The organism is Antarctobacter aquimaris, assembly GCF_900184945.1.
Taxonomy (GTDB): domain Bacteria; phylum Pseudomonadota; class Alphaproteobacteria; order Rhodobacterales; family Rhodobacteraceae; genus Maliponia; species Maliponia aquimaris.
Genome location: NZ_FXYF01000006.1, coordinates 170,453 through 226,630 on the forward strand (window position 1 = coordinate 170,453; position 56,178 = coordinate 226,630).

At 67.4% G+C, this 56,178-nt stretch carries 53 protein-coding genes and 1 tRNA gene (2 of these 54 only partly in view); 35 read left to right on the plus strand and 19 right to left on the minus strand.

All coding sequences use genetic code 11. From position 1 onward, the window contains the following. The 3 genes from MAA8898_RS12525 to MAA8898_RS12535 all read left to right on the plus strand — a co-directional run. Nucleotides 1-994, plus strand: the 3' portion of a protein-coding gene (locus tag MAA8898_RS12525; RefSeq protein ID WP_094021365.1) for a PHA/PHB synthase family protein. Its footprint begins 809 nt before the window's first position; 994 of the gene's 1,803 nt are visible here — the last part of the coding sequence; its start codon lies off the left edge, out of view; it ends in the stop codon at nucleotides 992-994. A gap of 120 nt (nucleotides 995-1,114) precedes the next feature. Beyond that, nucleotides 1,115-1,564, plus strand: a complete 450-nt coding sequence (locus tag MAA8898_RS12530; protein WP_094021366.1) for a phasin, PhaP — start codon at nucleotides 1,115-1,117, stop codon at nucleotides 1,562-1,564. A 262-nt stretch (nucleotides 1,565-1,826) separates the two neighbouring features. Continuing rightward, nucleotides 1,827-2,276, plus strand: coding sequence for a phasin, PhaP (locus MAA8898_RS12535; RefSeq protein WP_094021367.1), 450 nt, complete (start codon nucleotides 1,827-1,829; stop codon nucleotides 2,274-2,276). Nucleotides 2,277-2,320: 44 nt separating this feature from the next. On the opposite strand, the gene MAA8898_RS12540 is transcribed toward MAA8898_RS12535, so the two are convergent. From MAA8898_RS12540 to topA, 5 genes are all read right to left on the minus strand, one after another. After that, complete coding sequence (locus MAA8898_RS12540) at nucleotides 2,321-2,599, minus strand: hypothetical protein (RefSeq protein WP_094021368.1); 279 nt, start codon at nucleotides 2,597-2,599, stop codon at nucleotides 2,321-2,323. Between the two features lie 159 nt (nucleotides 2,600-2,758). After that, a complete protein-coding gene (locus MAA8898_RS12545) occupies nucleotides 2,759-3,382 on the minus strand; it encodes a CoA transferase subunit B (RefSeq protein ID WP_094021369.1) in 624 nt (207 codons plus the stop codon). Beyond that, nucleotides 3,382-4,086, minus strand: coding sequence for a CoA transferase subunit A (locus MAA8898_RS12550; RefSeq protein ID WP_094021370.1), 705 nt, complete (start codon nucleotides 4,084-4,086; stop codon nucleotides 3,382-3,384). The genes MAA8898_RS12545 and MAA8898_RS12550 overlap by 1 nt, the downstream gene beginning before the upstream one ends. 86 nt (nucleotides 4,087-4,172) lie before the next feature. Then, nucleotides 4,173-4,745, minus strand: coding sequence for a L,D-transpeptidase (locus MAA8898_RS12555; RefSeq protein WP_094021371.1), 573 nt, complete (start codon nucleotides 4,743-4,745; stop codon nucleotides 4,173-4,175). A gap of 102 nt (nucleotides 4,746-4,847) precedes the next feature. Further along, the gene (topA, locus tag MAA8898_RS12560; protein ID WP_094021372.1) at nucleotides 4,848-7,532 is read right to left on the minus strand and encodes a type I DNA topoisomerase; all 2,685 of its coding nucleotides are present in this window, start codon (nucleotides 7,530-7,532) and stop codon (nucleotides 4,848-4,850) included. A gap of 188 nt (nucleotides 7,533-7,720) precedes the next feature. On the opposite strand from topA, the gene MAA8898_RS12565 reads away from it, so the two are divergent. Beyond that, nucleotides 7,721-8,152, plus strand: coding sequence for a hypothetical protein (locus MAA8898_RS12565; protein WP_094021373.1), 432 nt, complete (start codon nucleotides 7,721-7,723; stop codon nucleotides 8,150-8,152). 10 nt (nucleotides 8,153-8,162) lie between these two features. Here the strand turns inward: MAA8898_RS12565 and dprA are convergent, their stop codons facing one another. Beyond that, nucleotides 8,163-9,344 (minus strand): DNA-processing protein DprA, encoded by a 1,182-nt coding sequence (gene dprA / locus MAA8898_RS12570; RefSeq protein ID WP_094021374.1) that lies wholly within the window; start codon nucleotides 9,342-9,344, stop codon nucleotides 8,163-8,165. Between the two features lie 148 nt (nucleotides 9,345-9,492). Further along, nucleotides 9,493-10,914 carry a metalloprotease TldD gene (tldD, locus tag MAA8898_RS12575; protein WP_094021514.1) on the minus strand — a complete coding sequence of 474 codons (1,422 nt, stop codon included), beginning with the start codon at nucleotides 10,912-10,914 and terminating at the stop codon, nucleotides 9,493-9,495. A gap of 182 nt (nucleotides 10,915-11,096) precedes the next feature. On the opposite strand from tldD, the gene coxB reads away from it, so the two are divergent. The 11 genes from coxB (at nucleotide 11,097) to MAA8898_RS12625 (ending at nucleotide 21,111) form a co-directional block, all read left to right on the plus strand. Then, nucleotides 11,097-11,972: a cytochrome c oxidase subunit II gene (gene coxB, locus MAA8898_RS12580; protein ID WP_094021375.1), complete on the plus strand. Its 876-nt coding sequence runs from the start codon at nucleotides 11,097-11,099 to the stop codon at nucleotides 11,970-11,972. A gap of 85 nt (nucleotides 11,973-12,057) precedes the next feature. Continuing rightward, nucleotides 12,058-12,987 (plus strand): heme o synthase, encoded by a 930-nt coding sequence (gene cyoE, locus MAA8898_RS12585; protein WP_094021376.1) that lies wholly within the window; start codon nucleotides 12,058-12,060, stop codon nucleotides 12,985-12,987. Nucleotides 12,988-12,989: 2 nt separating this feature from the next. Further along, complete coding sequence (locus tag MAA8898_RS26260; RefSeq protein ID WP_176445148.1) at nucleotides 12,990-13,163, plus strand: cytochrome c oxidase system small membrane protein; 174 nt, start codon at nucleotides 12,990-12,992, stop codon at nucleotides 13,161-13,163. Beyond that, nucleotides 13,153-13,734, plus strand: coding sequence for a cytochrome c oxidase assembly protein (locus MAA8898_RS12590; RefSeq protein WP_094021377.1), 582 nt, complete (start codon nucleotides 13,153-13,155; stop codon nucleotides 13,732-13,734). The genes MAA8898_RS26260 and MAA8898_RS12590 overlap by 11 nt, the downstream gene beginning before the upstream one ends. Before the next feature lie 20 nt (nucleotides 13,735-13,754). Beyond that, nucleotides 13,755-14,561: a cytochrome c oxidase subunit 3 gene (locus MAA8898_RS12595; RefSeq protein ID WP_094021378.1), complete on the plus strand. Its 807-nt coding sequence runs from the start codon at nucleotides 13,755-13,757 to the stop codon at nucleotides 14,559-14,561. Between the two features lie 126 nt (nucleotides 14,562-14,687). After that, nucleotides 14,688-15,365, plus strand: coding sequence for an SURF1 family protein (locus MAA8898_RS12600; protein WP_094021379.1), 678 nt, complete (start codon nucleotides 14,688-14,690; stop codon nucleotides 15,363-15,365). A gap of 1 nt (nucleotide 15,366) precedes the next feature. Next, on the plus strand, nucleotides 15,367-16,755 hold the full coding sequence (thrC, locus tag MAA8898_RS12605; RefSeq protein WP_094021380.1) for a threonine synthase: 1,389 nt from the start codon (nucleotides 15,367-15,369) through the stop codon (nucleotides 16,753-16,755). After that, the gene (locus tag MAA8898_RS12610; protein WP_094021381.1) at nucleotides 16,752-18,014 is read left to right on the plus strand and encodes a M16 family metallopeptidase; all 1,263 of its coding nucleotides are present in this window, start codon (nucleotides 16,752-16,754) and stop codon (nucleotides 18,012-18,014) included. Before thrC ends, MAA8898_RS12610 begins: the two co-directional genes overlap by 4 nt. Further along, on the plus strand, nucleotides 18,014-18,598 hold the full coding sequence (locus MAA8898_RS12615) for a GNAT family N-acetyltransferase (protein ID WP_094021515.1): 585 nt from the start codon (nucleotides 18,014-18,016) through the stop codon (nucleotides 18,596-18,598). Before MAA8898_RS12610 ends, MAA8898_RS12615 begins: the two co-directional genes overlap by 1 nt. Before the next feature lie 162 nt (nucleotides 18,599-18,760). Next, a complete protein-coding gene (locus MAA8898_RS12620) occupies nucleotides 18,761-19,588 on the plus strand; it encodes an MBL fold metallo-hydrolase (protein WP_094021382.1) in 828 nt (275 codons plus the stop codon). Nucleotides 19,589-19,692: 104 nt separating this feature from the next. Further along, nucleotides 19,693-21,111 carry an FAD-binding oxidoreductase gene (locus tag MAA8898_RS12625; RefSeq protein WP_094021383.1) on the plus strand — a complete coding sequence of 473 codons (1,419 nt, stop codon included), beginning with the start codon at nucleotides 19,693-19,695 and terminating at the stop codon, nucleotides 21,109-21,111. A 7-nt stretch (nucleotides 21,112-21,118) separates the two neighbouring features. Here MAA8898_RS12625 and MAA8898_RS12630 read toward each other — a convergent pair whose 3' ends face one another. Continuing rightward, nucleotides 21,119-21,982: a lytic transglycosylase domain-containing protein gene (locus MAA8898_RS12630; RefSeq protein ID WP_094021384.1), complete on the minus strand. Its 864-nt coding sequence runs from the start codon at nucleotides 21,980-21,982 to the stop codon at nucleotides 21,119-21,121. A 355-nt stretch (nucleotides 21,983-22,337) separates the two neighbouring features. Here MAA8898_RS12630 and MAA8898_RS12635 point away from each other — a divergent pair, with 355 nt between their 5' ends. From MAA8898_RS12635 to MAA8898_RS12700, 14 genes are all read left to right on the plus strand, one after another. Continuing rightward, nucleotides 22,338-22,517, plus strand: coding sequence for a Flp family type IVb pilin (locus MAA8898_RS12635; protein ID WP_094021385.1), 180 nt, complete (start codon nucleotides 22,338-22,340; stop codon nucleotides 22,515-22,517). Nucleotides 22,518-22,642: 125 nt separating this feature from the next. Continuing rightward, the gene (locus MAA8898_RS12640) at nucleotides 22,643-22,822 is read left to right on the plus strand and encodes a Flp family type IVb pilin (protein WP_094021516.1); all 180 of its coding nucleotides are present in this window, start codon (nucleotides 22,643-22,645) and stop codon (nucleotides 22,820-22,822) included. A gap of 126 nt (nucleotides 22,823-22,948) precedes the next feature. After that, nucleotides 22,949-23,128 carry a hypothetical protein gene (locus tag MAA8898_RS12645; RefSeq protein WP_094021517.1) on the plus strand — a complete coding sequence of 60 codons (180 nt, stop codon included), beginning with the start codon at nucleotides 22,949-22,951 and terminating at the stop codon, nucleotides 23,126-23,128. Nucleotides 23,129-23,613: 485 nt separating this feature from the next. Further along, complete coding sequence (gene cpaB / locus MAA8898_RS12650; RefSeq protein ID WP_094021386.1) at nucleotides 23,614-24,468, plus strand: Flp pilus assembly protein CpaB; 855 nt, start codon at nucleotides 23,614-23,616, stop codon at nucleotides 24,466-24,468. A gap of 239 nt (nucleotides 24,469-24,707) precedes the next feature. Next, nucleotides 24,708-26,141 carry a type II and III secretion system protein family protein gene (locus tag MAA8898_RS12655; RefSeq protein ID WP_094021387.1) on the plus strand — a complete coding sequence of 478 codons (1,434 nt, stop codon included), beginning with the start codon at nucleotides 24,708-24,710 and terminating at the stop codon, nucleotides 26,139-26,141. Between the two features lie 14 nt (nucleotides 26,142-26,155). Continuing rightward, nucleotides 26,156-26,809 carry an OmpA family protein gene (locus MAA8898_RS12660; RefSeq protein ID WP_245853396.1) on the plus strand — a complete coding sequence of 218 codons (654 nt, stop codon included), beginning with the start codon at nucleotides 26,156-26,158 and terminating at the stop codon, nucleotides 26,807-26,809. 309 nt (nucleotides 26,810-27,118) lie between these two features. After that, complete coding sequence (locus tag MAA8898_RS12665; RefSeq protein WP_094021389.1) at nucleotides 27,119-28,366, plus strand: CpaE/TadZ family protein; 1,248 nt, start codon at nucleotides 27,119-27,121, stop codon at nucleotides 28,364-28,366. A gap of 14 nt (nucleotides 28,367-28,380) precedes the next feature. Beyond that, on the plus strand, nucleotides 28,381-29,841 hold the full coding sequence (locus MAA8898_RS12670) for a TadA family conjugal transfer-associated ATPase (RefSeq protein ID WP_094021390.1): 1,461 nt from the start codon (nucleotides 28,381-28,383) through the stop codon (nucleotides 29,839-29,841). Nucleotides 29,842-29,846: 5 nt separating this feature from the next. After that, nucleotides 29,847-30,812: a type II secretion system F family protein gene (locus tag MAA8898_RS12675; RefSeq protein ID WP_094021391.1), complete on the plus strand. Its 966-nt coding sequence runs from the start codon at nucleotides 29,847-29,849 to the stop codon at nucleotides 30,810-30,812. A gap of 12 nt (nucleotides 30,813-30,824) precedes the next feature. Beyond that, entirely contained in the window at nucleotides 30,825-31,802 is a 978-nt protein-coding gene (locus MAA8898_RS12680) for a type II secretion system F family protein (protein WP_094021392.1), read from the plus strand. A gap of 4 nt (nucleotides 31,803-31,806) precedes the next feature. Then, entirely contained in the window at nucleotides 31,807-32,379 is a 573-nt protein-coding gene (locus tag MAA8898_RS12685; RefSeq protein ID WP_094021393.1) for a tetratricopeptide repeat protein, read from the plus strand. 140 nt (nucleotides 32,380-32,519) lie between these two features. Further along, a complete protein-coding gene (locus MAA8898_RS12690; protein WP_094021394.1) occupies nucleotides 32,520-33,371 on the plus strand; it encodes a tetratricopeptide repeat protein in 852 nt (283 codons plus the stop codon). A gap of 5 nt (nucleotides 33,372-33,376) precedes the next feature. Beyond that, complete coding sequence (locus tag MAA8898_RS12695) at nucleotides 33,377-33,871, plus strand: prepilin peptidase (protein WP_094021395.1); 495 nt, start codon at nucleotides 33,377-33,379, stop codon at nucleotides 33,869-33,871. Between the two features lie 234 nt (nucleotides 33,872-34,105). Beyond that, nucleotides 34,106-35,419, plus strand: a complete 1,314-nt coding sequence (locus MAA8898_RS12700; RefSeq protein WP_094021396.1) for a DUF8689 domain-containing protein — start codon at nucleotides 34,106-34,108, stop codon at nucleotides 35,417-35,419. A gap of 94 nt (nucleotides 35,420-35,513) precedes the next feature. Here the strand turns inward: MAA8898_RS12700 and MAA8898_RS12705 are convergent, their stop codons facing one another. Next, nucleotides 35,514-36,539 carry an AbrB family transcriptional regulator gene (locus MAA8898_RS12705; RefSeq protein ID WP_094021397.1) on the minus strand — a complete coding sequence of 342 codons (1,026 nt, stop codon included), beginning with the start codon at nucleotides 36,537-36,539 and terminating at the stop codon, nucleotides 35,514-35,516. 142 nt (nucleotides 36,540-36,681) lie between these two features. On the opposite strand from MAA8898_RS12705, the gene MAA8898_RS12710 reads away from it, so the two are divergent. Then, a tRNA-Met gene (locus MAA8898_RS12710) sits at nucleotides 36,682-36,758 on the plus strand. A 123-nt stretch (nucleotides 36,759-36,881) separates the two neighbouring features. Here the strand turns inward: MAA8898_RS12710 and MAA8898_RS12715 are convergent. From MAA8898_RS12715 to MAA8898_RS12740, 6 genes are all read right to left on the minus strand, one after another. Beyond that, nucleotides 36,882-37,376 (minus strand): pseudoazurin, encoded by a 495-nt coding sequence (locus tag MAA8898_RS12715; protein ID WP_245853399.1) that lies wholly within the window; start codon nucleotides 37,374-37,376, stop codon nucleotides 36,882-36,884. Nucleotides 37,377-37,511: 135 nt separating this feature from the next. After that, nucleotides 37,512-38,552, minus strand: coding sequence for a lipocalin-like domain-containing protein (locus MAA8898_RS12720; RefSeq protein WP_094021398.1), 1,041 nt, complete (start codon nucleotides 38,550-38,552; stop codon nucleotides 37,512-37,514). Then, nucleotides 38,542-40,941 (minus strand): ABC transporter permease, encoded by a 2,400-nt coding sequence (locus MAA8898_RS12725; RefSeq protein WP_094021399.1) that lies wholly within the window; start codon nucleotides 40,939-40,941, stop codon nucleotides 38,542-38,544. Before MAA8898_RS12725 ends, MAA8898_RS12720 begins: the two co-directional genes overlap by 11 nt. Further along, the gene (locus tag MAA8898_RS12730) at nucleotides 40,938-41,609 is read right to left on the minus strand and encodes an ABC transporter ATP-binding protein (protein WP_370738623.1); all 672 of its coding nucleotides are present in this window, start codon (nucleotides 41,607-41,609) and stop codon (nucleotides 40,938-40,940) included. The genes MAA8898_RS12725 and MAA8898_RS12730 overlap by 4 nt, the downstream gene beginning before the upstream one ends. A gap of 89 nt (nucleotides 41,610-41,698) precedes the next feature. Next, nucleotides 41,699-44,026: a Tex family protein gene (locus MAA8898_RS12735; RefSeq protein WP_094021401.1), complete on the minus strand. Its 2,328-nt coding sequence runs from the start codon at nucleotides 44,024-44,026 to the stop codon at nucleotides 41,699-41,701. A gap of 162 nt (nucleotides 44,027-44,188) precedes the next feature. Then, on the minus strand, nucleotides 44,189-44,491 hold the full coding sequence (locus tag MAA8898_RS12740; RefSeq protein WP_245853400.1) for a hypothetical protein: 303 nt from the start codon (nucleotides 44,489-44,491) through the stop codon (nucleotides 44,189-44,191). Between the two features lie 27 nt (nucleotides 44,492-44,518). Between MAA8898_RS12740 and MAA8898_RS12745 the strand changes: the two genes are divergently transcribed. Continuing rightward, on the plus strand, nucleotides 44,519-45,709 hold the full coding sequence (locus MAA8898_RS12745; RefSeq protein ID WP_094021403.1) for a Gfo/Idh/MocA family protein: 1,191 nt from the start codon (nucleotides 44,519-44,521) through the stop codon (nucleotides 45,707-45,709). A gap of 446 nt (nucleotides 45,710-46,155) precedes the next feature. Here the strand turns inward: MAA8898_RS12745 and MAA8898_RS12750 are convergent, their stop codons facing one another. From MAA8898_RS12750 to MAA8898_RS12765, 4 genes are all read right to left on the minus strand, one after another. Continuing rightward, nucleotides 46,156-47,076 carry a glutaminase gene (locus MAA8898_RS12750; protein ID WP_094021404.1) on the minus strand — a complete coding sequence of 307 codons (921 nt, stop codon included), beginning with the start codon at nucleotides 47,074-47,076 and terminating at the stop codon, nucleotides 46,156-46,158. 202 nt (nucleotides 47,077-47,278) lie between these two features. Beyond that, the gene (locus tag MAA8898_RS12755) at nucleotides 47,279-50,491 is read right to left on the minus strand and encodes an efflux RND transporter permease subunit (protein ID WP_094021405.1); all 3,213 of its coding nucleotides are present in this window, start codon (nucleotides 50,489-50,491) and stop codon (nucleotides 47,279-47,281) included. Next, nucleotides 50,484-51,473, minus strand: coding sequence for an efflux RND transporter periplasmic adaptor subunit (locus MAA8898_RS12760; RefSeq protein ID WP_094021406.1), 990 nt, complete (start codon nucleotides 51,471-51,473; stop codon nucleotides 50,484-50,486). The genes MAA8898_RS12755 and MAA8898_RS12760 overlap by 8 nt, the downstream gene beginning before the upstream one ends. Before the next feature lie 189 nt (nucleotides 51,474-51,662). Beyond that, nucleotides 51,663-52,841, minus strand: a complete 1,179-nt coding sequence (locus tag MAA8898_RS12765; protein WP_245853401.1) for a cytochrome c3 family protein — start codon at nucleotides 52,839-52,841, stop codon at nucleotides 51,663-51,665. Between the two features lie 144 nt (nucleotides 52,842-52,985). Here MAA8898_RS12765 and MAA8898_RS12770 point away from each other — a divergent pair, with 144 nt between their 5' ends. The 4 genes in view from MAA8898_RS12770 to MAA8898_RS12785 are tightly spaced (at most 3 nt apart) and all read left to right on the plus strand, a layout consistent with a single transcriptional unit that may run on beyond the window. After that, nucleotides 52,986-54,218 (plus strand): Na(+)-translocating NADH-quinone reductase subunit A, encoded by a 1,233-nt coding sequence (locus tag MAA8898_RS12770; RefSeq protein ID WP_245853402.1) that lies wholly within the window; start codon nucleotides 52,986-52,988, stop codon nucleotides 54,216-54,218. Further along, nucleotides 54,215-54,991 carry an RnfABCDGE type electron transport complex subunit D gene (locus MAA8898_RS12775; protein WP_094021409.1) on the plus strand — a complete coding sequence of 259 codons (777 nt, stop codon included), beginning with the start codon at nucleotides 54,215-54,217 and terminating at the stop codon, nucleotides 54,989-54,991. The genes MAA8898_RS12770 and MAA8898_RS12775 overlap by 4 nt, the downstream gene beginning before the upstream one ends. Further along, nucleotides 54,984-55,784: an NADH:ubiquinone reductase (Na(+)-transporting) subunit C gene (gene nqrC / locus MAA8898_RS12780; protein WP_094021410.1), complete on the plus strand. Its 801-nt coding sequence runs from the start codon at nucleotides 54,984-54,986 to the stop codon at nucleotides 55,782-55,784. The genes MAA8898_RS12775 and nqrC overlap by 8 nt, the downstream gene beginning before the upstream one ends. Nucleotides 55,785-55,787: 3 nt before the next feature. Beyond that, nucleotides 55,788-56,178, plus strand: the 5' portion of a protein-coding gene (locus MAA8898_RS12785) for an NADH:ubiquinone reductase (Na(+)-transporting) subunit D (protein WP_094021411.1). It continues 284 nt past the right edge of the window; only the first 391 of its 675 coding nucleotides appear in the window; it begins with the start codon at nucleotides 55,788-55,790; its stop codon lies beyond the right edge, outside the window.

Below are 56,178 nucleotides of genomic sequence, written 5' to 3' on the forward strand. Positions count from 1 at the left end.
GAACAGCCTGATCCGCTGGGTCGTGGACCAGGGCTATACCCTGTTCGTGGTCAGCTGGATCAACCCCGACGTCAAGTACCGCGACATCGGTCTCGAGGAATACGTCGAAGAGGGTTTCCTCAAGGCGATCGAGGTCGCCAAGGACGTCTGCGACACCGACAAGGTCAACGCGGTCGGCTATTGCATCGCCGGCACCACGCTGAGCCTGACGCTGGCACTGATGAAGAAACGCGGCGACAAGTCGGTCAAGTCCGCCACCTTCTTCACCGCGCTCACCGACTTCAGCGACCAGGGTGAATTCACCCCGTTCCTGCAGGACGATTTCGCCGACGGGATCGAGCAGGAGATCGCCCAGGAAGGTGTGCTGCCCTCCTTCATCATGGCGCGCACCTTCTCGTTCCTGCGCTCGAACGACCTGGTCTATGGCCCGGCGATCCGCTCCTACATGATGGGCGAGACGCCGCCCGCCTTCGACCTGCTGTACTGGAACGGCGACGGCGCCAACCTGCCGGGCAAGATGTTCAGCCAGTACCTGCGCGGCCTGTGCCAGCGCAACGAGTTCGCCGAGGGGACGTTCCGGATGTTCGGCGAGACCCTCAGCGTCAAGGACGTGGACGTGCCGCTGATGTCCATCGCGACCGAGACGGATCATATCGCCGCGGCGCGCGACGTGTTCCGCGGCGTGCAGATGATGGGTTCGCGCTCCAAGCACTATGTGATGGGCGAGTCGGGGCACATCGCCGGGATCGTCAATCCGCCGTCCAAGGCCAAGTACGGCCACTATGTGAACGACGACATGAGCGGCGATTTCGACTCGTGGAAGGCCGCCGCCGAGTACCGCCAGGGATCCTGGTGGCCGCACTGGGAGGCCTGGCTGCGCAAGCGTTCGGGCAAGAAGGTGGCGGCGCGCGTGCCGGGTGATTCGGGCTACAAACCGCTGGCCCCGGCACCGGGAACCTACGTGAAGATCAAGGCCGCCAAGCAAATTCAGTGACTTGCCGAATTGATGCTGCGGTGCAGAATTTCCCTTGAAATGCCGCACCGCAGCATGCATATTGTGGATAGTCACAGAGACGGGGCGGACCCGGACCAGCATCAGATGAGGACGACGAAGATGGCACAGACCCAGGATTTCACCGCGATGATGAAAGACATGATGGGCGCATTCCCCGTGGACACCAAGGCCATGGAAGACGCGTTCAAGACCACCGCAACCATGAACGAGAAGCTCTCGGCCGTGGCCCTGGAAGCCGCCGAGAAGTCGAGCGAACTGTCGTCGGCATGGACCAAGTCGACCCTGGCCAAGCTGGCCGAGATGTCGAAGGCCAAGGCAGAGCCGGCCGACTACGCCAAGGCGATGACCGATTTCGCCTCCGCGCAGGCCGAGATCGCCTCCGAGAACATGGCTGCCTTTGCCGAGATCGCCAAGAAGGTCCAGATGGACACCGTCGAGCTGCTGATGGCCGCTGGCAAGGACTTCTCCGAAGACGCCACCGCCGCCGTCAAGAAGGCCACCGACGAGATGACCTCGGCCGCCAAGAAGGCCACCTCGGCCGCCAAGTAATTCGGCTACGGCCGAACCGGAATTTGCGCCCTCTCCTCCCAATCGAGGCGCAATATCCTGGGGCAGGATCTTCGGATCCTGCCCCTTTTTCGTTGCGCCGTCGCCAGGCCCGGCGGCACGGGTGCGACACTTCGGACCAGAAAAATTCTGCGTCGCAGCAAGATATCACTTGAAATGCTGCATCGCAGCATGCATATTGAGGACAGCTGCAGAACACGGGGACATCCCGGAGCAGAATGAACCAGATGCAAGGATGACTGACATGGCACAGACCCCCGATTTCACCACGATGATGAAAGACATGATGGGCGCATTCCCCGTTGACACCAAAGTCATGGAAGATGCGTTCAAGACCAACGCGACGCTGAACGAAAAGCTGTCGGGCGTGGCGATCGAAGCCGCCGGCAAGTCCGCCGAGCTGTCCGCCGCATGGACCAAGGACACCCTGTCCAAGCTGGCCTCGATGTCGAAAGCCAAGAAAGAGCCCGCCGACTACGCCAAGGCGATGACCGATTTCGCATCGGCCCAGGCGGAAGTGGCTGCCGAGAACATGGCCGCCTTCGCCGAGATCGCCAAGCGCGTTCAGATGGACACCGTCGAGCTGCTGATGGCCGCCGGCAAGGACCTGTCGGAAGACGCCACCGCCGCCGTCAAGAAGGCCACCAACGAGGCAACCACCGTTGCCAAGAAGGCCACCGCAGCGGCCAAGTAATTCGGCCCAGGCCGATTTGGGAATTTGCGCCCTCTCCTCCCAGTTTAGGCGCGATGACCCGAGGCGGGATCTCCGGATCCCGCCTCTTTTTTTGTGTTGCCCTGGCGGCCGTCGATCGGGTCGCGATAGCCCCCGCATCCCGGAAACACGTCTGCCACGGCTTCGGCTCCAGCCGCGTCGTCCGTCGGCCCGCCGCGGCGCTCCCGGGCGCGCGTCCACAGCGCATGGGCCACATCCTCGTGGGTCGAGTCCGGATCGGCGATGAGGTCCGGGCGCAGTCTTTTTTCCGGGTGCGTCAGAAAATAGTCGGAAAATGCAATCAAAGCGGTCGCGCAAGCGGATGGCGTTCACCTTGGGACGCGTCACCCGATGCACTTCGGCCACGGGACCGGACGAAGCCCAAAGACCGCAAACGCGTCGGGCAAAGCGGTGTCCGATCGGATCGAAGCCCCGGACGCAACCACGTCCGGGGCTTCGGGATATCAGACGATGGTCGCCTCGGTCGCCGCGATCAGTTCTTCGCGGGTCACGCCATCGGCGCATTCGACAATGTGCAGGCCCTTGTCGGTCACGTCCAGCACGCCGAGGTTGGTGATGATGCGGTCGACCACGCCCTTGCCGGTCAGCGGCAGGGTGCATTCCTTCAGCACCTTCGACTCACCATGCTTGTTGGTGTGGTCCATCACCACGATCACCCGGCCGACACCGGCCACCAGGTCCATCGCGCCGCCCATGCCCTTGACCAGCTTGCCCGGGATCATCCAGTTCGCCAGGTCGCCCTTTTCCGAGACCTCCATGGCGCCCAGGATCGCCGCCGCGATCTTGCCGCCGCGGATCATGCCGAACGACGTCGCGCTGTCGAAATAGGAGGTGCGCGCCAGTTCGGTGATGGTCTGCTTGCCGGCGTTGATCAGGTCCGGGTCCTCTTCGCCCTCATAGGGGAAGGGCCCCATTCCCAACATGCCGTTTTCGGATTGCAGCGTGATGTCCTTGTCACCGACGTAGTTGGCGACCAGCGTCGGGATGCCGATCCCGAGGTTCACGTACATCCCGTCTTCGAGTTCCTGCGCCGCCCGTGCGGCCATCTGGTTGCGGTCCCAGGGCATTACACTTCCTCCCGCTTGCGCACGGTGCGCTGCTCGATGCGCTTTTCGTGCTGGCCTTGCACCAGACGGTGCACGTAGATCCCCGGCAGGTGGATGTGGTCCGGGTCGAGCGAGCCGCGCGGTACGATCTCCTCGACCTCGGCGACGCAGATCTTGCCGCACATCGCCGCCGGCGGGTTGAAGTTGCGCGCGGTCTTGCGGAACACCAGGTTGCCGGTGTCGTCGGCCTTCCAGGCCTTGACGATCGACAGGTCGGCAAAGATCCCCTGTTCGAGGATGTAGGTTTCGCCGTTGAAGTCCTTGTGCTCCTTGCCCTCGGCGATCACCGTGCCCACACCGGTCTTGGTGTAGAAGCCCGGGATGCCGCAGCCGCCGGCGCGCATGCGCTCGGCCAGGGTGCCCTGAGGGTTGAACTCCAGCTCCAGCTCACCCGACAGGTATTGCCGCATGAATTCGGCGTTCTCGCCCACGTAGGACGACATCATCTTCCTGACCTGCCTGGTTTCCAGAAGCTTGCCCAGGCCGAACCCGTCGACGCCGGCGTTGTTGGACGCGACGGTCAGGTTCTTGACACCGCTGGCCACGATCGCGTCGATCAGCAGTTCCGGAATGCCGCAGAGACCGAAGCCCCCCGAGGCGATCAACATCCCGTCGTGCAGGACGCCGTCAAGCGCCTCCGCCGCCGAGCCGTAGACCTTTTTCATGGCTTGTGCCCCCATACAATTCGAATGTTGGGGTTGTCGCCGCCGCGCAGCAAAGAGTCAATGCGCGTGCGGCGACCGCCAGGGTATCAGATGAGACGAACCTGGGTGCCGATCGGCACGAGCGCGTACAGCTCTTCGATCTTCTCATTGTACAGGCCAATGCAGCCATCCGACGAGGGGCGGCCGATCTTGCGCGTGTCATGCGTGCCGTGGATCAGGTAGGCCGGCCAGTCAAGGTACAGCGCATGGGTGCCCAGCGGGTTGTCCGGCGCGCCACCGGCCACCGGCTTCCAGTCGGGAAAACGCTCCATCTGGCTGGCGGTCGGTGTCCAGGTCGGGCCGACCTTCTTGCGCACAACCTCGGTGTAGCCGCGCCGTGTCAGCTCGTCGGTCTTGGGAACCGAGGTGGGGTAGACGCGGTAATCGGTGCCGTCCCCGCTCCAGTAGTGCAGCGCGCGGCTGGCGGTGTCGCAGACGATGCAGCCGGCGCCGAGGCTGTCGAAATGGTCACGCCAGTCCTGGCTGACAAAGCTCGACACGTTGCGGCGCACAACTGCGTTGATCTCGCGCTGCTCCTGAGCCCGGACCTGCGCGGGAAGGATCAGCGCCGCGCCGGCGCCGATCATCACGTTGCGACGTGAAAGGGCGATCTTTTTCATGCTGCTCTCCAAGCCTGTCCTGTTTCCCTCCCGAGTACAGGACGCCGCAGCGCAGCACCAATCACATTCCGTTCAAACGATCCGGGTTTCCCGTGAGGGGCGTCAGCCCTTGGCCGCCTTCTTGGCCGCGGGCTTCCTGGCGGCCGTCTTCTTCGCCGCGGGCTTTTTCTCGGTCGCCTTCTTGGCCGCCGGCTTCTTCTTGCCGGACTTGGAGGCCTTGTCGTCGATCAGCGCCACCGCCGCCTCGAGCGTGATGTCCTTGGGGTCGGCGTCCTTGGGCAGGGTCGCGTTGACCTTTTCCCATTTGACGTAGGGTCCGTAGCGGCCTTCGTAGACGTTGATCGCGCCGCCCGCCTTGGGGTGTTCACCCAATTCGCGCAGCGGCTTGACCGTGGCGCCCCGCCCGCGTCCCGGGTTGGCGCGTTTCTCGGCGATCAGCTCCACCGCGCGGTTCATGCCGATCTCGAAAACCTCCTGGAATTCCTTGAGGTTGACGTAGACCGGCTTGTCCTCGTCCGGCAGCTGGTGCATCAGGTAGGGCCCGAAGCGGCCCAGGTTCGAACTGACCGCCCCGCCGTCCGGGTGCATCCCGATCTGGCGCGGCAGGGTCAGCAGCGTCATCGCCTTTTCCAGCGTCAAGTCGTCCGGGTGCCAGCCGGGCAGGAAATCGCCCTTTGCCTTGGGCAGCGAGGCGCGCGGCGGCTTCTTGTTCTCCGGCGTCGGCTCGCCGCGCTGCACGTAGGGACCAAAGCGGCCGGACTTCAGCCAGATCTCGTCGCCTTCGACCGCGCCCAGCAGCCGTTCGTCGCCCTCGGCGCCCTCGCCCGCGATCGGGCGGGTGTAGGTGCATTCCGGGTAGTTGCCGCAACCGACGAAGCCGCCGGTGCGCGAGGTCTTGAGGTGCAATTGCCCCAGCCCGCACTTCGGGCAGATGCGCGGATCGCTGCCATCGTCGCGCGGCGGATACAGCTGCGGCGCCAGCGCCTCGTCCAGCACGTCCAGCACCTCGGAGATGCGCAGCTCGGAGGTCTCGGCGATGGCGGCGCTGAAATCGCGCCAGAACTTGGTCAGCAGGTCCTTGTAGTCTTCCTCGCCCGCCGACACGCTGTCGAGCTCGTCCTCCAGCGCGGCGGTGAAGTCATATTCCACGTAACGCTTGAAGAAGTTCAGCAGGAAGATGGTGACGATCCGGCCCTTGTCCTCGGGGATCAGGCGGTTCTGTTCCTTGCGGACGTATTCGCGGTCCTGGATCGTGGTCACGATCGAGGCATAGGTCGACGGCCGCCCGATCCCCAGCTCTTCCATCCGCTTGACCAGCGTCGCCTCGGTGTAGCGCGGCGGCGGCTGGGTAAAGCTCTGGGTGGCCAGGGTCGCGCCGTCCTTCGAGATCACCGCGCGCGGCTTGTCGGCACCGTCCATCGCCTTGGCATAGGCGCTCTTGAGCGCGCCGCCGTCAAAGGCGGCGTTCTCGCCCTGCATGATCTGCGGCAGGCGCTTTTCGTCGTCCTCGACCGGCTCGTCGCGGCCCTCTTCGTAAACTTTGAGAAAGCCGTCGAACAGCACCACCTGCCCGGTGGCGCGCAGGCCGACCTGGCCGTCCTCGCTGCCGATCTCGACCGTGGTGCGCTCCAGCCGCGCGGCCTCCATCTGGCAGGCCAGCGTGCGCTTCCAGATCAGGTCGTAGAGCTTGCGCTGGTCCGGGTCCGACAGGCGCAGCGCGCCCGCGTCCTTGGTCATCTCGGTCGGGCGGATGCACTCGTGCGCTTCCTGCGCATTCTTGGCCTTGTTCTTGTACATGCGCGGGCTGGCGGGCACGTATTCCTTGCCGTAGCGGTCCTTGATCGCGTCGCGCGCGGCCATGACCGCCTCGGGCGCCATGTCGATGCCGTCGGTCCGCATGTAGGTGATGTGACCGGCCTCGTACAGCCGCTGCGCCGCGTTCATCGTCTGCCGCGCGCCCATGCCGAACTTGCGGCTGGCCTCCTGTTGCAGGGTCGAGGTCATGAAAGGCGCGGACGGATTGCGTGAGGCGGGCTTGGCCTCCACGCTGAGCACCTTGAGCTTGCGCTTGGCCACCGCGTCGACGGCCATCTCGGCCTGGGTGGCGTTCTCGAGGTCGTAGCGGTCCAGCTTGTTGCCGGCGAGGCTGACGAGACGCGCCTCGAAGCTCTGGCCGCGCGGCGTGGTCAGCTGCGCCTTCACCTGCCAGTATTCGCGGGCGCGAAACGCCTCGATCTCCATCTCGCGTTCGACGATCAGCCGCAGGCAGACCGACTGCACGCGGCCCGCGCTGCGCGCGCCGGGCAGCTTGCGCCACAGCACCGGCGACAGGTTGAAGCCGACGAGGTAGTCCAGCGCGCGGCGCGCCAGGTAGGCCTCGACCAGCGGCGCGTCGATGTCGCGCGGGTTCTTCATCGCCTCGGTGACGGCGGCCTTGGTGATGGCGTTGAAGGTCACGCGCTCGACCTTGGTGGTCTTCTTGATCGAGCGGCGCTTGGTCAGCGCCTCCTTGAGGTGCCAGCTGATCGCCTCGCCCTCGCGGTCGGGGTCGGTCGCTAGGATCAGTTCGTCATCGTCCTTGAGCGCCTCGGCGATGGCGGCGACATGCTTGCGCGAATCGTTGGCGATCTCCCAGGTCATCTCGAACCCGGCGTCGGGATCGACCGAGCCGTCCTTGGCCGGCAGGTCGCGCACGTGGCCGTAGGATGCCAGAACGGTATAGCCGGACCCCAGATACTTGTTGATTGTCTTGGCCTTGGCCGGGGATTCGACGACAACGACGGGCATGTGGGGCTGCTACCTCGCGAGTTTTCTCTTGGGCCGCTTCGGGGCCGTGTCCGGGTCCGCGTATGGCGGGGCACCATGTGGGACGCAAGGCTGAATTGTCAATCCGGGGCGCTGTGACGCTCTGGCGAGCCCTTCCCGCGCCGGGTGCCGGTGCGCTAGGGTGGCGCGCAGTCATCAGGAGAATTGTCATGATCCGCGCTTTCGCCGCCGCCCTGTCGGCCTGCCTTGTCCTGCCCCTGCCCGGCCTTGCCTGGGAGACCCCGGCACCCGGGACGGCCCTGCGCGGCGACCTGATGGATGCGCTCCGGCCGCATGCCGAATGGATCCTTGGCGCGCCGGTGGTCTTTGTCGTCGACGACCTGCGGGTGTCGGGCAACGTGGCCTTTGCCAACCTGCACCCGGTGCGTCCCGGCGGGCGCGAGATCACCCGTGACGAGATCCCGCAGCGCGACGGCATGGACAACCCGTTCGACTGGGACGGCGTGCAGATGCAGGCGCTGTTTCAGCGCACTGGCGGCGGCTGGACCGCCGTGCACCATGTGATGGGGGCGACCGACGTCTGGTGGGCCAACCCCGAGTTCTGCCCGGTCTGGGGCGCGGTGATCCCCGAGGTCTGCTGACAGCAAGGCATCAATGCCGGGTCACCAGGCTCAGAAGCCCGCCCGGCTGGCGGCGGATGTGGCCATCCAGTTCCAGGTCCGTCAGCACCGGAGAGACATGGCCCGCCGGCGCGCCCAGGTCGCGGATCAGTTGATCCTCGGCCACCGGCGAGGGCCCGAGCCGTTCGAGGATCCGGCGGTGCAGCGCGGCCGCGTCCAGCAGAGCCGCCCGATTGGCGTCGTCGCGCGGCGCAGGGTCCGGCGCGGGCGGCGCGAGGTCCAGTTCCGGCTGGTAGACCGGACCTGGCCTTGTCTCGATCGGCGGCAAGGATTCAAGGATGTCCTCGACGTTGCGGATCAGTCGGGCGCCGTCGCGGATCAGCAGGTTGCAGCCGCCGGCCCGGGCGTCCATCGGATGCCCCGGTACGGCCAAGACCTCGCGCCCCTGGTCCAGCGCATTGCGCGCGGTGATGAGCGAGCCGGATTTCGCCGCCGCCTCGACCACCACCACCGCCCGGGCCAGCCCCGAGACGATGCGGTTGCGGGTCGGGAAATGGCGGGCGATGGGCTGTAGGCCCACCGGCTGTTCGCTGATGCGGGCGCCGCCGGCCTGCAGGATGTCCTCGGCCAGCCGGGTGTTTTCGGACGGGTAGAGCACATCCACCCCCCCGGCCATCACCGCCACCGTGCCATGCGGCAGCGCCGCCTGGTGCGCCGCGGTGTCGATGCCGCGCGCAAGGCCGGAGACCACGACATAGCCCGCCTCGCCCAGCCCCTCGGCCAGCCGCCGCGCCATGCGGGTGCCCAGCGACGAGGCGTTGCGCGCGCCCACGAGCGCGATCATCGGCCGGCGCAGCACGGCGGGCGCGCCGATCACCCACAGCAGGGGCGGCGCGTCGGAGATATCGGCAAGATCAGGGGGATAGTCCGGCTCGCCCCGGCAAACCAGCCGCGCACCTGCCCGGCGGCCCGCTTTCATTTCCGCCTCGATCACGCGCGGCGGGCAGACCTCGTAGTTGTCGACACCGGCGGCGCGGGCCACGTCGGGCAGCGCCGCAAGCGCGGTCGCCGCGTCGCCATGTTCGGCCATCAATTTCCAGAAGGTCGTGACCCCGACACGACGAGAGCGCAAGAGGCGGAGCCAGTCCACACGATGATCTTCCGTGGTGGGTGGGAGTGGGGGGTGAGTGGAAGAGTAACTTTCGTCGCGCATCCTGTCCCCGCCTTCTTGCAGGATCAGTCATAGCGCGCGTCTGGTTAATCAAGGGTAAACCGGAAGCTGATTCTTTTCGACGAATTCACCGCCAGTTCGTGGACAATGCTTTGGGCGGACGCCGCAGGCCCGCCCATAGCCGTTCTGGTCAGGCCTGCGCGCCGCCCACCGTCAACCCGCCGATCATCACCGTGGGTTGGCCGACGCCGACCGGCACCCATTGCCCCTGCTTGCCGCAGTTGCCCATGCCCGGGTCCAGCGCCATGTCGTTGCCCAGCGCGCGGATGTTCAAGAGCGCCGTCGCGCCGTCGCCGATCAGCGTCGCGCCCTTGACCGGAGCGCCGACCTTGCCGTTCTTGACCCGGTAGGCCTCGGTGCAGGAGAACACGAACTTGCCGTTGGTGATGTCGACCTGCCCGCCGCCAAAGCCGACCGCCCAGATGCCGTCCTTGAGGTCGGCCACAATGTCGCCCGGCGCAGCGTCACCGCCCAGCATGTAGGTGTTGGTCATGCGCGGCATCGGGATATGGGCAAAGCTCTGGCGCCGGCCGTTCCCGGTGGGCTTGACCCCCATCAGCCGCGCGTTCTGGCGATCCTGCATGAAGCCGACCAGCTTGCCGTCCTCGATCAGCACGTTCTTGCCCGAGGGCGTGCCCTCGTCATCGACGGTGATCGAGCCGCGGCGGTCGGGAATCGTGCCATCGTCCAGCACCGTGACACCCTTGGCCGCCACCTGCTGCCCCATCAGCCCGGCAAAGGCCGAGGTGCCCTTGCGGTTGAAATCGCCCTCGAGACCATGGCCCACCGCCTCGTGCAGCAGGATTCCGGGCCAGCCGGGGCCCAGCACGATGTCCATGACACCTGCGGGCGCCGGCTCGGCGTCGAGGTTGACCAGGGCGATGCGCAGCGCCTCGCGCGCCTTCGCCTGCCAGTCCTGCGGTGCCAGCAGCCCCTCCAGGGACACCCGCCCGCCGCCTCCGTCGCTGCCGGATTCGCGCCGCCCGTCCTGTTCGACGATGACCGAGACGTTGACCCGCGTCATCGGCCGCACGTCGTTGACCAGCACGCCGTCGGCGCGCAGGATCCAGACCTCCTGCAAGGAGGCGGCGACGGTCGCCGTCACCTGCACCACGCGCGGGTCGAGATCGCGGGTATAGCCGTCGATCTCGCGCAGAACCTCCAGCTTGGCCGCGAAACTCGCGCCCTCGATCGGGTCGGCATCGGTGTAGAGGTGGCGGTTGGTGCCCGCGGGCGGCGGCGCCATGACCCCGCCGCCGTCGCCGATGGCCAGCCGCGCCGTCTCGACCGCGCGCCGCAGGGCGCTTTCGCTGATCTCGGTGGCATGGGCGTAGCCGGCGACCTCGCCGCGCACGGCGCGCAGGCCAAAGCCCTCGGACGAATCGTAGCTGGCGGTCTTGATGCGGCCATCGTCCAGCACCAGCGATTCCGAGCGCGACCGCTCGAGGAACAGCTCGCCATCCTCGGCCCCGCTCAGCGCCCCGCCCAGCAGCACCGAGGTTGCGTCAAGATCAAGATGGGTATCGAACGGGCGGAAGGGCGCGGCGGGCATGGGCATCTCCAAGTTGATCTGGATCAAGAAAAGCGGCGGTTTGCCGCAAGCACCGAGCTTTCCCGGCATTCAAGAATATGATTTTAAGCTCTGAGAACGCAATGGGAGGGTGGAGGTCCGTTTTCGGGCCTCTAAGTCCTTTCTTCAAGCAAGACCACACTCGCAACCGATCAGGGTGAGACATGACAATCAAACCGATGCTGACGGGCCTCTTCGCCGCCCTCCTCGCCGCGCCCGCTCTGGCGCAGGACCTGCCTGTACTGGGCAAGCCGCATGCCGGCGGCATTGGCTTTCAGCCGGCCGCCACCGAACTGGCCGCCGACCTGCAGTGGCTGGACGGGATGCTCCTCGTCATCATCACCGTGATCACGCTGTTCGTGGTCGGACTGATGGCCTACGTGGTCGTGCGCTACAACCGCAAGGCCAACCCGACGCCGGGAACCTTCACCCACAATTCGCCGATCGAAGTGGCCTGGACGATCGGGCCGATCGTGATCCTGGTGTTCATCGGCGCCTTCTCGCTGCCGGTGCTGTTCAAGCAGCAGGAGATCCCCGAGGGCGACATCACCATCAAGGTGACCGGCTACCAGTGGTACTGGGGCTACGAATATGTCGGCACCGACCTGGTCTACGACAGCTACATGATCGGCTCGCCCGCCACCGGCGGCGAGAACCGCATGAGCCCCGACGTCGAGGCCCAGCTAGTCGAGGCCGGCTACACCAAGAGCGACTTCCTGCTGGCCACGGATACCTCGGTCGTCGTGCCCGTGGGCAAGACCATCGTCATGCAGGTCACCGGCGCCGACGTGATCCACTCCTGGACCATCCCGGCCTTCGGCGTGAAACAGGACGCGGTTCCCGGCCGCCTGGCCGAACTGTGGTTCAAGGCCGAGAAGGAAGGCGTGTACTTTGGCCAGTGCTCGGAACTCTGTGGCATCGCGCACGCCTACATGCCGATCACCGTCAAGGTCGTCAGCCAGGAGGCCTATGACGCCTGGCTGGAACGCTCGATCGACGCCGGCGAATACACCGACGTCCGCGAAGTGCTGACCAACTGAGGGTCGGCGGGGTGAACCCCGCCCTACGCCAGGACCGCATGGTGCGCCTTCCCGGCGCACCTTTTGACCACGGGGACGTACGACGATGAGCGACGCCAGCCTGCATACCAGCGCCTACGAGAACGAGGCCCAGTTCGGCGATTATTTCGCCCTGCTGAAGCCGCGTGTCATGACGCTTGTGGTGTTCACGGCCTTCGTCGGCCTGCTGGCCGCACCCGTCGCCGTGCATCCCTTCGTGGGTTTCTGCGCGATTCTGTTCATCGCCGTGGGCGGCGGCGCTTCGGGCGCGCTGAACATGTGGTACGACGCCGACATCGACGCCGTGATGCGCCGCACCGCCAAGCGCCCGATCCCCGCCGGTAAGGTCACCCGTGACGAGGCGCTGGCCATCGGCCTGACGCTGTCGGCCTTCGCGGTGGTTTTCCTGGGCCTTGCCACCAACTGGGTGGCGGCTGGGCTGCTGGCCTTCACCATCTTCTTCTATGTCGTGATCTACACGATGTGGCTGAAGCGGCTGACACCGCAGAACATCGTGATCGGCGGCGCCGCCGGGGCCTTTCCGCCGATGATCGGCTGGGCCGCCGCGACCGGCGACATCTCGACCGCCTCGGTGCTGATGTTCTGCCTGACCTTCCTGTGGACGCCGCCGCATTTCTGGGCGCTCGCCCTGTTTGTCCGCATGGACTACGACAATGCCACCGTGCCGATGCTGACCGTGACCCACGGCCGCCGCGCGACCCGCCGCCACATCCTGATCTACACGCTGCTGCTGGCTGCCTTCGCCATCGGGCTGGGCTTTACCCAGGTCGGCGGGCCGGTCTACCTTGCCACCGCGCTGGTGCTGAACGCGCTCTTCATCAAGGGCGCCATCGACATCGTCCGCCGGGACGAGACCGACGCGGAGGCCGACAGCTACAAGGTGGAAAAGAAGTTCTTCAAGCTCTCGCTGCTCTACCTCTTCGCCCACTTCGGCGCGATCCTGGTCGAGGCCGGCATTGACCGGATGGGGCTCTGAGCATGGCGGGACTGGTCAAGGAACACGAGCTGCACAAACGCCGCCGGGGCCGAAACATCGGTGTCGGGCTGGTGCTGGCGGCCTTCATAACGATAATATTCGGACTGACCGTCGTGAAAGTCAGCCGGGGGGACTATCAGATGCAACCTCAGCAGGGAGTGACTGATGGCAATTGACGGCAAGAAGAAGACCGTCCTGCAGACCGCCGGCGTGGTCGTCCTCATGGGCGGGCTGGCTTGGGCCTCTGTCCCGTTCTACGACTGGTTCTGCCGGGTCACCGGCTTTGGCGGCACGCCCAACGTGGCCACCGCCGCGGGCGACGTGCTGGACCAGACGATCAAGATCAAGTTCGACGCCTCCAAGGAACGCGGCATGCCGTGGGAGTTCAAGCCGGTCGAGCACGAGATGACGCTGCGCATCGGCGAGGAGGGACTGGCCTTCTACGAGGCCTACAACCCCACCGACCGGCCCATCGCCGGGTCGGCCGCGTACAACGTGGCCCCGTACGAGGCCGGCGCCTTCTTTTCCAAGATCCAGTGCTTCTGCTTCGAGGAACAGGTGCTGATGCCGGGCGAACGCGTGCTGATGCCGGTCAGCTTTTTCGTCGATCCGGCCATCGTCACCGACCGCGATGCCAAGTACACCAAGCACATCACGCTGTCCTACACCTTCTACGAGATCGACCTGCCCGATGACGTGCAGGCCGCGCTCGACGCCGAAAAAGACGCTGAAGCGTCGTTGAACTAACGCCTAACGAGGGAACCGATATGGCGCATGCAAAGAACCACGACTATCACATCCTGAACCCCTCCATCTGGCCCCTTCTGGGGGCTGTCTTCGGGTTCGTCATGCTCTTCGGAGCGGTGCTGTTCTTCCACGACCACGGTCCCTGGATGCTGCTGATCGGCTTTGTCGGCGTGCTCTACGTGATGTTCGGCTGGTGGTCGGACACGGTGACCGAAAACCAGGTCGGCGATCACACCCCGGTGGTGCTGATCGGCCTGCGCTACGGCTTCATCCTGTTCATCATGTCCGAGGTGATGTTCTTCTTCGCCTGGTTCTGGTCGTTCTTCAAACACGCCCTCTACCCGATGCACCCCGATGGCATCAGCCCGGGGGTCGACGGCGTCTGGCCGCCGGCGGGGATCGAGACCTTCGACCCCTGGCACCTGCCGCTGATCAACACGCTGATCCTGCTGTGCTCGGGCGCGGCGGCCACTTGGGCGCACCATGCGCTGGTGCACGAGGACAACCGCAAGGACATCAAGTCCGGCCTGATCCTGGCCGTGCTGCTGGGCCTGCTGTTCACCTTCTTCCAGGTCTACGAGTACACCCACGCGGCCTTCGGCTTCTCGGGCAACATCTACGGTGCGAACTTCTTCATGGCGACGGGGTTCCACGGCGCGCATGTGGTGATCGGCACGATCTTCCTGTTCATCTGCCTGATCCGCGTCTACCGCGGCCATTTCACCGCCGACAATCACCTCGGCTTTGAAGCGGCGGCCTGGTACTGGCACTTCGTCGACGTGGTGTGGCTGTTCCTCTTCGCAGCCGTCTACATCTGGGGCGGCTGAGACGCGGTGGGTTGAAAACCCACCCTACCCCCGGCGATGCAGGTTGCACTTGCACCTGCGGCGTCACGCGATAAACCAAGGCGCGCCCACCCGGGCGCGCCTTTTCCGTTTCCGGAGCCCCGCGATTTGCAACGCTACGCCGCCCCCCTGCTGATCGGCCTGACCGGCATCGCGATCCTGCTGTGGCTGGGCACCTGGCAGATGCAGCGGCTACAGTGGAAGCGCGGCATCCTGGCAGAGATCGAAAGCACCATCGCCGGCGACCCGCAGCCCCTGCCCCAGCTGATCGACCCGCAGGCGCAGCGCTATCAGCCCGTGGTGCTGACCGGCACGCTGGAGGCGCCGACGCTGTCTGTCCTCGTCTCGGTCAAGCAGCGCGGCGCGGGCTGGCGGCAAATCTCGGCCTTCCAGACCGATGACGGGCGCCGCATCCTCGTCGACCGCGGCTTTGTCCCGGTCGAACTGAAGGACGCCCCGCGCTACGCCGGCCCGGCCGAGATCACCGGCAACCTGCACTGGCCGGACGATCGCAATTCCTCGACCCCCGCAAACGATCCGGCCGGGAACACCTGGTACGCGCGCGACCTCGGCCAGATGGCCGAGGCGCTGGGGACCGAACCGCTGCTGATCGTGACCCGGGCGATGGCGCCCGCCGACCGGGCCGTGACGCCGTTGCCCGTCGACACCAGCGGCATCCCCAACGATCACTTGCAATACGCCATCACGTGGTACGCGCTCGCCGCGGTCTGGCTGATGATGACCGGCGTCTGGATCCAGCGCCTCAGGACAGGCAGGGAGGCCTGACATGCGTTACATCTCCACCCGGGGACAAGCCCCCGTCCTGACCTTCGAAGAGGCGATGCTGTCGGGCCTCGCCCGTGACGGCGGCCTCTACGTGCCCGAAACCATCCCGCACATGAGCGCCGCCCACATCCGCGCCCTGCATGGCCTCAGCTACGAGGACACCGCCTTTCGCGTGATGCGCCCCTTTGTCGGCGACGGCTTCACCGACGAGGTCTTTGCCGACCTGATCGCCAAGGCCTACGCCGGCTTTGGCCACAACGCCCGCGCGCCGCTGGTGCAGCTGGCGCCGGGCCACTTCCTGCTGGAGTTGTTCCACGGCCCGACGCTGGCCTTCAAGGACTTTGCCATGCAGCTGATCGGCCAGCTGTTCCAGGAGGCGCTGGAGCGGCGGGGCGAGCGCGTGACCATCGTCGGCGCCACCTCGGGCGACACCGGCAGCGCCGCCATCGAGGCCTTCAAGGGGCTCGACAACGTCGATGTCTTCATCCTCTTCCCGCACGGCCGGGTGTCCGAGGTGCAGCGCCGCCAGATGACGACTCCGACCGAGGCGAACGTGCATGCTCTGGCGCTGGACGGTGACTTCGACGACTGCCAGGCGCGGCTCAAGGACATGTTCAACGACTTCGCCTTTCGCGACGGCGTGCGGCTGGCGGGCGTGAACTCGATCAACTGGGCGCGTGTGCTGGCACAGGTGGTCTACTACTTCTCCTCCGCCGTCAGCCTGGGCGCGCCGGACCGCACCGTCAGCTTTACCGTGCCCACCGGCAACTTCGGCGACATCTTTGCCGGCTACATCGCCAAGCGCATGGGCCTGCCGATCGACCGGCTGGTGGTGGCCACCAACCAGAACGACATCCTGCACCGCTGCCTGTCGTCGGGGGACTACAGGACCTCGCAGGTGCATCCCTCGATCAGCCCGTCGATGGACATCCAGGTCTCGTCAAACTTCGAACGCGCGCTGTTCGATGCCTACAGCCGCGACGGCGCGGCGGTGGCGCAGCTGATGGGCGAACTCAAGGCCGGCGGTTTCAGCGTCAGCCAGGGCGCGATGCAGGCGCTGCGCGAGCATTTCGATTCCGGCCGCGTGTCCGAGGAAGAGACGCTCGACACCATCCTGCTGGCCCAGACCACCATGGGCGAACTGCTCTGCCCGCATTCCGCCGTGGGCGTCCGCGTGGCGGAAAAGCAGCGCAAGGCCGACACGCCGATGATCACCCTGGCCACCGCCCACCCGGCGAAATTCCCCGATGCCGTGGAAAAGGCAAGCGGCCTCCGCCCGCCCCTTCCAAAACGCATGGCGGACCTTTATGAGCGTCCGGAACGGGTGACCCGGGTCGCAAACGACCTTGCCGCCCTCGAGTCCCTCATCACGGAGCGTCTGCCCAAGTGACCGTTCAGCTTGCCACCCTCCCCAACGGCCTCCGCATCGTCACCGAACATATGCCGGGCCTGCAATCCGCGGCTGTCGGCCTCTGGGTCACGGCAGGGGGGCGGCACGAACGGGCCGAACAGAACGGCATCGCACATTTCCTCGAACACATGGCCTTCAAGGGCACGAAGCGGCGCAGCGCCCTGCAGATCGCCGAGGCGATCGAGGACGTGGGCGGCTACATCAACGCCTATACCTCGCGCGAGGTGACGGCCTATTACGCCCGCGTGCTGGAGCCGGACGTGCCGCTGGCGACCGACGTGATCGCCGACATCCTGCGCAACCCGGTGTTCGACCCGCACGAGATCGAGGTCGAGCGCCACGTCATCCTGCAGGAGATCGGCCAGGCGCACGACACGCCCGACGACGTCATCTTTGACTGGTTGCAGGAACAGGCCTACCCGGACCAGCCGATCGGCCGCACCATCCTGGGCGATACCGCCCGCGTGCAGGCATTTGGCCGCGACGACCTGGCCGCCTTTGTCGACGAACACTACGGCCCCGACCAGATGATCCTCGCCGCCGCCGGCGCGGTGGACCACGACTCGCTGGTGCGCCAGGCCGAGGCGCTGTTCGGCGACATGGTGCCGCGCCGCGCCCTCTCGGCCGATCCGGCCCGCTTTCACGGCGGCGAATTCCGCCGGACCAAGGACCTGGAGCAGGCCCACCTGGCGCTGGCCTTCGAGGCGCCGGGCTACCGCGACGCCGATTTCTACACCGCGCAGATCTACTCCGTGGCGATGGGCGGCGGCATGTCCTCGCGCCTGTTCCAGGAGATCCGCGAAAAGCGCGGCCTGTGCTACACCATCTTCGCCCAGGCCGGCGCCTACGCCGACACCGGCATGACCACGATCTACGCCGGCACCTCGGGCGAGGAGATGCCCGAACTCATCACCCTGACCATCGACGAGATGAAGCGCGCCGCCGAGGACATGTCCGACGCCGAGGTCGAACGCGCCCGCGCCCAGATGAAGGCCGGGCTGCTGATGGGCCTCGAAAGCCCCTCGTCCCGCGCCGAACGCATCGCCCGCATGGTGCAGATATGGGGCCATGTTCCGCTGATCGAGGACACCGTCGCCCGGATCGACGCCGTCACCCGCGCCGACGTGGTGCGCTTTGCCGAACTCCAGGCGGCGCAGTCCGCGGCGGCACTGGCGCTCTATGGCCCGATAGCCGGCGCACCGTCGCTGGCGGATCTGCAGGCCCGCCGGGCGGCATGATGCTGGCGTTCCGGCGCAAGGTGAAGCTCGAAACCGAGCGGCTGACCCTGCGCCCGCCCGCGCACGCCGATTTCACCCCCTGGACCCAGCTGCGCCGCGACAGCGAGGCGTTCCTGACCCCGTGGGAGCCGTCCTGGTCGCAGGACCACCTCAGCCGCAAGGCGTTCACCAACCGCGTCTACTGGGCCGCGCGGTCGATCAGCACGGGCAGCGCCCTGCCGCTGTTCCTGGTCCGGCGCGACGACCAGGCGCTGATGGGCGCGATCACGCTGGACAACATCCGCCGCGGACCGGCGCAGGCCGGCACCCTTGGCTACTGGATCGGCGAACGCTACGCCCGCCACGGCTACATGTCCGAGGCGATCGGCGCGATGGTCCACCATGCCTTCGAACGCATGGGCCTCAGCCGGATCGAGGCCGCCTGCCTGCCGGAAAACGTCGCCTCGCGCGGGCTGCTGGAACGCTCGGGTTTCAAGTACGAGGGCGTGGCGCAAAGCTACCTCCAGATCAACGGCCGCTGGCGTACCCACGTCCTCTATGCCGCGCTGCGCAGCGACCGACGCGGCCGCACCGACGTCGGCTGATCCCCGGCCACCCACGCGGTCCGCCGCCCCCCTTACATCCCGGAAATCCGGCACAAAATCACCGCCCGCGACACGCGCCGCGCCTGGACCGGCACAATTGTGAATTTGGCAAGCGGCCCGGGGGCGCTACTGTTCCCGTCAGACCCCGACAGGAGCGCCCGCATGATCCGCCTCGCCGCCGCCCTTCTCTGCCTGACCGCCACGGCCACCCTCGCGCAGGAGCAGCGCCGCCCCTCGCACTGCATCGCCATCGCCGATGCCGCGCCCGGTCTCGAATACCTGCACAAGGCCAGCTGGACCGATCCCCTGCCCGAATACAGCCTGCGCATCCACTACATCGCGCATGCCTCCTTCCTCATCCAGACGCGCGGCGGGCTGGAGGCGGTGACCGATTTCAACGGCTTCATCGGCAACACGCGGCTGATCCCCGACATCGTCACCATGAACCACGCCCATGAAACCCACTGGACCACCGCGATCGACCCGGCCATCCCGCATGTGCTCAGGGGCTGGGGCCAGGAGTTCGGCGCCGGGATCGACCACCACCTCGACCTGGGCGAGATGCTGGTGCGCAATGTCTCGACCGACATCCGCTCCGCCTTCGGCGGAGACGAGCCGCGCGGCAACTCGATCTTCATCTTCGAGGCCGAAGGCCTCTGCGTCGCCCACCTGGGCCACCTGCACCACGAACCCACGGACATGCAATACGCCGCCCTCGGCCGCGCCGACGTGCTGATGGTGCCGGTCGACGGCGGCTACACCCTGCCGCTGTCGACCGTCGAGCGCATCGTCGACCGGCTGAAAAGCTCCATCGTGATCCCGATGCACTGGTTCTCCGGCTACGCGCTCGAGGCCTTCCTGGCCGGCGTCGGCGACACCTTCGTAATCGACCGCCGCGACACCGCCACGCTCGAGGTCTCTCTGCGCAGCCTGCCCAGCCGCCCGACCGTGATCGTGCTGCAACCGCGCTTCCTCTCCGACCCGGACTGACCCTGTCCTTCTTTGGTTTGCGAAATACCTCGGGGAGCGCGAGGGGCTGGCCCCTCGCTCCCACCCGTGCCAAAAGCGCGGCACCAGACGTGATAGAGACACCCATGCCCCTCTCCCCCGCCGACGACAGCTTTGCCCACCGCCTGGCCGCGCTGCTGCCCGACGACAGCCTGCGCCCGGCCGAACCGCGCCACCGCGAGGAACCGCGCGGCCGCTGGACCAGCGTGGCGACCTGGGCCGCCCTGCCCCGCAGCACCCAAGAGGTCGCAACCATCGTGCGGACCTGCGCCGAAACCGGCACCGGCCTCCTGCCCTATGGCGGCGGCACCGGCCTTGTCGGCGGCCAGCTGATGCCCGAGGGACCGGCCCCCCTGCTGCTCTCACTGGAACGGATGTCCGCCATCCGCGCCATCTACCCCGAGGAAAACGTCCTCGTGGCCGAGGCCGGGGCGATCCTGGCCGACGTGCAGCAGGCCGCGCAGGACGTCGACCGGCTGTTCCCGCTGTCGCTTGCCTCCGAAGGCTCGGCGCGGATCGGCGGGCTGCTCTCGACCAATGCCGGCGGGGTCAACACCCTGCGCTACGGCAACGCGCGGGACCAGGTGCTGGGGCTGGAGGCGGTGCTGCCCGACGGGTCGGTCTGGCACGGGCTGAAACGCCTGCGCAAGGACAACACCGGCTATGACCTGCGCCACCTGCTGCTGGGCGCCGAGGGCACACTGGGGGTCATCACCGCCGCTTGCCTCAAGCTGTCGCCCCGCCCCACCGCGTTCGGCACCGCGCTGCTGACGGTCCGCGATCCCGCGGCCGCGATCGCCCTGCTGGCCATGGCGCGGTCACAGATGGGCGAGGCGGTCAGCGCCTTCGAATTGATGAGCCGCATGGGCTTTGACTTCCTCGCACAGACCCTGCCCGACCTGCGCCAGCCCTGGAAAGAGCCGCCTCAGTGGTCCGTGCTGATCGAGATCGGGCTGGGCCGCGGGCAGGACCCGGCCGAGGCACTGGAGACGCTCTTTGCCGAGGCGCACGAGGCCGGGCTGGTCAGCGACGGCATCGTCGCCCAGTCCGAGGCACAGGCACAGGACTTCTGGGCGCTGCGCGAACACATCCCCGAGGCCAACCGCCGGATCGGCGCGGTGTCGAACCACGACATCTCGGTCCCGCTGGGCGCCATCCCCGAGTTCATCTGCCGCGCCGAGGAGGTGCTGGCCCAACTGGGCGACTTCCGCATCAATTGCTTTGGCCACGTCGGCGACGGCAACCTGCACCACAACGTCTTTCCCATGCCGGGCCGGACCCGGGCCGACCACGTGAACCAGCGCGATGCGATCAAGCGGGCGATACACGACCTGGTGGACGCGCTCGGGGGCTCGGTCAGCGCTGAACACGGCATCGGCCGGTTGAAGGTCGACGACCTCGAACGCTACGGCGACCCGGCCAAGCTGGCGGCGATGCGCGCGATCAAGGCGGCGCTGGACCCGAAGGGCATCATGAATCCCGGCGCGGTGCTGCGCGCCGGCTGAGCGCCGCTCAGGGCCGCATCACCCGGAACACGCAGCCGTCCGACACCAGCTCGGGCGGGGTCAGGCACAGCCCGCGGGCCACCTGGAAGGCGGCCAGCACCTTGGGGACATAGTCCCGCGTCTCGGCATAGGGCGGCACGCCGCCGTGCTGGCCGATCGAGTTCTCGCCGGCGTTGTAGCCTGCCAGCACCAGGATCGGGTCGCCCTTGAACTTCTCCATCAGGAAATCCAGGAAGGCCACGCCGCCGCGGATGTTCTGGGTCGGGTTCAGCGAATCCGTCACGCCAAAGCGCGCGGCGGTCGCGGGCATCAGCTGCATCAGCCCCTGCGCGCCGGCCTTGCTTTCGGCCTTGGCCCGGCCCGAGGATTCGACCGAAATCACCGCCAGCGCCAGGGCGGGAGAGACGCGGGTGCCGGCGGTCTCGCGCAGCAGGTCCACGCCATGCGCGGCGGCGATCTCCTGCAACGCCTGCAGGCGCGGTGCGGCCACGCCCTGCCCGCCTGGTCCCTTGCCCAGGCTGTCCAGCGCGGGCGACAGGCGGCCGGGGCCGCTTGCCAGAGCATCGGGCGAGACGTGCTGCCAGAACCAGTCATAGCTGCCCAGCGGTGCGGCGGGCGCCCCGGAGGCCGCCGCCGCGGCCACGACCGGGGCGGCCGGCGGCTTGGGCAGAGGCGGCGGAACGGCCGGATTCGCGCGCGGTTCGATCTGCACCGTGATGCGTTTCTTGGTCCCCGCTTGCGGCGGCTTGACCCGTTTGGCCGAGAAATCGGCGAAACCGGCGGACGCAGTGCCGCGTTCCTCGCCCTGCGCGACCGGCGCGCACAGCAATAATGCCGCGATTGCGGCGAAAACGCCTGTCCTGAAGACCATGGGGCTGCTCGATCCCTGCTTTTTCGGTCCGAATTTTGCCCAGTCTCGCACAATCCACCGCATTTATCCATCAGTGTTGCGAAATGCCGAACCCGAGTCGCCCAGGCCCGCCCCGCGGCCCTTGTGGTTAAAGATCCCTGACCCGAAAAATCAAAAGGATTCTTCTATTTTTCAGCCCCTTGAACGGTTTCTCAACAGTTTTGGACTTGGCTGCAAAATCAATCCAATCGGGTCACACTCTCGCCCCAAACCGGCAGCTAAATGCATGCATACCGACGAGGGACAGGGCAAGTGAGAGAGGCCCGCAACCAGCCCGAGACGGTTCAGAGAGCAACGAACATCTACGGAGAACACCATGATCAACTTCATCAAGAACTTCCGCAAGGACGAAGACGGCGCCGTTACGGTTGACTGGGTCGTGCTGACCGCAGCCGTCGTGGGCCTGGCCATCGCCGCCTACTCCTCGATCGAGACCAGCTCGCAGGCGCTGATCGACGCAGCCGCTGCACGCGTCGCGCTCGAAAACGACTTCTGATCGGTGCGCGGCGTGATCGCCGCGTGAACCAGGGGCGGCGCTTTCGAGCCCGCCCTTCACACTGCACACACAGCGGCCGTGCCGGTCGCCAGAGACAACGTCCGCAGAGGACAATGGAGAATACCATGATCAACTTCATCAAGAACTTCCGCAAGGACGAAGACGGCGCTGTCACGGTTGACTGGGTCGTGCTGACCGCAGCCGTCGTGGGCCTGGCCATCGCGGCCTACACCTCGATCGAGACCAGCTCGCAGGCGCTGATCGACGCAGCCGCCGCACGCGTCGCACTCGAAAACGACTTCTGATCGGCTCGCGGCGTGACCGCGACGTAAAACACCGAGCGCGCCGCATACCCGGCGCGCTCGTCTTCCCAGGAGCGCGATCAGGACGATCGCGATCGTAAAGATTTCGCCGGTCAAATGGAGCATACGATGGTGAGTTACATCAAACACTTCCACAAGGACGAAGAAGGTGCGGTCACAGTTGACTGGGTCGTTCTGACCGCAGCTGTCGTCGGCTTGGCTGTCCTTGCCTACAACAGCATCGAAACCAGTTCGATCGCCCTTGTCGATGCAGCGGCCGCCCGGGTGGCACTGGAAAACGACTTCTAAGCTGCGGGATCGCCAGGCGATCACCCGGAATCGGGACTGCACCCAAAGGAGCAAGCCCGGTTCATTCCCGCAACTTCCCTTGGCGGGTCACAAACCAAAGAGACACGTTACACCCCTGCTCGTTCCTGCGGGGACAACAATCAGCGCAGTGGTCGTGGACCAGGCCGCTCCATTCGAGGCATTCGTCCGGATTTGCGACGCGCCCAGAATGGTGGCCAAACCCACAAGGCGGGGCGCGTGGAACAGTTGCTCGGCCGAGCTCACTTTCCGGAATGAACTCCGATTTTCCACTGGCACCGAGTCGACAGTTGGACGGTCCTCAACGGGCCGTCCAACTGCCTTTGGTGGCAGGCAGACAGCGCTGGCAGCGGCGACGCGTCGTCAAACGGCCCGCTCATCGTCCCGTTCTTGCCGCATTCCGGTGATCAACTGCCTCCAAGCCGGAACTCCGGCAATAATGCAGGCACAAATAAGTGAGGTCACAAATGCGGCTCGTATTCGGACTCGTACTCATCGCCGGTCTCGCCCTGGCAGGTTTTGCGGTCTACATGGCCCAGAACTACATCAATTCATATGAGAGCGCGCTGGCCGCCGAGCGCGCCAAGGCCGGCTCCTCGGTCCCGGTGGCCGAGGTCTACGTGACCACCCGCGCCATCAACTACGGCGAAGAGATCACCGAAAAGGACGTGGCGCTGGCCCCCTGGCCGAAACAGTCGCTGCCGGAAACCTGGTTCGACAAGCAAAAGCCCCTGTTCGTGCCCGGCGAAGGCGCCCGCCTCGCCATGCGTCCGATCGAAAAGAACGAGGTGCTGATGGCCATCAAGGTTTCCGAACCGGGCGGCGATGCCGGGCTGACCTCGCGGCTGGAACGCGGCCAGCGCGCCTTTGCGATCAAGGTCGACGTGGCCTCGGGCGTGTCGGGCTTCCTGCGCCCGGGTGACCGGGTCGACGTCTACTGGACCGGCCGCCTGCCGGACGAGATGAGCGAACGGTCCTCGGGCGAAGTGACCAAGCTGATCCAGACCGGGATCAAGCTGATCGCCATCGACCAGACCTCGGACACCGAATATACCGCCGCGACCATCGCCCGGACCGTGACCGTCGCCGCGAGCCCGCAGCAGGTCGCCGCGCTGGCGCAGGCCCAGTCCACCGGCAAGCTGTCGCTGTCGCTGATGTCGCAGACCGACGACACCGTCGCCGAGGCGATCGAGGTCGACCAGCACGTTCTTCTGGGCCTGGTGGCCGAGGAACGGGTCGAGCGCAAGGTCGCCGAGACCTGCACCACGCGGGTGCGCCGCGGCGCGGACGTGGTCGAGATCCCGATCCCCTGCACCAACTGATCCGCCGCAAGGCGCACCGACAGATTAGATTTCAACCGGGGATTTCAATCGGTTGACTCGGGGGGCCGTGCCAAGGCAGCGGCCCCCCTGACTGTGACAAATATCGCCCTGTTGCGGGTTATCCACATAAAATCCCGAGCCGAACCCATTGATTCTTGCATAAAATCGCGAAATGCCCCATGTTTCTCGGAATGCAGGCGCTAGACCTGCGTCCGAGGCGTGATCGAGAGGCAGGTCACATGACAATTGACAAGACCCTTCAGGCGGCCCTTTTGGGCCTGTCGCTTGCAGTTGCCCCACTTGGCATGCCGGCACAGGCTGAAAGCATCCGCATCCTACGAAACGGCACGCAACCTGTCCTGCAGGTTTCGATGAACCGCGCTCTCGTTGTCGAAAGCGAGACCCCCTTTGCGGAACTGTCGATCGCCAACCCGGCGATCGCGGACATTTCATCGCTGAATGACCGCAACATCTATGTTCTGGGCAAGGCCCCCGGGACAACGACGCTGACCATCCTGGACGCCGCGGGCGAGTTGATCACCAACGTCGACATCCGCGTGTCCCCGGACGTGTCTGAGTTCAAGGAACGGCTGCGGCAGATCCTTCCGGGCGAAACCATCGAGGTGCGCACCGCCAACGACGGCATCGTGATGTCGGGCACCGTATCCTCGATCCAGAAGATGCAGAGCGCGCTTGACCTGGCCCAGCGCTACGCCCCGGACCGCGTGTCCAACCTGATGAGCGTCGGCGGCGTGCAGCAAGTCATGCTGAAGGTCCGCTTTGCCGAGATGGAGCGGTCCGCCGCCAAGATGCTGCGCACCTCGCTGGCCACCGGCGGGTCGGTTCTGAACGGCAACCTGGGCCTGGAGCTGGGCACGCAGAACGCCGCGTCGCTGGCCGACGTGGACGCGGTGGCGAACAAGCTCAAGCCCAAGTCGATCGACGTCGAAGGCGCCGTGCTCTTCGGCTTCAACGCCGGCGGGCTCGAAGTGGGCATCATGCTCGAATCGCTGGAACGCAAGGGCATCGTGCGCACCCTGGCCGAACCCAACCTCACCGCCCTCTCCGGGCAGGAGGCCAAGTTCCTGGCTGGCGGCGAATATCCCGTGCCGGTGAGCCAGCAGAACAACACCATCACCATCGAGTACAAGCCCTTCGGCGTGGAGCTCAACTTCATCCCGCGGGTGCTGGACAACAAGCTGATCAACCTCGAGCTGGAGGCCGCGGTCTCCTCGATCGACACCAACAATTCGATCACCCTGTCCGACATCACGGTGAACGGCTTCAAGCGCCGCGAGACCTCGACCACGGTCGAGCTGCGCGACGGCGAGAGCTTTGCCATCGCCGGCCTTCTGATGGACGATTTCACCGATGCCAACGCACAGCTGCCTTGGCTGGGTGACGTGCCGGTGCTGGGATCGCTGTTCCGCAGCGCGGAATACCAGCGGTCGCAGTCGGAACTGGTGATCATCGTGACCCCGCACCTGGTGACCCCGACGCGCGGCGACTACTTTGCCCTGCCGACGGACCGCGTCGTGCCCCCGACCGAACGGGACCTGTTCCTGCTCGGCAAGGTGGCTGGCAACCCGAACAAGCAGGTCCCGCGCTCCGGCGCCGCCGGCGAGGTGGCCAAGCAGGACTTCACCGGGTCCTATGGATATGTGATGGACTGATGTTGAGGCGACAGATGACCAGGCTCCCCCTTACCGCTCTCGCCCTCGGCGTGCTGATCGCCGGGTGCAGCCGCGCCCCCGAAGGCTTTGACCGCGAGGCGGGCATGCTGATCGACACCGGGCACTTCGGCAATGCCACGATGAACAATCATCAATTGATGACCGGCGAGAAACAATACGTTTACGATCTCTCGCAGCGCTTTGCCTCGGAGGTGCTGACCACGGTCAACTTTGCCTTCAACAGCGCGGCGCTGGACCAGGGCGCCATCGACACCCTGCGCGAGCAGGCCCGCTGGATCCGCCAGTTCCCGGAAATCCGCTTCCGCGTCTATGGTCATACCGACAAGGTGGGCAGCGACGGCTACAACAAGGCACTGGGCCTGCGCCGTGCGCATGCGGTGGTCAACTACCTGGTCAGCCAGGGCATCTCGCGCTCGCGGCTCGAGGCGGTGGTGTCCTACGGCGAAACCCAGCCGCTGATCGTCACCGAAGGCCAGGAACGCCGCAACCGGCGCACCGTGACCGAGGTCTCCGGCTTTGTGTCCAGCCACCCCACGGTGATGGACGGCAAATACGCCGAAGTGATCTACCGCGAATACATCAACAGCGCCGAACCCCGGACCGGCCTCGAGACGCAGCAGGGCCAGGACCTGGCGATCACGCAGTAAACCGGAAGAAAACCGCACCGCGCAAGGGCCCTTCGGGGCCCTTTTCGCTGTCTGACGGCCTGCCGTTCGCGGCACGGCACCGACGCTTCCGCAGGAACAAACACGCGCCAATCCCGCGACGACTCGGGGGGCGCGGGGCCGATGGTCCCCGTTCACCGCACAATTTCGGTAATTCAGCCCAAATGTTGCCCCGATTGTGGGGGACTGTCGGACCGGAGAACCAGTGCGTGCGGCGACTCGAGTCGCACCGCGGGACAGGGGCCTTGCGCCACGCCCTAGCGGTCCGGCACGCAACAAAGGACGACAGGCATGACGACGATGACAGCGAGCAAAGCGGAACCGGCCCCGATCGTGGCCTGCACGATCAGTCGCGACGTCCAGAACTTCGACCTTCTGATCGACGACATGGAAGCGCTGCTGGGCGAAGGCTGGGGGGATCTCGGCTTTGAAGAGGCCGCCGCCTTTCTGCGGCAACCCGATGCCAGGTCACTCGAGTTTGTTGCCATGGCGATCGACGCCATAGACGAACCGGACCTGAAGATGCTGAGCGGCGTGATCCGCGCTGCCCGGGAAAACGGCGTAAAGGTGATCCTGATCGCCGAGGACGTGACCCCGGCCTCGCTGCACCAGCTGCTGCGCGACGGGGCGGACGAATTCGTGCCCTACCCCCTGCCCGAGGGTGAGCTGGCCGCGGCGCTCGAGCGCCTGCGCGAACCACCACCCGCGCCCGCCCAGGCCGCCCCCGGCCCCGCCAAGGAGGGCGTCAAGCTGTCCGGCGGCGGCGACGGCGTGCTGATCGCCGTGCAGGGGCTGGCCGGCGGCGTGGGCGCCACCACCCTGGCGGTGAACCTGGCCTACGAGCTGGCGACCACCGGCAAGGACAAGCAGCCCAAGGTCTGCCTGATCGACATGGGCCTGCAATTCGGCTCGGTCGCGACCTATCTCGACCTGCCCCGCCGCGAGGCGGTGTTCGAGACGCTGTCGGACATCGAATCCATGGATGGCGAAAGCTTTGGCCAGGCGTTGGTCAGCTTCGAGGACAAATTGCAGGTCCTGACCGCGCCCTCGGACATGCTGCCGCTGGATTTCCTCGGGCCTCCGGAGGTCAAGAAGATCCTCGACATCACGCGCAACCACTTTGACTACGTGATCCTCGACATGCCCTCGACCCTGGTGCAATGGACCGAGACGGTCCTCCAGGAGGCGCAGATCTACTTTGCGCTGATCGAGCTCGACATGCGCTCGGCGCAGAACACGCTGCGGCTGAAACGCGCCTTGCAGTCCGAGGAACTGCCCTTTGACAAGATCCGCTTCGCGCTGAACCGGTCGCCCAAGTTCACCGACCTGCAAGGCAAGAGCCGGGTCAAACGGCTGGCCGACAGTCTCGGCATCACGCTGGAACTTCAGCTGCCGGATGGCGGGCGCGCCGTCATGCAGGCCGGGGATCATGGGCTTCCGCTTGCCAGTCACGCTGCCAAGAACCCGCTGCGGCGGGAGATCGCCAAGCTCGCCCAGCAGCTGAACGCCATCGGCGCCGCCGATGCCGAAGCCGCCTGACAAAGAGGACCGGGATGTTTTCGAGATACAAGAAGTCCGCCACCCCCGAGGCCGCCCCCGTCAAGCCCGCGGCCCCTGCCGCCGCTGCCCCGGCGCCCGCCCACCTGCAACAGTCCGCCGCCATTTCCGGCGCGCGGCGCAAGGCCAAGCCGACGGGATCGACCCCGGCGCAGGTCGTGGCCGTCGACAAGGAGAAAAAGCGCAAGGAGCGCCTCTCCGAGATCAAGCTGGAACTGCACCGCGCCTTGCTGGAAAACCTCAACCTGGCCGCGCTGGACCAGGCCACGGAAAACGAGCTGCGCGAGGAAATCAGCGCCATCGCCACCGAGACCCTGCAGGACAAGGGTGTCGTGCTGAACCGCGACGAGCGGCGCGCGATGATGGCCGACCTCTACGACGAGGTGAAGGGCCTCGGCCCGCTGGAACCGCTGCTCAAGGACGAGACGATCTCGGACATCCTGGTCAACGGCCCGCACCAGATCTTCATCGAACAGAACGGCAAGCTGTCGCTGTCGGACGTGACGTTCAAGGATGAAAAGCACCTGATGCGGATCATCGACAAGATCGTGTCGGCCGTGGGCCGCCGGGTCGATGAATCCAACCCCTACGTCGACGCCCGTCTCCAGGACGGCTCGCGTTTCAACGCGATGGTGCCGCCGGTGGCGATCGACGGCAGCCTGGTGTCGATCCGGAAATTCAAGAAGGACAAGCTGGGCATCGACGACCTGGTGAACTTCGGCGCCTTCACCGAGGAAATGGCCGTCTATCTCCAGGCCGCCGTGGCCACGCGGCTGAACATCATCGTGTCGGGCGGTACGGGTTCGGGCAAGACGACCACGCTGAACGCGCTGTCCAGTTTCATCGACGACAGCGAACGTATCCTGACCATCGAGGACACCGCCGAACTCCAGCTGCAGCAGACCCACGTGGGCCGGATGGAAAGCCGCCCGGCGAACGTCGAGGGCAAGGGCGCCGTCACCCCGCGCGACTGTCTCAAGAACGCGCTGCGGATGCGTCCCGACCGCATCATCGTCGGCGAGACGCGCGGCGAGGAAGTCATCGACATGCTTCAGGCCATGAACACCGGCCACGACGGTTCGATGACCACGATCCACGCCAACTCGGCCCGCGACGGTGTCGCGCGACTGGAAAACATGATCGCCATGGCGGGCATCGAGATGCCGCTCAAGGCCATGCGCAGCCAGATCGCCAGCGCCGTGAACCTGATCGTGCAGGCCAGCCGCCTGCAGGACGGCTCGCGCCGGATGACCTCGATCACCGAGATCACCGGCATGGAGGGCGACGTGATTTCAATGCAAGAGATCTTTCGCTACCAGCGCGTCGGCCTGACGCCCGACAACAAGATCATCGGACATTTCACCGCCACCGGGGTCCGCTCGGCCTTTTCCGAGCGATTCCGGATGTGGGGTTACGACGTGCCTGCCTCGATTTACGAACCTTTCAGACCGGAGTAACGATTATGCTCAGCGCAGAACCGATCATCTACGGCGGGATCTTTCTCGGCGTGCTGATCCTGGTGAACGGCGTCTATCTCGTCGCTTTCGGCCATTCGATCAGCCTGACGCGCAAGGTGAATCGTCGGCTCGAGATGCTGGACAAGGGTGAACGGCGCGAGGACGTGCTGGCCAAGCTCCGCAAGGAGATGGACCAGCACATGAAGAGCCGATCGCTGCCCATCTACTCGATGCTGGCGAGCAAGGCGCAGAAGGCGGCGCTGGCCTTCACCCCGCAGCAGCTGGTCATGGTGATGGTGGCGGCCTCGGTCTTTGCCTTCGTCGGGCTGACCGTGGGCACCGACACCAACCCGGCGGTGCGCGGCGCGATGTCGGCCTTCATGGGCATCGGCGGAGTCTTCTTCTGGGTCAGCCACCGCGCCAAGAAGCGGGTGAGCATGATCGAGGAACAGCTGCCCGAGGCGGTGGAACTGATGGTGCGCAGCCTGCGCGTCGGTCACCCCTTTTCCGCGGCCATCTCGATCGTCGCCAAGGAAATGAAGGATCCGCTGGCCACCGAATTCGGCATCATCGCGGACGAAAGCACCTATGGCCGCGACGTCGGCGAGGCGCTCAAGCACATGGCGGAACGGCTGGACATGCAGGACCTGCGCTTTCTGGCGGTCGCCGTGGCGATTCAGCAGCAGGCCGGCGGCAACCTGGCCGAGATCCTCGACGGTCTCGCCCGCGTGATCCGCTCGCGGTTCCGCCTGTTCCGCCGCGTCAAAGCCATCACCGCCGAGGCGCAATGGTCCGGCAAGTTCCTGTCCGGCTTTCCCATCGCCGCGCTGTTGTTCATCCAGGTGGCCAAGCCCGACTACTACGACGAGGTGCTGGATCACCCCTGGTTCATTCCCGCCTGCTTTATCGTGGGCATCATGCTGGCCGCCAACATGCTCGTCATGCGCTGGCTGGTGAACATCAAGGTCTGAGGAGCACCCCCAATGTTCGAATCCCTCAACACGATGCTCACCGACTCGATGGGTCCGGCCGGTCCGCTGATCGTGGTCGCGGGTCTGGCGGCGATATTGATCATCGCCACCATACCGATCTTGATGAACTCCAAGCCTGATCCGCTGGACAAGCTCAAGCAGTCCGGCCAGCAGCGCATGAACGCGGACACCCGGGCCGCGCTGCGTGACAAGAAGAAGAACGACAAGCTCAACAAATATGCGCAGTTTCTCGAACCGCAGGACGAAAAGGAATACTCCCAGATCCGCGCCCGGCTGATGCAGGCCGGCTACCGCTCCAAGGACGCGGTGCAGATCTACTACCTGTCGCAATTCCTGCTGGGCGTCTTGCTGCTGGGCGCGGGCGTGGCCTACTATCTGCTGATGATCGATCCGGTCACCGCGACGATGCAGCAAAAGCTGATGTACATCCTCGGCCCCGGCGTCGTCGGCTACATGGGGCCGAAATACTGGGTCAACAAGCGCGTGACCAAGCGCCAGGAACAGATCCAGCAGGGCTTTCCGGACAGCCTGGACATGATGCTGGTCTGCGTCGAGGCGGGCCAGTCGATGGACCAGTCGATCGTCCGCGTCGCAGGCGAGCTGCGCTCCTCCTACCCGGCGCTGGCGGAGGAATACCAGATCATCAGCTACGAGATGAAGGCCGGCAAGGACCGTAGCCAGGTCCTGAACGACATGTCCGAACGCTGCGGCCTGCCCGACATCTCGTCCTTTGTCACCGTTCTGAACCAGGCCCAGACCTTCGGCACGTCGATTTCCGAAGCCCTGCGGGTCTACGCCGGCGAAATGCGTGACAAAAGAGTCATGCGCGCCGAAGAAGCGGCGAACAAGCTGCCGACAAAGATGACGCTCTGCACTATGATGCTGACCGTGCCACCGCTGTTGATCATCCTCGTGGGCCCCTCCGCGGTCGGTATTTCGGAAATGGGGTCACTCGCCGTGGGGAACTGACCGCATGAGACAGGCTCTGAGGGCCGTCCTGATCGTGATGCCGCTGGCCGCCTGCTCCGCAGGCGGCCCGTTTTCGACTGGCCCGGACACCGACGGATCGGTCTTCGCCCCCGCCCTAGACCCGCGCGGCGAGGCCGTCGACGGGCTGGTGGTGGGACACCGGCTGATGCAGGCGGGCCAGCACGAACTGGCGCTGGACTCCTTCACCCGCGCCGCCGGCGAACAGGGCCTGACCGGCGAGGTGCTGATGGCGCTGGGGTCGGCCAACCTCGGCCTGGGCCGGCTGCACCAGGCCGAGCCCTTGTTGCGCCGCGCCATCAAGGAAGAGCCGGACTGGCCCGAGGCCTGGAACAACCTGGGCGTCGTGTTGATCGAACTGGGCAAGGTCGCCGAGGCGGCAGAGGTGTTTCGCCGGGCCTATGCGCTGGACAATGGCGAAAGTGACTCAATTCGCGACAATCTGCGCTTGGCTCTCGCAAAAATGGAAAATTCCGTTTATGATGAGCCTCTAGAGCAAGACTACAAGATCGTTCGCCGGGGCACCGGGGATTACCTGATCCGGCGCACGGGCCCCTGACGGCCCGATCGCCCGCCAAAACGGTCACGCAGGACAGACCCGGTCAACCGGGCAGACAGACAGGTCCGGGACAGCCGGGCACAGAAAACAACCGCCACAAAGGCGGGGACGAGGCAGAGCAGCATAAGGACGCAGGCAACATGCGCCATCCAGTTTTCGTATTCTTTTGCGCGGCCAGCGCCGTCGCGCTCACGGCCTGTGAGAAAAAGATGGACACGGCCGAGATGAACCGTGCCTTTCAGGGCGTGAACGTCGTCGACGAGTCCAATCTCAACGATGTCATGCTGACCGTGGGCGACCCGAACGAGGCGGTCACCTATTTCCAGCGCACTGCGGCCGAGGCGCCAGACCGCATCGACGTCAAGCGGGGACTGGCGTTGTCCCTGATCCGGGCCAAACGGTATTCCGAGGCCAAGGTCGCCTGGGCGCAGGTGGTCTCACACCCCGACAGCACCGGCGAGGACAAGGTCCAGCTGGCCGATGCGCTGATCCGCGCCGGCGAATGGGAGCAGGCCGAAAAGGTGCTGGACGCGATTCCGCCCACCCATGAAACCTACAAGCGCTACCAGCTGGAGGCGATGATCGCCGACGGCAACAAGGAGTGGAAGAAGGCCGACAGCTTTTACGAGATCGCGGTCGGGCTGACCACCACGCCGGGGTCGGTGCTGAACAACTGGGGCTACTCCAAGCTGTCGCGCGGCGATTTCGAAGGTGCCGAACGGCTGTTCGCCGATGCCATCCGGCACGAGGACTCGCTGTTCACCGCCAAGAACAACCTTGTCATGGCGCGCGGCGCGCAGGGCAACTACACCCTGCCCGTCATGAACATGAGCCAGGTCGAGCGGGCCGAACTGCTGCACACCATGGCGCTGGCGGCGATCAAGCGCGGCGATGTCGAAACCGGCAAGATCCTGCTGCGCGAGGCGGTCGAGACCCATCCGCAGTACTTCGAAGCGGCGGCGCGGGCGCTGGCGGCGCTCGAAGAGGCCTGACGGCCATGTCCCTGAGCGCCGCAACCGCGGCCTGGTTCCTGCCCTTCGTCCTGCCGATCTGCCTGTATATCTGCTACACCGACATGAAGGGGATGCGGATCCCCAACCATGCGGTGGTGGCGCTGTTCGCCGTGTTCGCCGTCCTCGGCCCGTTCGTCCTGCCGTTCGACGTCTACCTGTGGCGCTACCTGCACCTGGTCGTGGTGCTGGTCGCCGGCATCGCCCTGAATGCCGGCGGCGCGATGGGGGCGGGCGACGCCAAGTTCGCCGCCGCGGCCGCCCCGCTGATCCACATCGGCGACCTGCGGTTCCTGATGGCGCTCTTCGCGGCAAACCTGCTGGCGGCCTTCGTGGCGCACCGCATGGCCAAGTTCTCGGGCCTGCGGCGGCTGGCGCCGGACTGGCACAGCTGGGAAAGCGGTTCGCGCTTTCCCATGGGGTTGGCGCTGGGCGGGTCGCTGGCGATCTATCTCGGGCTGGGGCTGGTCTACGGCAGCTGAGCGGAGCGCAGCCAAGGCGCTTCGAAGCGCCTTGCCCCGCCCCTGTCCCACCGCGCGCGCCATCCCGTCGTCACGCCTCTGGCCACGCGCAAGCGAACCCTCCCGGCGCGACGCTCAAAGGCGCTTCGAAGCGCCTTTCCCCTCCCCGCGCCGCGCTGATTTCCCGCCTGCGCCGTTCTGCTGCCACAATCCCCGCGCAGTCTGTCCGCAAAAGCAGTTGAGGGCAGAGCCGACATGAACATGGACACCGGAGCCGTCCTGGCCCCGCCGCCGCCAAAGCGCATCGAGGAGATGCGCCTGCCGCTGATCATGATGCGCGACATCGTGCTCAAGACGATGTTCCGCAAGAACACCAACATCGTCACCGACCTGGCCCACACCGTCTGCCTGCCCGTCCCGGTCACGCAGGAAATCATCGACATGTGCCGCAAGCAGGGGCTGATGGAGGCCATGGGCACCCTTGGCGCCGGCGGCCAGGTCTCCTCCGAGATGCCGTACCAGCTGACCGACAGCGGCAAGGCGCGCGCGCTCGACGCGCTGGCGCAGTCGGAATACTTCGGCCCGATGCCCGTCCCGCTCGACGTCTACGCCGAGCAGGTGAAACGGCAGTCGATCCGCAACATCCAGATCTCGCGCGACCAGCTGACCGGCGCCATGGGCCACCTTGTCCTGCCCGAGGACCTGATCTCGAACCTCGGTCCGGCCGTCTCGGCCGGGCGGTCGATCCTGATGTACGGCCCGCCGGGCAACGGCAAATCCTCGATCTCGAACGGCATCCGCGACGCCATGGGCGACAAGATCTTTGTCCCGCGCGCCATCGAGTATTCCGGCCAGGTCATCACCGTCTATGACCCCATCGTTCATTCCCGCGCCGAGGAGGACAGCGAGAACCCGCTGTCGCTGCGTCGCACCACGCGCTTTGACCGCCGCTACGTGCTGTGCAAGCGGCCCACGGTGATCACCGGGGGCGAGCTGTCGCTCGACATGCTGGACCTGGTCTACAACCCCACCGCGCGCACCTACCAGGCGCCGCTGCAACTGAAATCCACCGGCGGCATCTTCATCGTCGACGACCTCGGCCGCCAGGCCGAACCGCCACAGAAGCTGGTCAACCGCTGGATCGTCCCACTGGAGGAAAGCAAGGACATCCTCGCCCTGCAATCGGGCGAGAAGTTCGAGGTGCCCTTCGACACGCTGGTGATCTTTTCCACCAACTTCCACCCGAACGAGATCTTCGACCAGGCCGCGCTGCGCCGGATCTTCTTCAAGATCAAGATCGACGGCCCGAACCAGCAGGATTTCCTCAAGATCTTCTCGATGGTCGCCCGCAAGAAGAAGATGCAGCTGGATGAGGCCAGCCTCGTCCACCTGCTCAAGAACAAGTACCCGACGATCAAGAACATCTACGCGAACTACCAGCCGGTCTTCCTGATCGACCAGATGATCTCGGTCTGCGATTTCGAGGGCATCCCCTACAAGATGACGCCCGAGCTGATCGACCGTGCCTGGGGCAACATGTTCGTCAAGGACGAGCATATCGTGAAATGACAGCGCATTGCGCTGTCCTTTCCGCGCGAGCCAGCGTCCGCCCCGCGGACGCGTTCGCGCACCTTTCCATGCCAGGTGCCTTGCCAACGGCGCGCTACGCCCTGCCCCTCAACCTATGCACCCAAACCGGCACCAGCACCGACAGGATCATCAGCCGCATCACGTGGTGCGCCGCCACAAAGGCCGGGTTCAGGCCCAGCGTGACCGCGATCGCGGCCATCGCCTCGACCCCGCCCGGCGCATAGGCCACCAGCAGAACCGAGGGCGCGACGCCCAGCAAGACCATCGCCAGCCCCACGGCGCCCAGCGTCACCGCCACGTTGACGCTCGTCAGCCAGAGTCCCGCCAGCAGGGAGCCGCGCAGCACCGCCCCGCTCTGGCCGGAAAACCGTGAACCGATCAGCACGCCCAGCACCATGAAGGCCGCCGTGCCAATGGCAGGCGACAGCTGCCCCGGCGTGAGGTCAAGCGCATGGCCCAGGGCGCTGACCGCCATGCCGGCCAACAGCAGCGGCGCCGGCACCCGGATGCGCAGAAACAGCCAGCCCAGCGCCAGCGCGCCGCCGATCAGCCCCAGCAGCGACAGCGGCGTCATCACTTTTGCCGGGGCTCCGCCGTCACCGCCCAGGTCGAAGAACAGCGACACCAGAAGCGGCACGCAAAGCGACAGGAACAGCACGCGGATGCTCTGGATCACCGCGATCCGCGCCGTCTGCCCGCCCTGCTCCACCGACAGGCTGAGGACAAAACTCAGGTGCCCGGGCGCCGAGGCCAGCACCGCGTCGCGGCGCGCAAAACCCATCCAGCGCACCATGCCCGCCTGCGCGATCGCCATGCCCAAGGGCAGGCTGAGCCCCAGGATGGCGATGCTGACCGGCCACTCGGCGGCGGCCCGCAGGCTGTCGGGTGTGACCCCGTTGCCGATGTTGAGACCCAGCAGCACGAACGCCCCGTTGCGCAGCCAGACCGGCAGATCGAACCGCAGCCCGGCCAGACCGGCCAGCGTCACACCTGTGGCCGATCCGGTCAGCGCCGCGGCGGGAAAGCCGATCAGCGCAAAGACCGCCGCCCCGAGGGCCGCCGCGCAGAAGGCAAGGAAAAGATCGATCAAGGGCCGCATGACCCATTTGATTTACGCCGCTCCCGCGGCAGGCGCCAGACCCGGTCACGACCCGGGGCCAAGCAGCCGAGCGGCTTTCCCGACAGCGCGATTTTGCGCTTGACGCCACCGCCCGGCTTCCGTATCCGACCACCCACTGAATGGCGCGGTAGCTCAGTTGGTTAGAGCGAACGACTCATAATCGTTAGGTCGGGGGTTCGAGTCCCCCCCACGCCACCAGTCTTCCCCTTTGACCAACACTCCCCGGTGCGTAAACGCAATGCGCCGCTGCCTGCCGGCGCAGTCCTCATGACTTGCCCCCGGAGGACGGCCTGTCGCCGCCCTCCAGAGTACCCCTGCGGGTCAGGCGCCGAGGTCCATCCCCTCGAATTCGGCCCAGATGTCGTTCCAGGCGCCTTCGGCCTTGCCGCGCTGCTTGACCGCCTTGGCGGCGTCGAGGTTGTCCATCATCCCCTCGCCCTTGACGATCACAAGGCCGACCATGCCCATCGCGGCATGCGGCGCGCACTGGAAGCCGTAAAAGCCGGGCTTGTCCAGCGTGACCTCGACGGCGGCGTTGATCTTGCCCTTCCAGCCTTCGGCCCCCTCTGGGGCCATGCCGTCGACCGACTGGCTGTTGTGCCCCTTGTCGGTGGCGACAAAGCTGATCGTATCGCCGGGTTCGGCCACGACGATGCGCGGGTAGAACACCATTTTCAGTTTCCTGTCGTCGGGATGCTGGTTCAGCATCTGGATCTCGTGCGTGGTGGCCGCCAGCGTCTGGCGCGGCAGCGCGGCCAACAGGGCCGACGCCGCGACAGTGACCAGCGCGGTCCGGCGGGTGATGGGGTGAGACACGTGTTCCTCCTGCGTGTTTGCTCGCCTGCCTGTGATCTAGGCTGGGGCGAGGCGCCGCCAAGGTGCCGTTATCCCGGATGGATTGTCCATCCGGGCAGCAAAGCATCGGCCAGAATCCACCACCCGGGCGGGACCTCAGTAGCCGGTCATTTCCAGGTAACCGCGGCCCGCGTGGCTGCCCGTGATGCGCACCGGCCCTTCCCAGTAGGGAATGGTGAGGTCCATCCAGGCATCGGGGTTCAGCGCCTCGACCCGGACATCCACGCCCCGGTCGGGCAGCGTGACGGCCCAGGCCACGGGCACACGCCGCCCGGCGGTCTCGGCCACGGCCAGCGGGCGCGCGGCAAAGGCGCCGTCGGCAAAGGCCTGCGTCGTGCCATCCGCGCCGATCCAGGTGGCCGAGGTGTAGCTGCTGTCGTCCGTCTGCCGCAGGCGAAAGCCCATCAGCTTGTCCCCGCCGTCGAACGACAGCGAGAACCAGTCCCAGCCGGTCTGCGTGTCGCCCAGCGGCTGCGACGACCATTCGCGGTCCAGCCAGGCGCTGCCGGTGACGGGGATCTTGCCGCCCGGCAGGTCGAGAACGCCCTCGATTGCGTAGAAGGGCTGCGAGTAGTAGTAGCTCGCCTGCCCTTCGGCCGATTTGACCGAATAGCCGCCGTCGCCGTGGAACACCAACGGCCCCTCCGCCGTCAGCGCCATGTCATAGCGAAAGTCCGGGCCGCTGGCGCCGAGGGTCAGCGCATCAAAGGTATCGCCCGCCATGCGCCAGTCGTCGATCCAGGCCTCGAAGGGCGCGGCCGTCACTCCGGCCTGACCGATCCCGCCCCGGGCAAAGCGTTCGGTGACGTGATGCGCCTCCGGCGTGGTGACAGCGGCATGGCTAAACCAGACCTGCGGCGAGGCCCAGCTATCGGCCTCGCCGGGGGCCAGGGCCGAACGGAACAGCGTCCATTGCAGCCCGTAGGGTGTGCCGTCGGGGCCGGTCAGGTTGGCGGTGAGATACCACCATTCGATGCGGAAATCGGGATGCGGGCCGTGGTCGGCGGGAAAGTCGAACACGGGATCGGGTTGCGGCACGGCAAACTCGGCGCCAGCCTCGCTGCCCAGCCCGGCAAAGCCCTGCGCCAGGCCCGCCACCGGCCACAGCAGCAGCAAACACACCAACCTAGCGTTCATGGGCAAAGACCTTCAGCAGGTGCCCCGGCGGAATGCGCGCCAGCCGCAACGCGGGCCAGAGCGCGGCCAGCCCGGCCGCCCCCAGCGTCAGAGCCGCCAGCCGCGCGTAATCCAGCGGGAACAGGTACATCGGCAATCGCCAGCCAAAGGCCTCGACGTTGACCACCGCCAGCAGCACCCAGGCCAGCGCCAGCCCCAGCGGCAGCGCCAGCACCGAGGTCAGCGCCGCCAGCACCAGCGCGCGCAGCAGGTCCACCCGCGCCAGCGTCCGGCGCGTAAGCCCCATGGCCCAGACCGGCGCCAGCTGCGGCAGGCGGATCGCGGCCAGCGTCAGCAGGCTCATCAGGATGGCAAAGCCCGCCACCGCCAGCGTCAGCACGTTCAGCGCGGCGGTCACGGTAAAGGTGCGCTCGAACACGCCCAGCGAAAACGCCTTGATCGCCTGCTGGTTGGTCACGCTGGCCTCGGGCAGGCCAAAGTCCTCCGCCAGCCCGTCGCGCAGGTCATCAGGTGTGGCACCCAGCACGCCGTATTGCCGGGGCATGATGTCGGGGAACAGCGCGCGAAATCGCGCCTCGGCGATCAGCGCCTGCCCCGCCGGGTTGCCATAGTCGGCATGCACGCCGACCACCGGCAGGACGGCGCCCGGCGCCACCTCCAGAACATCGCCCAGCCAGATCCCGGCGCGGCGCGCCAATTGTTCGTTCACCACCACGCCCTGCCCGGCAAAGACCTGCGCCCACGGCTCGGGCGATGCGGCAACAAAGCGCCAGTGCGCGGCATACGCCGGGCTGTTCCGCACGCCCATCAGGTCCGATGGCACCGTGGCCAGCCGCGTCTCGACCGACAGCAGCGGCACGACCCCCTCGCCGCGCGCCGCCAGCCAGGCGTCCAGCGCCGCGCTGTCGGCGGGATCGAAGCCGCGCACATAGGCGTCCGCGAACAGCCGCTGGTCGAGGAAATCGAGAAAGGTCAGCCGAAAGCTCGACACCATGGTCGAGACGCCGACATTCGTCGCCATCGCCAGCAGCAGCGCCATCAGCGCCAGGCTGAGGCCCGGCAGTTGCTGGCGCGTGTCGGCCCAGAACCATTCCCCGATCACCCCGCGCGCCCGGCGCTGGCCCAGCACCAGAACCGCCTCCAGCACCAAGGGCAGCGCCAAGGCCGCGCCGATCAGAAGGCACCCCAGCAGGGCAAAGGCCGCCAGCAGCCCCGCCTGCATCAGGCCCAGCACCGCCGCCGCCGCCAACAGCAGCACCGCCACCGCGCCCTGCACCCGACGCGCCCGCCCCGAGGTCATCGCCCAGGCGCGCGGCCGCGCGCTGGCGAGGATTGGCATCCGCGCGATCTTCCACAGCGCGCCGGCCCCCGCCAGCGCCGCTCCCAGCACCGCGATGGCCAGCCCCGACAGCCACCAGACCGGGCGCAATTGCAGGCTGCCGCCCACCTGCGCGCCATACAGCCCCTCCAGCGTCGCCGCGACGTCCGGCAGCAGCAACGCCGCCACGACGTAGCCCAGCGCCACGCCGACACCCCCCGCCAGCAGCGACAGCACCAGCAGTTCCGCCGCCATCAGCACCATCAGCCGGCGTAGCGGCACGCCCAAGGTCCGCAGCGTGCGGACCATGCCGCGCCGCTGCTCGAACACCAGCCCGATGGTGCCATGCACGATGAAGATGCCGACGGCAAAGCTCAGCAGGCCAAAGGCGGTCAGGTTGAGGTGAAAGCTGCCGGTCATCTGGCCGACGTCGCTGGAGGATTGCGCCTCGGCCCGGATCAGGCCGGGAACCAGAGTAGACAACTCCGGCACCCCCTTGGGCTGCACCTCGGCCAGGATCAGGCGGCTGAGCAATCCGGGCCGGTCCAGCAGGCGCTGCGCCACGCCCACGTCCGTCAGCACGGTGTCGGGCGCGACCGAGGGGTCCACAAGCACCGCCTCGGGCACCTGTCCTTCCAGCCGCGCCGCCGTTGCCGCGTTGGCGAACAGCACGCCGGTGGTCAGGAAGGCGGGCAGGTCCAGGTCGCCCGCGCCCTGCCCCGGGTTCAGCGCGCCGGGTGTGGTCAGCGGGTCCAGCCCCACCACGCGCAGCGGCCCGTCCGGCAGGCGCAACCGCCCCTCGACCACCGGAGATATCTGCCAGCCCGCGCGCCGCAGCGCCACATAGGTCGCCTGCGGCAGCGTCTCGCCGGCGCGCGGGATGAGCTGATCAAACCGGCCTTCGCCCAGCGTCGCGGCGGCGGCGTCGTAGCTGGCGCGCGCCTCGGCGTTGATCGCCTGCACCCCGGACCAGAGCGCGGTGGCCAGCGCCAGCCCCGCGAGAAAGGTGAACAGCTGCATCGGGCTGCGGCGCCAGTGCGACAGCAGCGCCGCCAGAACGGCGCGCGTCATGCCAGCCGCCCCTTGCGCAGGTGCAACTGCCGGTCCATGCGCGCCGCCACCGCCGCCGAATGGGTGACCACCATCAGCGCCGCCCCCGTCTCGGCGACCAACGCCAGCATCTCGTCCAGCACCTCACCCGCCGTCACCTCGTCGAGATTGCCGGTGGGCTCGTCCGCCAGGATCAGGCGCGGCCGCGCTGCGAGGGTGCGGGCGATGGCGACGCGCTGCTGCTGCCCGCCGGACAGCTGTTCGGGGTACTTGTGGCGGTGCGGACCCAGACCCAGCCTCTCGATCAGCGCATCGGTGCGCGCGGGATCGTCCCGCCCCGACAGGCGCGCCTGAAACCGGATGTTGGCGCGCACATCCAGCGAGGGGATGAGGTTGAACTGCTGAAAGATCACGCCGACCTCGTCGCGCCGCAGCGCCGCACGGCCGCGATCGTCCAGCGAAGTGATGTCGCGCCCGCCGATCAGGATGCGCCCGCCGTCCACGGTGTCCAGCCCGCCCACCAGGTGCAACAGCGTGCTCTTGCCGGACCCGGATTCGCCCTGCAACGACAGCGTCTGGCCCAGGTCCAGCGCCAGATCGACGCCGGCCAGCACCTGCACCGGACCTTCGGCGCCGGGGTAGGTCTTGGTCACGCCTTGTGCGTCCAGCAACATGCCTTGGTCCCTCATGGGCCGACAGCTAGCCCGAGGATGGCCTTAGCAACCCCCGCCGTGACAGGCCACGCGCGCGAATGCCGCGCGCGGGCCGGCCATGGGGGTCACTTCTTGCGCATCGCCGCGCGCAGCGCATCGCCCAGCGCGCCGTTGCCGCCGCCGTCCTGCGGTGCCTTGGGTGCAGGCCCCCGGGGCGGACGCCCGCCGCCACCGTTGCCACGCGGCCCGCGCGGGCCATCGTCGCGCCGCGCCGGGGCAGCGCGGTCGCCGCCGCCATCCTTGCGCATGGTCAGGCCGATGCGCTTGCGGGCAATATCCACCTCGGTCACCCGGACCTTGACCACGTCGCCCGCCTTGACCACCTCATGCGGGTCCTTGACGAAACGGTCGGCCAGCTGGCTGACATGGACCAGCCCGTCCTGGTGCACGCCGATGTCGACAAAGGCGCCAAAGGCCGCCACGTTGGTCACCGTGCCCTCCAGCATCATGCCGGGCTTGAGGTCCTTGATGTCCTCGACCCCGTCGGCAAAGCTGGCGGTCTTGAAGCTGGGGCGCGGGTCGCGGCCCGGCTTTTCCAGTTCCGACAGGATGTCGCGCACGGTGGGCAGGCCGAACTTGGCGTCGACAAACTGCTCGGCGCGCAGGCCGCGCAATGCCTCGGGCTTGCCCATGATCTCGCGGATATCCCGGCCACAGGCCTGAACGATGCGGCGCGCCACGTCATAGGCCTCGGGGTGGACGGACGATGCGTCCAGAGGCTCCTTGCCGTCGCGGATGCGCAGGAAGCCCGCGCATTGCTCGAACGCCTTCGGCCCGATCCCCGCCACCTTCATCAGCGCCTTGCGCGAGGGGAAGGCGCCGTTGGCATCGCGGTGCGCCACGATGGACTGCGCCAGCGACGGCCCCAGCCCCGCCACATGCGTCAGCAGCGGCGCGGAGGCGATGTTGAGGTCGACGCCCACGGCGTTCACCGCGTCCTCGACCACCGCCTCCAGCGCCTGCGCCAGGCGGCGCTGGTCCACGTCGTGCTGGTACTGGCCGACGCCGATGCTTTCGGGCGTGATCTTGACCAGCTCGGCCAGCGGATCCTGCAACCGCCGCGCGATGGACACCGCGCCGCGCAGGGACACGTCCAGGTCGGGGAACTCCTGCGCCGCCAGTTCCGAGGCGGAATAGACCGAGGCGCCCGCCTCCGACACGATGACCTTGGTCGGTTTCTTGCCCTCGATCAGCGCGAGGGTCTCCCCCACCAGCCGCTCGGTCTCACGGCTGGCGGTGCCGTTGCCGATGGCGATCAGCTCGACGCCGTGCCGCCTGACCATCTCCACGATCTTGGCCTGCGCACCGCGCACGTCCATCTTGGGCTGGAAAGGGTACAGCGTCGCCGTCTCCAACACCTTGCCGGTGGCGTCCACCACCGCCGCCTTGACACCGGTGCGGATGCCCGGGTCCAGGCCCAGCGTCGGCCGGTTGCCCGCCGGCGCGGCCAGCAGCAAATCCTTGAGGTTGCGGGCAAAAACCGCAATCGCCTCTTCGTGCGCGCGGCGGCGCAGGTCGGACAGCAGGTCGACGTACATCGACAGCGACAGTTTCACCCGCCAGGTCCAGCCCGCCACATCGCGCAGCCATTGATCCCCCGGCCCCTCGCCCCGGATGCCGATGGCGGCGGCGACCATGGTCATGGCGCGCTGCTTGCCTTCCTCCGGGTCCGGCGCGATCTCGAGGGTGACAACCTCCTCCTTGGCGGCACGCAGGAGCGCCAGCGCCCGGTGCCCCGGGATCGTCGCCCATTTCTCCTGGTGGTCGAAATAGTCGGAAAACTTGGCCCCCGCCGTCTCCTTGCCCTCGACCACCTTGGCGGAGATCAGCGCCTCTTTCTGCATGAAATCGCGCAAGGACCCCAGCAGCGTCGCGTTTTCGCTCAGCTCCTCGGCCAGGATGTCGCGCGCGCCCTCCAGCGCGGCCTTCACCGTCTCGACGTTCTCTGTCAAATACCCCTGCGCCAGCGCCTGCGGATCGGCGGTGCGATTGTCGAGGATGGCGCGCAACAGCGGCTCCAGCCCGTTTTCGCGCGCGATCATCGCCTTGGTGCGGCGCTTGGGCTTGTAGGGCAGGTAGATGTCTTCCAGCGTGGCCTTGGTGTCGGCCCGCGCGATGTCGCGCGCGAGGTCGTCTGTCAGCTTGCCCTGCGACTTGATCGATTCGAGGATCGTCGCGCGCCGCGCCTCCATCTCGCGCAGGTAGGTCAGCCGGTCGTTCAGCGTGCGCAGCTGCGTGTCGTCCAGCCCGCCGGTCACCTCCTTGCGGTAGCGCGCGACGAAAGGCACCGTGGCGCCCCCGTCCAGCAACCCGACGGCGGCATTGACCTGCGCGGGGCTGGCGGAAATCTCGGCGGCGATGGTGCGGGCGATCCGCTCGGCGGTCTGGTCCAAGGCGTGTCCTCCTGGTCTGCGGACCGCTGTCTTACCGCCGCCGCGCGCCCCCGCCAAGGGGGCGGTTGCAACGGCGGGTTTGTGCAGGCAGCCGGGGCGCCAGGGGATCGACCCCGATGCCGCCCGTCAGGCGCGCGGCGCGAGGGTGCTGATCCAAGTCGGCTAAGCCATGGCGGCAATCGACGCGGCCGACAGATTTGCAGACGGCGAGGTCATGAGACACGTCGATGCCTCCACGATCCGGTCGCCGCCCGGGATGTACCGATGGTCGCGCAACTGCCGCGCATCCGCTGATGCCATGTCATTGCGCGCGCCCCGCGCATCGGTGTCATTGCGCGCGCCCCGCGCATCGGTGTCATTGCGCGCGCCCCGCGCATCGGTGTCATTGCGCGCGCCCCGCGCATCGGTGTCATTGCGCGCGTCCCGCGCATCGGTGTCATTGCGCGCCCGGGGCGCATCGGTCAAACAAGGGGCGTCTCTGGAGGAGCCGCCATGACCGCTGATTTCACGCTTTCGCACGGGCTGCGCGTGCCGCCGCTGGGCCGGCGTCTTCGGCTGGGCTTTGTCGGCGGCGGGCGGGGCGCCATCGTCGGCCCCTGGCACCGCCACGGCGCCTGGCTCTCGGGTCACTGGGACATCGTCGCCGGGGCGCTGTCGACCAACCCGGACAAGGCCCGCCTGTCGGCCGCCGACTGGTGCATCGCCCCCGACCGCGCCTTTTCCGACTACCGCGCCATGGCGCAGGCCGAGGCGGCGCGCGCGGACGGGATCGAGGCGGTCGCCATCTGCACCCCCAACCACAGCCACCACGAGATCGCCGCGCATTTCCTGAACGCCGGCCTCGACGTGATCCTCGACAAGCCGATGACCACGACGAACGCCGATGCCGAGGCGCTGGTGGCGCTGGCCGCCGAACGCGGGCGCATCCTGGCGCTGACCTACCCCTACGCCCACCACGCCATGATCCGGCAGGCGCAGGCACTGGTGGCCGAAGGCGCGATCGGCCGCATCACGCAGGTGCTGGTGGAATACGTGCAGGACTGGGGCGCAGAGCCCGATGCGCCGAACAACCGCTCGGTCGCCTGGCGGCGCGATCCGTCGGTGGTGGGGCGCACCTCGGCCACCGGCGACATCGGCACCCACGCCTATCACCTGCTGAAGACGGTCACCGGGCTGGACGCGACGGCGCTGCGCGCCGATTTCCACCGCTGCGGCGGGGCGGCGGCGATGGAGGACACCGCCTTCATCAAGCTGCGGATGGAGAACGGCGCGCCGGGGCATGTCTGGGTCACGCAGGCGGCGCCGGGCAACTACTGCGGGCTGCGCCTGCGGGTCTTCGGTGACAAGGGCGGGCTGGAGTGGGACCAGGAGCACCCCGAGCACCTGCGCCTGACCCTGCTGAACGCCCCCGAACAGGTCATCGTGCGCGGCCACGGCAGCGGAATGCGCCCGGCGGCGGAACGGCTGGTCCACCTGCCGCGCGGGCATGGCGAGGCCCTGACCGACGCCTGGGCCAACCTCTATTCCGAGATCGGCGTGGCGGTGGCGGCCCGGATCGCCGGGGTGACCCTGCCCGAAGGGCTGGTGCAGTTTCCCGGCGGGTCGGAGGGCCTCGCGGGTGTGCGGTTCATGAACGCCTGCGCCGACAGCGCCGAAGGCGACGCCTGTTGGGTCTCTCTCTAGGCGTCCCCTTCCGGCCTTTCAGCACGACGGCCAAGGGGCGGCCAAGGCGTTTGCAAACGCCTTGAAGGGCCTTGCAAGGCCCTTTTCGCCCGGCCCCCAGTGGGTGGACACGGGTGAGCCGGACACCGCACGCGTCCAGAAGTGTCGGCACCTCACTTCGTTGGTTCTCAGGCCTGCGGCACCGCAGAGGTTGATCGCCAGTAATCCGCGCCGGGACCAGCCGCGCCAGGCCACGCCGCCCCATTCCGCGCTGCGTCCTCGACTGGTGAACAGGCCCCCTGCTTCTTCTGGCCGGAAATATCCCGGGGGTGCGCGCCACAGGCGCGCTTCGGGGGCAGAGCCCCCGGCGGGCCGGGCCGGGCTCGATGCCCGGTCCGGTCCGACCGCCACCGCGGACCGCGTACAGGTGGCGACGACGATCCCGGGCATCCGGAAAACCCCGCGCCCTACGACGGCGCAAAGGCCGACCAGCCGGTGTGTTCGGCGATCCGCTCGGCCAGCCAGGTGCCGACCTTGGAATTGCCGTTGTCGTCCAGCCCGGGCGACCACACCGCGATCGAGGCCTTGCCCGGCGCCACCATCAGGATGCCGCCGCCCACCCCGCTCTTGCCCGGCAGGCCGACACGAAAGGCAAAGTTGCCCGACCCGTCATACTGTCCGCAGGTCATCATCAGCGCGTTGATCCGCCGCGCCCGCAGCGGCGACACCAGCCGCGGCGCCCCCGGCAGCAGCGCCAGCATCCGCCCGGCGCGGGCCAGCTGGCGGCAGGTCATCTCGATGGCGCAGTGGTGCACATAGGTGCCCAGCACCCTGTCGGGCGCATTGAACAGGTTGCCGTGCGATTTCAGGTAATGGAGCAGCGCCATGTTGCGGTCGGCGGTGTCCTTTTCGGACTGCGCCACCGCCTTGTCGATGTGGATCTCGCCGTCCTCGGCGGCGGCGCGCAGCAGGCCCACGACCTCGGTCAGCGCCTGCCGCGGCTCGCGGTTGCCCAGCAGGGCGTCCGTGGTCACCAGCGCACCTGCGTTGATGAAGGGGTTGCGCGGACGGCCGCCCTCGTGCTCCAGCAGAAAGATGCTGTCAAAGGCGGTGCCCGACGGCTCCCGCCCGACCCGGCGCCACAGGTCGTCACCCACCCGCCCCAGCACGGCCGCCAGCGAAAACACCTTGGAAATGCTCTGGATCGAGAACGGCACCCGCGCGTCCCCGGCGCTGACCTCGGTCCCGTCCGCAAGGCAGATCGCGACACCCACCTGCGCCGGATCGACGGCGGCAAGTTCCGGGATGTAGTTGGCGGGGATGCCCCAGTCCGCCGCCGCGCGCACCTCGGCCACCAGCGTCTCGAGCCGCGCCTGCAAACCGTCCATCACGCGGTCACGACGCGTTTCATGACTGCCGCCTCCCGGGGGGCCAGCAGGCAGCGGGCAGGGTCCGGGGTCAGCGGGGCGGGAAGGTCGAGACTGGGCATATTCCACCGGGGAAACCTACACCCCCGTGATCCAATCGAGTCATCAAGACAAATACAACCCTTTCGCGCGCCCGGACCGAACCCGGACGCGCGACGCGCCGTCACGTCTTGGCCAGCCGGTAGATCGCCGGGATCACCAGCACGGTCAGCGCGGTGGATGAGATCAGGCCGAACAGCAGCGAGATCGCCAGCCCCTGAAAGATCGGGTCGGCCAGGATCACCACCGCGCCGATCATCGCCGCAAGGGCGGTCAGCAGGATCGGCTTGAACCGCGTCGCCCCCGCCTCGATCAGCAGGTCGACGGTGACGCGGCCTTCCGGGTCGGCGTGGCGGATGAAGTCCACCAGCAGGATCGAGTTGCGCACGATGATCCCCGCCAGCGCGATGAAGCCGATCATCGAGGTCGCAGAGAACGGCGCGCCGAACAGCCAGTGCCCGCCGACGATGCCGAGAAAGGTCAGCGGCACCGGCGTCAGGATCACCAGCGGCAGCCGGAACGACCCGAACTGAGCGACGACAAGGATATAGATGCCCAGCAGCGCCACGCCAAAGGCCGCGCCCATGTCGCGGAAGGTGATCCAGGTCACCTCCCATTCGCCGTCCCACAGCAGCACCGGGTGATCCGTTTCCTGTGGCTGGCCGTTCAGGCGGATCTCGGGTTTCTCCAGCCCGGTCCAGTCCATCGCGTCCAGCTGTTCGGCCACCGCGAGCATGCCGTAGAGCGGCGCCTCGAAGGTCCCGGCCAGTTCGCCCGTGACCATGACCACGTCAAAACCGTTGTGGCGGAACACCGGGTAAGAGGCGCGTTCCTCGGTCAGGGTGACGATGTCGCCCAGTTCCACCACCCCGCGCGCGCCGGGGATGGCGTTGGCGGGCACCGGGATCGCCAGCGCGCGTTCGTCCATGGTGCGGTCGCCCTGCGCGCGGGCGATGACGATGGGGATCGGCCGCCGCCCCTCGCCCCGGTGCGAGTATCCCACCGTCGTGGTGCTGTTTAGCAGCCGCAAGGTGTGCAACGCATCCGCCTCCTGCACCTTGTAGAAGTCGAGGTCGCTGGGCGACAGCTCGGCCCGCAGGCGGCGCGGCCGTTCGCCCAGGTTGTCGTCCACGTCGACGATGTAGGGCACCTGTTCAAAGGCCGTGCGGATCCTCGCCGCCGTCTCCTGCCGGGTCTCGGCATCCGGTCCGTAGACCTCGGCCAGCAGGGTCGAGATCACCGGCGGGCCGGGCGGCGGTTCGACCACCTTGACCACGGTGCCCTTCGGCACCTCCAGCGCCTTGAGCCGCTCGCGCAGGTCCAGCGCGATCTCGTGGCTGGTGCGCTCGCGGTCGGTCTTGGCGGCCAGGTTCAGCTGCACCTCGCCCATCTCGGGGCTCTGGCGCAGGAAGTAGTGCCGCACCAGCCCGTTGAAGTTGAAGGCGGCGGCGGTGCCGGCGTGGCTTTGCGCGGTGTGCACCTCGGGCAGGTGCAGCGCGACATGGGCGGCGGCGCTGGCCACCGCGTCCGTCGCCTCGACCGAGGCCCCCTCGGGCAGGTCGATGACGATGGCGAGTTCGGACTTGTTGTCGAAGGGCAGCAGTTTCACCGTCACGTCACGGGTGTAGAAGGCCGCGAGCGAGCCGAAGGACAGCACCACCACCACCACCAGAAAGACGAAACTGCCGAATTTCGACGCCAGCAGCGGCCGCGCGACGGCGGCATAGACCCGGCCCAGCGCGCCGCCGTGGCCATGATCGCCGTGCCCCGAATGACTGGCATAGGCGCGCCCGGCGATCTTAAGCATCAGCCAGGGCGTGATCATCACCGCGACAAAGAAGGAAAAGATCATTGCAGCCGAGGCATTGGCCGGGATCGGGCTCATGTAGGGGCCCATCAGGCCCGAGACGAAGAGCATGGGCAGCAGCGCCACCACCACGGTCAGCGTGGCCACGATGGTGGGGTTGCCCACCTCGGCCACGGCGGCGATGGCGGCCTCGCGGCCCTCACGCCCGCCGATGCGGCCCGCCCAGTGCCGGGCGATGTTCTCGATCACCACGATGGCGTCGTCGACCAGAATGCCGATGGAAAAGATCAGCGCGAACAGCGACACGCGGTTCAGCGTGTAGCCCATGATATAGGCCGCAAACAGCGTCAGCAGGATGGTGACGGGAATGACGATGGCGACCACCAGCGCCTCGCGCCAGCCGATCGCCAGCAGCACCAGCACGACGATGGACACAGTGGCCAGCGCCAGGTGGAACAGCAGTTCGTTGGCCTTTTCATCCGCCGTCTCGCCGTAGTCGCGGGTGATCTCGACCGCGACGCTGTCGGGGATCAGCCCCCCTTCCATCGCCTCGACCCGGTGCAGGATCTCCTCGGCGACGATGACGGCATTGGCCCCGGCGCGCTTGGCCAGGGCCAGCGTGACGGCGGGGCGGCGGGTGATCTCGTCACCTTCGCGGGCGTAGGTGGCGACGTGGTGTTCGTCGAGGTCCGAGACGAATCCCACCTCGGCCACGTCGCGGACATAGACGGTGCGGCCGTCGCGCGTGGTCAGCTCGAGGTTGGCGATCTCCTCGGGGGTGGACAGCGTCTTGCCGATGATCAGGCCGATCTGCTCGCCCCCGTCGCGCAGGGTGCCCGCCGGGGCCGCGCTGTTGGCGCCCTGCACCTTGGCGGCGAGTTGCTGGAGCGTCACGCCGAAGAGGGCGAGCTTTTCCGGGTCGGGCGCGACGCGCAGCGCCTCGTCGGTGGCGCCGACAAGGTAGGTCAGCCCGACATCGTCGATCCTGGCCAGTTCGACCTGCACCTCGCGGGCGATGCGGGTGAGGTCGGCGGCGCCGATATCCTCCTGCCCCGAAACCGGCGCGAAGGTCAGCGAGACGATGGCCACATCGTTGATCCCGCGCCCCACCACCAGCGGTTCGGGAATGCCCACGGGGATACGGTCGAGGTTGGCCAGCAGCTTGTCCCGCACCCGCAGGATGGCGGTGTCCGACGGCACGCCCACCAGGAATCGCGCCGTGACCATGACCTGATCGTCGCGGGTGTCGGAATAGACGTGTTCGACCTCGTCGATGCCCTTGACGATGGTCTCCAAGGGCTCGGTGATCAGCTTGACGGCATCCTCGGCCTTCAGCCCGTCGGCCTGCACGTGGATGTCCACCAGCGGGACCGAGATCTGCGGCTCTTCCTCGCGCGGCAGGCTGACAAGGGCGATCATGCCCACCGCCAGCGAGGCGAGCAGGAACAGCGGTGTCAGCGGCGAGGTGATGAAGGCGCGGGTCAGCCGCCCGGCAAGGCCCAGCGCGGCGGGGGTATTGCTGTCATTCATGACCGATGACCACCGTCTCGCCGGCCTTGAGGCCGGTCAGCACCTCGACCCAGACAGCACCGTCGCGGGCGACGCTGCCGCCCGGCACCACGACGCGGCGCACCTCCGTCCCGTCAGCGGTGACGGTCACGAAATCCAGCCCGCCGTGGCGCGTCAGCGCCGCCTGCGGCACGAGGATCGCGGCGCGTTCGCCCACCGGCAGGCGCACCGGGACGCGGCGGCCGACGAACCAGCCATCCAGCCCCTCGACCTCGACATCGGCCTGCACGCGGCCGCCCTCGATCTGCGGGTAGAGCTTGACCAGCCTGCCGGTCTGGCGGTCCTCGGTGCTGGTGCCGATCTCGATCTCGGCGCCCTCGATCAGGTCGCCGGCGTGACGCTCGGGCACCGCGAGGCGCAGGTAGACCCCGCCGCCCGCGATCACCGCCGCCGCCTCGCCCGGCGCCACCACCGACCCGCGCGAGATCGGCACGGACAGCACCACTCCCTCGTCCGGGGCCAGGATCGCGCCCTCGGCGATCTGCTGTTCGACCACCAGCCGTTCGGATTGCAGGCTGCGGATCTCGCCCTGGATCACGTCGACGGCGGTCTGCAACTGGTCGAACCGCTGCGCGGTGATGACACCGCGTTCGATCAGCGTCTGGCCGCGCGCCAGCTCCGCCTTGGCGGTGTCCAGCTGCGCCGTGGCCGAGGCCAGCCGCGCATCCAGCGAGTCGATGGCGAACTGCAACTTGTCGTCCTCGACCAGCGCGATGCGCTGCCCGGCGGTCACGCGGTCGCCCTCGGTCACCAGCAGGTCGACCACCGTGCCGCCGATCCGGGCGCGTGCCGGCACGCGGTCGCGCGTTTCGACCTGGCCGTAGACGGCCTTCCATTCCACCACGGCGCTTGCGCTGACGGTCAGCGTCTCGGCCCGCGCACTTCCGACGGCCACGGCCAGCGCAAGGCCCGCCGCCGCGGTCAGCATATCCCTCGTCCGCATCTGGTTCTCCTGTCTGCCCTCGGGCGCAGCGCACCGGGACCATGGCATGCCCGATCCTGCCGGAACGGGCGTCAAATTCGCTTTTAAGAATATGACTGCGCGCGGGAATGTTCAAGCGGCTGAACCCCTGCGACCCCGCGCCAGGCAGGACCGCAGGGGCGGCCGATTGTCACTGTCGCCGCGCCACGGTCAGCGGATCAGGCCCAGCTTTGGGAAATCCACCCCGATCGGCGCCGCGAGATCCTCCATCGAGTCGTAGAGCAGCTCCAGCGCGTAATGCGGGTTGTGGACGTGGATGCCATGGTCGGCATCGACGACCTTCCAGTTGTAGGCCGCCTTCAGCAGGCGGGGCGCCCAGCTGGCATAGGCCACCGGGGCGCCGTCTGCCTCGTCCTTCAGCCCGTCGCCGTTGGCGTCGGTGAAGAAGTACGGATAGCTGTGACCGTCATAGACGAAGGGCGTGCCGATCACCTCTTCGGCGTAGGATTTCATCATGCCCATCAGCCGCTGGTGGTTGGCCTCGATGTCGCCCTTGATCCCCTTGGCCGCGTCGCCGCTGCCGTCATGGCTGACGCGCGAGATGCGGATGTCAGAGGCCTTGCCGGTCTCGTGGCACATCAGGCAGGTGTCCTCGGTCACCGTCAGGCTGTGCGGATCGTGGCAGGACAGGCAGGTCGAGACCGGCTTGGCGTGCAGGAAACGGCCGGCATAGGTCTTGTCGGGGTATTCATAGCCCAGCCCGCCGTAGCTGCCCAGCGTGGTGACCGCCGCCAGCGCGTAGTGCGGGTTGACGAAGCGCAGCTTGGGGTTGATCTCGTCGTCGGGCATGTCGGCCACGGCCTTGCTGACCGAGGCACCGGCAGCGCGGCCGGAATGGCAGGTCACGCAGGCGGCGTCGCCCACCGTGACCGGGTGTTCCAGCCCGGACGGCAGCGTCACCCGCGTGACGGTGCCCAGGTTGGGGTTGTGGCAGGTGTCGCAATCGACCACCCCCCCGACCGGGATCGGGCTTTCGGGCAGGCCCACCGGGCTGCCGTCCAACCCGTGGAAATTGCGAAAGCCCGCGCCCGAGTGGCAGACCGAACAGACCGCCGGAATGCTGCCTTCCTCGTCCCAGTGGGCAAACGATTCGGAGGCCCGGTCCGAATGCCCGCCGCGCACCCAGGCCGCGATGGCGCGGGCGTTCGGAATGGCGATCCGGTTGGGCGAAAACGGCCCGCTGGGCGGCACCACGTAGGTCGGCAACCCCTCGACCGAGTCGACCGTGTTGGCGGACTGGGCAAATGAGGGCGCCGCCGAAAGCGCGACCAGCGCCGCCGCGGCGGCAAGGCCGTTCAAAAGGCTTCGGGACAGTCGTTGCGGTGTCATCATGGCGATCCAGCTTTTGTGAAAATGATGTCGCGCGCTGATGTCACCATAGGTTGACGCTGCGAGTCTCGCAACGCAAACTCTGCATATGACTCGCGGATCGAGTGAAAGAGGTGCGACGTGGCCGGGTTCTGGACAAGCGGATTGCCTCTGCCATCGGCGGCACCGGACACCTCCGCTCCGGTCGAGCGTCTGATCACCGCCGAGGCCGCGCTGACCGCTTCCCCGCAAGAGGACGTGCGCATCACCCCGCTGGTGGCCGAAGGCGACGTCGTGGCGCAGGGTGCGCCGCTGCTGACGCTGCGGCATGCGCCCGAAATCGTGATCTCGGCCCCCATGCCGGGGCGCGTCGCCCACCTGGACCTGGGCCCCGGCCGCAGCCTGCGACGGCTGGAGCTGTTCCACGAACCCGGCGCCGGGCGCTTTGACCACGCCATCGGCGACACCACGGACCCCGCCGCGCTGCGCGCCGCCCTGCTCGGCTCCGGGCTCTGGCGCGGCTTTCGCTCGCGGCCCTTCGGTCATGTCCCCCTGCCGGCGGAAACTCCGGCGGCGATCTTTGTCATGGCGCTGGACACCCGCCCCGGCGCGCCATCACCCGCGCGGGCGCTGGAGGGCAGCGAAGAGGGTTTCGCCCACGGCCTCGCGGCGCTGACCCGGCTGGTGTCAGGCAAGGTTTACCTGTGCCAGCCGCCCGGCGCCGACCTGGCCCCCCGGATCGACGGCGTGACCGTGCTGCGCAGCCCCGAAGTGCACCCCCAGGGCCTGCCCGGCATCCAGATCCACCGCCATTGCCCCGCCCGCCCCGACCGCCGCGTCTGGGACATCGCGGCCGAGGACGTGGCCGCCATCGGTGAGCTGCTGGACACCGGCATGCTGCGCGAAACGCGCCTGGTGGCGCTGGGCGGCGCCGCCGCCAGGGCGCCCCGGCTGGTCCGCTGCCAGCCCTGGGCCGACCTGCGCGGACTGGTGCAGGGGCATGTCCGGCCCGGGCCGCATGTGCTGCTGTCCGGCTCGGCGCTGGACGGGCGCGCCTCGCGCTGGCTGCGCCCCGGCGACCGGCAGATCACCGCGATGACCCCCGAGGAACACGCCCCCGGCGGCCACTGGTTCCTCTCGGCGCTGCGCCGCGCCTCGCGCCCGCTGCCGCTGATCCCCAGCGCGGCGGTGGACCGCGCGCTGGGCGGCGACATGCCGGCGATGCCCTTCCTGCGCGCGCTGTCCGCCGGCGACGACGAAGCGGCGATCCGACTTGGCGCGCTGTCGCTGCTGTCCGAGGACCTGGCCCTGGCCGATTACGTCACCTGCGCCGAACCGCGCCTGTCGCACCTGCTGGCCGGGATGCTGGCGCGGATCGAAGCGGAGGGCATGGCATGATCCGGGGCCTCTGGGACCGCGAGACCGTCGCGCTGATGCTGCTGATCGCGGTCTTTCCGGTGCTGGCCGCCTGGCTCTTGGCCGAAGGCGTGCAGGGGCTGGGGCGGCTGGTGTTCTTCCTCGTGGTGGCCGGGATCTGGCACATCATCTGGATGCTGGCGCGGGCGCAGCCGCCGTCCTTTGCCGGGGCGCTGACGGCCATCGCGCTGGCCATCCTCGCGCCGCAGGACCTCGGGCTGGTGGCGCTGCTGCTGGCGACCAGCTTTGGCGTGGTCATGGCGGACCTGGCCTTTGGCGGCTGGGGGCGCAACGTGCTGAACCCGGCGACCGTGACGCTGGCCTTCATGGGCTTTGGCTACCCGGCCGCGCCCTGGCCCGACCTCGCCGTGCAGCTGGGCTGGGCGGCGGCGGCGACCGGGCTGATCGGCGTGGCCACCGGCGTTTTGTCGGCGGCGCTGCTGACCTCGGCGCTGATCGCGCTGGGGATCGGCGCGGCGCTGGGGGTGGACTACACCGAGACCGGCACTGCCATCGCCGTGGTGCTGGTGCTGCTGGCCGCCGACCCGGTGGCCAGTGCCGCCACCCACGTTGGCCGCTGGCTGAACGGCGCACTCTTTGGCGCGCTGGCCGCCGGTTTCACCGCCTTCTGGGCGGACGCCGCGCCGGTGCAGGCCATGGTCTCGGCCGCGCTGCTGGCCGCGCTGGCCGCACCGCTTTTCGATGAAATCGCGCTTGCCCTCTGGGTCAGACGACGGAGGAACCGCCTTGGCTGATCTCAACCCGATCACCGCCTGGAAACGCCTGCTGGCGCTGCCCAACGAAAGCCGCCCCAAGACGCTGCTGGTGGCCTTCCTGACCTCGGTGCTCTGCGCAGCACTTGTCACCGGGGCGACCGTGGTGCTGCGGCCGATCCAGGCCGCCAATCGCGCCGCCGAGGTGCAGGTCCGGCTCGAGGCGCTGCTGTCCGCGATCCCCGGCATGACCCAGCTGCTGTCGGCCAACCCCGACGCGGCGGTGTCGACCGTTGTGGTGGACCTGACCACCGGCCGCGCCGCCAGGGACATCACCCCGGCAACGCTGGAAACCGCCCTTCAGGACACCGCCAACTGGACCCCGCTGAAGCCCGAGGACGATCTCGCCGACCTTGGCGCGCGGCCCGACATCGCGCAGGTCTACGTGCTGCGACAGGGCGACCAGGTGCGCCTGCTGATCCTGCCCGTCGCAGGATCGGGCTACAACGGCCCGATCGAGGCCATGCTGGCGATCAACGGCGACATGCAGACCATCGCCGGGCTGACCGTCACCCGGCAGGCCGAAACCCCCGGCCTGGGCGCGCGGATCGAGGAACCGGCCTGGCAGGCCAGTTTTGCCGGCACCCGCTTTGCCGATGACAGCGGGGCGATGCGCTTTGCCGTCGCCAAGGGGCCCAGCGCCAGCGATTACGAGGTCGACGGCATCACCGGCGCCACCCGCACCAGCAACGCGGTGACGCGCATGGTACGCTTCTGGCTGGGTCCGCAAGGCTATGGCCCGCTGATCGAGGCCGTGAAGCGCGGGGAGTTCTGAGCCATGCCCGCCACCCCCCTCCGCACGATCCTGATCGCGCCGCTGATCGACAAGAACCCGATCACGCTGCAGATCCTCGGCATCTGCTCGGCGCTGGCGGTGACCACCTCGCTGGACACCGCGCTGACCATGTCGGTGTCGCTGACCGTGGTGCTGGTGCTCTCGGCGCTGATCGTCAGCGTGATCCGCCACCACATCCCCTCGACCATCCGGCTGATCGTGCAGATCGTCATCGTCGCCTCGCTGGTGATCGTGATCGACCAGGTGTTGCAGGCCTATTTCTTTGACATCAGCCAGCGTCTGTCGGTCTTCGTGGGCCTCATCACCACCAACTGCCTGGTGCTGGGCCGGACCGAATCCTTTGCCCGCTCCAACCCGCCGCTCGCCTCGATGA

Bases quoted from the DNA above. Each gene is read 5' to 3' on its own strand.
- MAA8898_RS12530 (WP_094021366.1), top strand. From the start codon at position 1,115: ATGGCACAGACCCAGGATTTCACCGCGATGATGAAAGACATGATGGGC.
- MAA8898_RS12535 (WP_094021367.1), top strand. From the start codon at position 1,827: ATGGCACAGACCCCCGATTTCACCACGATGATGAAAGACATGATGGGC.
- MAA8898_RS12545 (WP_094021369.1), bottom strand. From the start codon at position 3,382: ATGCCCTGGGACCGCAACCAGATGGCCGCACGGGCGGCGCAGGAACTC.
- MAA8898_RS12550 (WP_094021370.1), bottom strand. From the start codon at position 4,086: ATGAAAAAGGTCTACGGCTCGGCGGCGGAGGCGCTTGACGGCGTCCTG.
- MAA8898_RS12555 (WP_094021371.1), bottom strand. From the start codon at position 4,745: ATGAAAAAGATCGCCCTTTCACGTCGCAACGTGATGATCGGCGCCGGC.
- topA (WP_094021372.1), bottom strand. From the start codon at position 7,532: ATGCCCGTCGTTGTCGTCGAATCCCCGGCCAAGGCCAAGACAATCAAC.
- MAA8898_RS12565 (WP_094021373.1), top strand. From the start codon at position 7,721: ATGATCCGCGCTTTCGCCGCCGCCCTGTCGGCCTGCCTTGTCCTGCCC.
- dprA (WP_094021374.1), bottom strand. From the start codon at position 9,344: ATGCGCGACGAAAGTTACTCTTCCACTCACCCCCCACTCCCACCCACC.
- tldD (WP_094021514.1), bottom strand. From the start codon at position 10,914: ATGCCCGCCGCGCCCTTCCGCCCGTTCGATACCCATCTTGATCTTGAC.
- coxB (WP_094021375.1), top strand. From the start codon at position 11,097: ATGACAATCAAACCGATGCTGACGGGCCTCTTCGCCGCCCTCCTCGCC.
- cyoE (WP_094021376.1), top strand. From the start codon at position 12,058: ATGAGCGACGCCAGCCTGCATACCAGCGCCTACGAGAACGAGGCCCAG.
- MAA8898_RS26260 (WP_176445148.1), top strand. From the start codon at position 12,990: ATGGCGGGACTGGTCAAGGAACACGAGCTGCACAAACGCCGCCGGGGC.
- MAA8898_RS12590 (WP_094021377.1), top strand. From the start codon at position 13,153: ATGGCAATTGACGGCAAGAAGAAGACCGTCCTGCAGACCGCCGGCGTG.
- MAA8898_RS12595 (WP_094021378.1), top strand. From the start codon at position 13,755: ATGGCGCATGCAAAGAACCACGACTATCACATCCTGAACCCCTCCATC.
- thrC (WP_094021380.1), top strand. From the start codon at position 15,367: ATGCGTTACATCTCCACCCGGGGACAAGCCCCCGTCCTGACCTTCGAA.
- MAA8898_RS12615 (WP_094021515.1), top strand. From the start codon at position 18,014: ATGCTGGCGTTCCGGCGCAAGGTGAAGCTCGAAACCGAGCGGCTGACC.
- MAA8898_RS12620 (WP_094021382.1), top strand. From the start codon at position 18,761: ATGATCCGCCTCGCCGCCGCCCTTCTCTGCCTGACCGCCACGGCCACC.
- MAA8898_RS12625 (WP_094021383.1), top strand. From the start codon at position 19,693: ATGCCCCTCTCCCCCGCCGACGACAGCTTTGCCCACCGCCTGGCCGCG.
- MAA8898_RS12630 (WP_094021384.1), bottom strand. From the start codon at position 21,982: ATGGTCTTCAGGACAGGCGTTTTCGCCGCAATCGCGGCATTATTGCTG.
- MAA8898_RS12635 (WP_094021385.1), top strand. From the start codon at position 22,338: ATGATCAACTTCATCAAGAACTTCCGCAAGGACGAAGACGGCGCCGTT.
- MAA8898_RS12640 (WP_094021516.1), top strand. From the start codon at position 22,643: ATGATCAACTTCATCAAGAACTTCCGCAAGGACGAAGACGGCGCTGTC.
- MAA8898_RS12645 (WP_094021517.1), top strand. From the start codon at position 22,949: ATGGTGAGTTACATCAAACACTTCCACAAGGACGAAGAAGGTGCGGTC.
- cpaB (WP_094021386.1), top strand. From the start codon at position 23,614: ATGCGGCTCGTATTCGGACTCGTACTCATCGCCGGTCTCGCCCTGGCA.
- MAA8898_RS12655 (WP_094021387.1), top strand. From the start codon at position 24,708: ATGACAATTGACAAGACCCTTCAGGCGGCCCTTTTGGGCCTGTCGCTT.
- MAA8898_RS12660 (WP_245853396.1), top strand. From the start codon at position 26,156: ATGACCAGGCTCCCCCTTACCGCTCTCGCCCTCGGCGTGCTGATCGCC.
- MAA8898_RS12665 (WP_094021389.1), top strand. From the start codon at position 27,119: ATGACGACGATGACAGCGAGCAAAGCGGAACCGGCCCCGATCGTGGCC.
- MAA8898_RS12670 (WP_094021390.1), top strand. From the start codon at position 28,381: ATGTTTTCGAGATACAAGAAGTCCGCCACCCCCGAGGCCGCCCCCGTC.
- MAA8898_RS12675 (WP_094021391.1), top strand. From the start codon at position 29,847: ATGCTCAGCGCAGAACCGATCATCTACGGCGGGATCTTTCTCGGCGTG.
- MAA8898_RS12680 (WP_094021392.1), top strand. From the start codon at position 30,825: ATGTTCGAATCCCTCAACACGATGCTCACCGACTCGATGGGTCCGGCC.
- MAA8898_RS12685 (WP_094021393.1), top strand. From the start codon at position 31,807: ATGAGACAGGCTCTGAGGGCCGTCCTGATCGTGATGCCGCTGGCCGCC.
- MAA8898_RS12690 (WP_094021394.1), top strand. From the start codon at position 32,520: ATGCGCCATCCAGTTTTCGTATTCTTTTGCGCGGCCAGCGCCGTCGCG.
- MAA8898_RS12695 (WP_094021395.1), top strand. From the start codon at position 33,377: ATGTCCCTGAGCGCCGCAACCGCGGCCTGGTTCCTGCCCTTCGTCCTG.
- MAA8898_RS12700 (WP_094021396.1), top strand. From the start codon at position 34,106: ATGAACATGGACACCGGAGCCGTCCTGGCCCCGCCGCCGCCAAAGCGC.
- MAA8898_RS12705 (WP_094021397.1), bottom strand. From the start codon at position 36,539: ATGCGGCCCTTGATCGATCTTTTCCTTGCCTTCTGCGCGGCGGCCCTC.
- MAA8898_RS12720 (WP_094021398.1), bottom strand. From the start codon at position 38,552: ATGAACGCTAGGTTGGTGTGTTTGCTGCTGCTGTGGCCGGTGGCGGGC.
- MAA8898_RS12725 (WP_094021399.1), bottom strand. From the start codon at position 40,941: ATGACGCGCGCCGTTCTGGCGGCGCTGCTGTCGCACTGGCGCCGCAGC.
- MAA8898_RS12730 (WP_370738623.1), bottom strand. From the start codon at position 41,609: ATGAGGGACCAAGGCATGTTGCTGGACGCACAAGGCGTGACCAAGACC.
- MAA8898_RS12745 (WP_094021403.1), top strand. From the start codon at position 44,519: ATGACCGCTGATTTCACGCTTTCGCACGGGCTGCGCGTGCCGCCGCTG.
- MAA8898_RS12750 (WP_094021404.1), bottom strand. From the start codon at position 47,076: ATGGACGGTTTGCAGGCGCGGCTCGAGACGCTGGTGGCCGAGGTGCGC.
- MAA8898_RS12755 (WP_094021405.1), bottom strand. From the start codon at position 50,491: ATGAATGACAGCAATACCCCCGCCGCGCTGGGCCTTGCCGGGCGGCTG.
- MAA8898_RS12760 (WP_094021406.1), bottom strand. From the start codon at position 51,473: ATGCGGACGAGGGATATGCTGACCGCGGCGGCGGGCCTTGCGCTGGCC.
- MAA8898_RS12765 (WP_245853401.1), bottom strand. From the start codon at position 52,841: ATGACACCGCAACGACTGTCCCGAAGCCTTTTGAACGGCCTTGCCGCC.
- MAA8898_RS12775 (WP_094021409.1), top strand. From the start codon at position 54,215: ATGATCCGGGGCCTCTGGGACCGCGAGACCGTCGCGCTGATGCTGCTG.